This is a genomic window from Pseudoalteromonas sp. H71, assembly GCF_001468485.1.
Taxonomy (GTDB): domain Bacteria; phylum Pseudomonadota; class Gammaproteobacteria; order Enterobacterales; family Alteromonadaceae; genus Pseudoalteromonas.
Genome location: NZ_LODI01000014.1, coordinates 1 through 57671, shown reverse-complemented (window position 1 = coordinate 57671; position 57671 = coordinate 1). Strand labels below are relative to the sequence as shown.

Annotated in this window: 51 protein-coding genes and 3 pseudogenes (1 of these 54 running past the window's edge); 34 read left to right on the top strand and 20 right to left on the bottom strand. The window is 39.5% G+C overall.

What is annotated here, in order from left to right:
* On the bottom strand, nucleotides 1-590 hold the 5' end (the start) of the coding sequence (gpmM, locus tag ATS71_RS08990) for a 2,3-bisphosphoglycerate-independent phosphoglycerate mutase (protein WP_058404524.1). The gene continues 955 nt to the left of window position 1, outside the view; only the first 590 of its 1545 coding nucleotides appear in the window; the start codon lies at nucleotides 588-590; the stop codon falls past the left edge of the window.
* Nucleotides 591-861: 271 nt separating this feature from the next.
* Here gpmM and ATS71_RS08985 point away from each other — a divergent pair, with 271 nt between their 5' ends.
* Genes ATS71_RS08985 through gpsA form a run of 4 tightly spaced genes read left to right on the top strand, consistent with a single transcriptional unit; the run spans nucleotide 862 to nucleotide 3117 of the window.
* Nucleotides 862-1293 (top strand): rhodanese-like domain-containing protein, encoded by a 432-nt coding sequence (locus ATS71_RS08985; protein WP_058404523.1) that lies wholly within the window; start codon nucleotides 862-864, stop codon nucleotides 1291-1293.
* Between the two features lie 32 nt (nucleotides 1294-1325).
* Nucleotides 1326-1583, top strand: coding sequence for a glutaredoxin 3 (gene grxC, locus ATS71_RS08980; protein ID WP_058404522.1), 258 nt, complete (start codon nucleotides 1326-1328; stop codon nucleotides 1581-1583).
* Between the two features lie 34 nt (nucleotides 1584-1617).
* Nucleotides 1618-2106, top strand: coding sequence for a protein-export chaperone SecB (gene secB / locus ATS71_RS08975; protein WP_058404521.1), 489 nt, complete (start codon nucleotides 1618-1620; stop codon nucleotides 2104-2106).
* Between the two features lie 3 nt (nucleotides 2107-2109).
* A complete protein-coding gene (gpsA, locus tag ATS71_RS08970) occupies nucleotides 2110-3117 on the top strand; it encodes an NAD(P)H-dependent glycerol-3-phosphate dehydrogenase (RefSeq protein WP_058404520.1) in 1008 nt (335 codons plus the stop codon).
* Nucleotides 3118-3189: 72 nt separating this feature from the next.
* Here the strand turns inward: gpsA and trmL are convergent, their stop codons facing one another.
* Entirely contained in the window at nucleotides 3190-3654 is a 465-nt protein-coding gene (trmL, locus tag ATS71_RS08965; RefSeq protein ID WP_058404519.1) for a tRNA (uridine(34)/cytosine(34)/5-carboxymethylaminomethyluridine(34)-2'-O)-methyltransferase TrmL, read from the bottom strand.
* A 157-nt stretch (nucleotides 3655-3811) separates the two neighbouring features.
* On the opposite strand from trmL, the gene ATS71_RS08960 reads away from it, so the two are divergent.
* Nucleotides 3812-4678 (top strand): cation diffusion facilitator family transporter, encoded by an 867-nt coding sequence (locus tag ATS71_RS08960; protein ID WP_082653611.1) that lies wholly within the window; start codon nucleotides 3812-3814, stop codon nucleotides 4676-4678.
* Here the strand turns inward: ATS71_RS08960 and ATS71_RS08955 are convergent.
* The 3 genes from ATS71_RS08955 to ATS71_RS08945 are packed head-to-tail and all read right to left on the bottom strand — an operon-like array spanning nucleotide 4638 to nucleotide 7671.
* Nucleotides 4638-5585, bottom strand: a complete 948-nt coding sequence (locus ATS71_RS08955) for an alpha/beta fold hydrolase (protein WP_058404518.1) — start codon at nucleotides 5583-5585, stop codon at nucleotides 4638-4640. The genes ATS71_RS08960 and ATS71_RS08955 overlap by 41 nt on opposite strands.
* 3 nt (nucleotides 5586-5588) lie before the next feature.
* Entirely contained in the window at nucleotides 5589-7004 is a 1416-nt protein-coding gene (locus ATS71_RS08950) for an ATP-binding protein (protein WP_058404517.1), read from the bottom strand.
* Nucleotides 6982-7671 carry a response regulator transcription factor gene (locus ATS71_RS08945; protein ID WP_058404516.1) on the bottom strand — a complete coding sequence of 230 codons (690 nt, stop codon included), beginning with the start codon at nucleotides 7669-7671 and terminating at the stop codon, nucleotides 6982-6984. Before ATS71_RS08945 ends, ATS71_RS08950 begins: the two co-directional genes overlap by 23 nt.
* A gap of 184 nt (nucleotides 7672-7855) precedes the next feature.
* Between ATS71_RS08945 and ATS71_RS08940 the strand changes: the two genes are divergently transcribed.
* Nucleotides 7856-8347 carry a Spy/CpxP family protein refolding chaperone gene (locus ATS71_RS08940; protein ID WP_058404515.1) on the top strand — a complete coding sequence of 164 codons (492 nt, stop codon included), beginning with the start codon at nucleotides 7856-7858 and terminating at the stop codon, nucleotides 8345-8347.
* Nucleotides 8348-8444: 97 nt separating this feature from the next.
* Here the strand turns inward: ATS71_RS08940 and yacG are convergent, their stop codons facing one another.
* The 7 genes and pseudogenes from yacG to nadC form a co-directional block, all read right to left on the bottom strand.
* Nucleotides 8445-8675: a DNA gyrase inhibitor YacG gene (yacG, locus tag ATS71_RS08935; protein WP_006794561.1), complete on the bottom strand. Its 231-nt coding sequence runs from the start codon at nucleotides 8673-8675 to the stop codon at nucleotides 8445-8447.
* 109 nt (nucleotides 8676-8784) lie between these two features.
* Nucleotides 8785-10438, bottom strand: a pseudogene (gene pilB / locus ATS71_RS08930) (type IV-A pilus assembly ATPase PilB).
* 132 nt (nucleotides 10439-10570) lie between these two features.
* Nucleotides 10571-11203, bottom strand: a complete 633-nt coding sequence (gene coaE, locus ATS71_RS08925) for a dephospho-CoA kinase (RefSeq protein WP_058404514.1) — start codon at nucleotides 11201-11203, stop codon at nucleotides 10571-10573.
* A 17-nt stretch (nucleotides 11204-11220) separates the two neighbouring features.
* On the bottom strand, nucleotides 11221-12114 hold the full coding sequence (locus tag ATS71_RS08920) for a prepilin peptidase (RefSeq protein ID WP_058404513.1): 894 nt from the start codon (nucleotides 12112-12114) through the stop codon (nucleotides 11221-11223).
* 106 nt (nucleotides 12115-12220) lie between these two features.
* Nucleotides 12221-13447, bottom strand: coding sequence for a type II secretion system F family protein (locus ATS71_RS08915; RefSeq protein WP_058404512.1), 1227 nt, complete (start codon nucleotides 13445-13447; stop codon nucleotides 12221-12223).
* A gap of 72 nt (nucleotides 13448-13519) precedes the next feature.
* A complete protein-coding gene (locus ATS71_RS08910) occupies nucleotides 13520-13963 on the bottom strand; it encodes a pilin (protein ID WP_327078253.1) in 444 nt (147 codons plus the stop codon).
* A gap of 528 nt (nucleotides 13964-14491) precedes the next feature.
* Nucleotides 14492-15337: a carboxylating nicotinate-nucleotide diphosphorylase gene (nadC, locus tag ATS71_RS08905; protein WP_058404511.1), complete on the bottom strand. Its 846-nt coding sequence runs from the start codon at nucleotides 15335-15337 to the stop codon at nucleotides 14492-14494.
* A 217-nt stretch (nucleotides 15338-15554) separates the two neighbouring features.
* Here nadC and ampD point away from each other — a divergent pair, with 217 nt between their 5' ends.
* The 11 genes from ampD to ATS71_RS08850 all read left to right on the top strand — a co-directional run bounded on the left by ampD (nucleotide 15555) and on the right by ATS71_RS08850 (nucleotide 30908).
* Nucleotides 15555-16109 carry a 1,6-anhydro-N-acetylmuramyl-L-alanine amidase AmpD gene (ampD, locus tag ATS71_RS08900; RefSeq protein WP_058404510.1) on the top strand — a complete coding sequence of 185 codons (555 nt, stop codon included), beginning with the start codon at nucleotides 15555-15557 and terminating at the stop codon, nucleotides 16107-16109.
* Between the two features lie 13 nt (nucleotides 16110-16122).
* Nucleotides 16123-16974 (top strand): beta-lactamase regulator AmpE, encoded by an 852-nt coding sequence (ampE, locus tag ATS71_RS08895; protein ID WP_058404509.1) that lies wholly within the window; start codon nucleotides 16123-16125, stop codon nucleotides 16972-16974.
* Nucleotides 16975-17360: 386 nt separating this feature from the next.
* Nucleotides 17361-18110, top strand: coding sequence for a pyruvate dehydrogenase complex transcriptional repressor PdhR (pdhR, locus tag ATS71_RS08890; RefSeq protein ID WP_058404508.1), 750 nt, complete (start codon nucleotides 17361-17363; stop codon nucleotides 18108-18110).
* Nucleotides 18111-18200: 90 nt separating this feature from the next.
* Complete coding sequence (aceE, locus tag ATS71_RS08885; protein ID WP_058404507.1) at nucleotides 18201-20867, top strand: pyruvate dehydrogenase (acetyl-transferring), homodimeric type; 2667 nt, start codon at nucleotides 18201-18203, stop codon at nucleotides 20865-20867.
* A gap of 10 nt (nucleotides 20868-20877) precedes the next feature.
* Complete coding sequence (gene aceF, locus ATS71_RS08880) at nucleotides 20878-22782, top strand: pyruvate dehydrogenase complex dihydrolipoyllysine-residue acetyltransferase (protein WP_058404506.1); 1905 nt, start codon at nucleotides 20878-20880, stop codon at nucleotides 22780-22782.
* Between the two features lie 334 nt (nucleotides 22783-23116).
* Entirely contained in the window at nucleotides 23117-24544 is a 1428-nt protein-coding gene (gene lpdA / locus ATS71_RS08875; RefSeq protein WP_039038017.1) for a dihydrolipoyl dehydrogenase, read from the top strand.
* A gap of 236 nt (nucleotides 24545-24780) precedes the next feature.
* A complete protein-coding gene (locus ATS71_RS08870; protein ID WP_058404505.1) occupies nucleotides 24781-25473 on the top strand; it encodes a tRNA-uridine aminocarboxypropyltransferase in 693 nt (230 codons plus the stop codon).
* Nucleotides 25474-26275: 802 nt separating this feature from the next.
* The gene (locus ATS71_RS08865; protein WP_058404504.1) at nucleotides 26276-27280 is read left to right on the top strand and encodes a Fe(3+) ABC transporter substrate-binding protein; all 1005 of its coding nucleotides are present in this window, start codon (nucleotides 26276-26278) and stop codon (nucleotides 27278-27280) included.
* Nucleotides 27280-28911 (top strand): ABC transporter permease, encoded by a 1632-nt coding sequence (locus ATS71_RS08860; RefSeq protein WP_058404503.1) that lies wholly within the window; start codon nucleotides 27280-27282, stop codon nucleotides 28909-28911. Before ATS71_RS08865 ends, ATS71_RS08860 begins: the two co-directional genes overlap by 1 nt.
* Nucleotides 28912-29961 carry an ABC transporter ATP-binding protein gene (locus ATS71_RS08855; protein WP_058404502.1) on the top strand — a complete coding sequence of 350 codons (1050 nt, stop codon included), beginning with the start codon at nucleotides 28912-28914 and terminating at the stop codon, nucleotides 29959-29961.
* A 47-nt stretch (nucleotides 29962-30008) separates the two neighbouring features.
* On the top strand, nucleotides 30009-30908 hold the full coding sequence (locus tag ATS71_RS08850; RefSeq protein ID WP_058404501.1) for a Dyp-type peroxidase: 900 nt from the start codon (nucleotides 30009-30011) through the stop codon (nucleotides 30906-30908).
* On the opposite strand, the gene argR is transcribed toward ATS71_RS08850, so the two are convergent.
* Nucleotides 30905-31372, bottom strand: coding sequence for a transcriptional regulator ArgR (gene argR / locus ATS71_RS08845; RefSeq protein ID WP_006794541.1), 468 nt, complete (start codon nucleotides 31370-31372; stop codon nucleotides 30905-30907). The two genes, ATS71_RS08850 and argR, sit on opposite strands and share 4 nt — an antisense overlap.
* 224 nt (nucleotides 31373-31596) lie before the next feature.
* Between argR and mdh the strand changes: the two genes are divergently transcribed.
* Nucleotides 31597-32529 carry a malate dehydrogenase gene (mdh, locus tag ATS71_RS08840; protein ID WP_058404500.1) on the top strand — a complete coding sequence of 311 codons (933 nt, stop codon included), beginning with the start codon at nucleotides 31597-31599 and terminating at the stop codon, nucleotides 32527-32529.
* A gap of 81 nt (nucleotides 32530-32610) precedes the next feature.
* On the opposite strand, the gene ispB is transcribed toward mdh, so the two are convergent.
* The gene (gene ispB, locus ATS71_RS08835; protein WP_058404499.1) at nucleotides 32611-33582 is read right to left on the bottom strand and encodes an octaprenyl diphosphate synthase; all 972 of its coding nucleotides are present in this window, start codon (nucleotides 33580-33582) and stop codon (nucleotides 32611-32613) included.
* Nucleotides 33583-34003: 421 nt separating this feature from the next.
* Here ispB and rplU point away from each other — a divergent pair, with 421 nt between their 5' ends.
* The 5 genes from rplU to ATS71_RS08810 all read left to right on the top strand — a co-directional run bounded on the left by rplU (nucleotide 34004) and on the right by ATS71_RS08810 (nucleotide 36899).
* On the top strand, nucleotides 34004-34315 hold the full coding sequence (gene rplU, locus ATS71_RS08830) for a 50S ribosomal protein L21 (RefSeq protein ID WP_006794538.1): 312 nt from the start codon (nucleotides 34004-34006) through the stop codon (nucleotides 34313-34315).
* A gap of 16 nt (nucleotides 34316-34331) precedes the next feature.
* Nucleotides 34332-34589, top strand: a complete 258-nt coding sequence (gene rpmA / locus ATS71_RS08825; protein WP_002957747.1) for a 50S ribosomal protein L27 — start codon at nucleotides 34332-34334, stop codon at nucleotides 34587-34589.
* Between the two features lie 141 nt (nucleotides 34590-34730).
* Nucleotides 34731-35882 carry an Obg family GTPase CgtA gene (gene cgtA, locus ATS71_RS08820; protein WP_058404498.1) on the top strand — a complete coding sequence of 384 codons (1152 nt, stop codon included), beginning with the start codon at nucleotides 34731-34733 and terminating at the stop codon, nucleotides 35880-35882.
* 71 nt (nucleotides 35883-35953) lie between these two features.
* Complete coding sequence (gene folA, locus ATS71_RS08815; RefSeq protein ID WP_058404497.1) at nucleotides 35954-36445, top strand: type 3 dihydrofolate reductase; 492 nt, start codon at nucleotides 35954-35956, stop codon at nucleotides 36443-36445.
* 79 nt (nucleotides 36446-36524) lie between these two features.
* A complete protein-coding gene (locus ATS71_RS08810) occupies nucleotides 36525-36899 on the top strand; it encodes a DUF3718 domain-containing protein (RefSeq protein WP_058404496.1) in 375 nt (124 codons plus the stop codon).
* Between the two features lie 157 nt (nucleotides 36900-37056).
* On the opposite strand, the gene ATS71_RS08805 is transcribed toward ATS71_RS08810, so the two are convergent.
* The 3 genes from ATS71_RS08805 to coaBC form a co-directional block, all read right to left on the bottom strand.
* Nucleotides 37057-39831, bottom strand: coding sequence for a S9 family peptidase (locus ATS71_RS08805; protein WP_058404495.1), 2775 nt, complete (start codon nucleotides 39829-39831; stop codon nucleotides 37057-37059).
* Between the two features lie 162 nt (nucleotides 39832-39993).
* A complete protein-coding gene (gene slmA / locus ATS71_RS08800) occupies nucleotides 39994-40581 on the bottom strand; it encodes a nucleoid occlusion factor SlmA (protein ID WP_058404494.1) in 588 nt (195 codons plus the stop codon).
* A 101-nt stretch (nucleotides 40582-40682) separates the two neighbouring features.
* Nucleotides 40683-41876, bottom strand: coding sequence for a bifunctional phosphopantothenoylcysteine decarboxylase/phosphopantothenate--cysteine ligase CoaBC (gene coaBC, locus ATS71_RS08795; protein WP_058404493.1), 1194 nt, complete (start codon nucleotides 41874-41876; stop codon nucleotides 40683-40685).
* Nucleotides 41877-42017: 141 nt separating this feature from the next.
* Here coaBC and radC point away from each other — a divergent pair, with 141 nt between their 5' ends.
* The 3 genes from radC (at nucleotide 42018) to rpmG (ending at nucleotide 43366) form a co-directional block, all read left to right on the top strand.
* Nucleotides 42018-42692: a RadC family protein gene (gene radC, locus ATS71_RS08790; protein WP_058404492.1), complete on the top strand. Its 675-nt coding sequence runs from the start codon at nucleotides 42018-42020 to the stop codon at nucleotides 42690-42692.
* Nucleotides 42693-42962: 270 nt separating this feature from the next.
* Nucleotides 42963-43199 carry a 50S ribosomal protein L28 gene (gene rpmB / locus ATS71_RS08785; protein ID WP_004335549.1) on the top strand — a complete coding sequence of 79 codons (237 nt, stop codon included), beginning with the start codon at nucleotides 42963-42965 and terminating at the stop codon, nucleotides 43197-43199.
* Nucleotides 43200-43210: 11 nt separating this feature from the next.
* Entirely contained in the window at nucleotides 43211-43366 is a 156-nt protein-coding gene (rpmG, locus tag ATS71_RS08780) for a 50S ribosomal protein L33 (protein ID WP_058404491.1), read from the top strand.
* Nucleotides 43367-43757: 391 nt separating this feature from the next.
* Here rpmG and ATS71_RS08775 read toward each other — a convergent pair whose 3' ends face one another.
* Nucleotides 43758-45893 (bottom strand): S8 family peptidase, encoded by a 2136-nt coding sequence (locus tag ATS71_RS08775; protein ID WP_058404490.1) that lies wholly within the window; start codon nucleotides 45891-45893, stop codon nucleotides 43758-43760.
* A gap of 330 nt (nucleotides 45894-46223) precedes the next feature.
* Between ATS71_RS08775 and ATS71_RS08770 the strand changes: the two genes are divergently transcribed.
* The 7 genes from ATS71_RS08770 (at nucleotide 46224) to ATS71_RS08740 (ending at nucleotide 55517) form a co-directional block, all read left to right on the top strand.
* Nucleotides 46224-47282, top strand: coding sequence for an NAD(P)/FAD-dependent oxidoreductase (locus ATS71_RS08770; protein ID WP_058404489.1), 1059 nt, complete (start codon nucleotides 46224-46226; stop codon nucleotides 47280-47282).
* A 184-nt stretch (nucleotides 47283-47466) separates the two neighbouring features.
* Nucleotides 47467-49572, top strand: a complete 2106-nt coding sequence (locus ATS71_RS08765; protein WP_058404488.1) for a hypothetical protein — start codon at nucleotides 47467-47469, stop codon at nucleotides 49570-49572.
* Nucleotides 49569-51677 carry a hypothetical protein gene (locus tag ATS71_RS08760; RefSeq protein WP_058404487.1) on the top strand — a complete coding sequence of 703 codons (2109 nt, stop codon included), beginning with the start codon at nucleotides 49569-49571 and terminating at the stop codon, nucleotides 51675-51677. The genes ATS71_RS08765 and ATS71_RS08760 overlap by 4 nt, the downstream gene beginning before the upstream one ends.
* On the top strand, nucleotides 51658-52125 hold the full coding sequence (locus tag ATS71_RS08755) for a hypothetical protein (protein ID WP_058404486.1): 468 nt from the start codon (nucleotides 51658-51660) through the stop codon (nucleotides 52123-52125). Before ATS71_RS08760 ends, ATS71_RS08755 begins: the two co-directional genes overlap by 20 nt.
* On the top strand, nucleotides 52118-53611 hold the full coding sequence (locus ATS71_RS08750) for a tyrosine-type recombinase/integrase (protein WP_058404485.1): 1494 nt from the start codon (nucleotides 52118-52120) through the stop codon (nucleotides 53609-53611). Before ATS71_RS08755 ends, ATS71_RS08750 begins: the two co-directional genes overlap by 8 nt.
* A gap of 15 nt (nucleotides 53612-53626) precedes the next feature.
* A complete protein-coding gene (locus ATS71_RS08745) occupies nucleotides 53627-54046 on the top strand; it encodes a hypothetical protein (RefSeq protein WP_058404484.1) in 420 nt (139 codons plus the stop codon).
* A 226-nt stretch (nucleotides 54047-54272) separates the two neighbouring features.
* Nucleotides 54273-55517 carry an amino acid--tRNA ligase-related protein gene (locus tag ATS71_RS08740; protein ID WP_058404483.1) on the top strand — a complete coding sequence of 415 codons (1245 nt, stop codon included), beginning with the start codon at nucleotides 54273-54275 and terminating at the stop codon, nucleotides 55515-55517.
* 89 nt (nucleotides 55518-55606) lie between these two features.
* Here the strand turns inward: ATS71_RS08740 and ATS71_RS18960 are convergent.
* Together ATS71_RS18960 and ATS71_RS08730 are read right to left on the bottom strand one after the other, a co-directional pair.
* Nucleotides 55607-55822: pseudogene (locus tag ATS71_RS18960) on the bottom strand (hypothetical protein); the annotation flags it as partial.
* A 39-nt stretch (nucleotides 55823-55861) separates the two neighbouring features.
* Complete coding sequence (locus ATS71_RS08730) at nucleotides 55862-57388, bottom strand: DEAD/DEAH box helicase (RefSeq protein ID WP_235591447.1); 1527 nt, start codon at nucleotides 57386-57388, stop codon at nucleotides 55862-55864.
* A gap of 11 nt (nucleotides 57389-57399) precedes the next feature.
* Between ATS71_RS08730 and ATS71_RS08725 the strand changes: the two are divergent.
* A pseudogene (locus ATS71_RS08725) lies at nucleotides 57400-57660 on the top strand (transposase); the annotation flags it as partial.
* Nucleotides 57661-57671 lie beyond the last annotated feature (11 nt).

Sequence of the window (57671 nt, the reverse complement as noted above, 5' to 3'; positions counted from 1 at the left end):
CAGCGGTTATCTCTATCCATTGCATAATAACGACCAACGAGTGTTGCTAATCGTCCACAATTAAGTTTTGCGAATAACGATTCTATACGCTCAATAGATGCTTTGGCACTGCGCGGTGGTGTATCACGACCATCTAAAAATGCATGAAAATAGAGTTCCTTAGCACCGCGTTTTGCAGCTAACTCTATGGTTGCAACAATATGGTCTTCATGGCTATGAACGCCACCCGGGCTCAATAGCCCCATAACATGAACAGCTTTACCAGCGTTTACTGCTTTATCAATATTTTCAACAAGTGCAGGGGTTGAGTCAAATTCACCGTCATTTATCGCTTTGGTGATCCGAGTAAAGTCTTGATACACGATACGACCAGCCCCTAAGTTTACGTGCCCAACCTCAGAGTTACCCATTTGTCCATCAGGGAGACCTACATCAAAACCAGACGCTGAAATTAACGTGCGAGGGCGAGTCGCCCATAAATCGTCTAATACTGGGGTGTTTGCAGCGAGTATTGCGTTGCTTTGCTCGTCTTCACGATATCCCCAACCGTCTAAAATCATTAATACCAGTGGTTTTTTATGTTCAGTCATAGTCACTCCTAAAAGTTAGCACCTGTTTAGCTTTAGCATACCGTGTTTTGTTACTTGAATCAGCATACAAAACAGCATATTAAATTTTTTCACTTAATTGAATATCGTATTGATGACGATGTGCGGTTAATAACCTTTATATGGGGTGTTTTTAGTACTTTTAAACTCTGTGTAAACTCGCATTTTAAGTTGGTTTGGGTATACTTGCGTGGCTAAAGTCTAAAATGTCTAAAACATTGCGTTTTGGGATGTAATTTATAGTGGAAGTCGAATGGATCAATATATTGAATTTATAAGCAATCACCCTATTTTAAGCCTAGCTTGGGTTGGTATTGTTTTTCTTATTGTCAGTGGTTGGATAAAAAGTAAGTTTTCAGCTATCCGTCAAATAAACCCTCAGCAGCTAACGCTACTTATTAATCGTGAAGACGGTCAAGTAGTCGATATGCGTGCACAAAAAGAGTTTACGTCTGGTCGTATTTCGGGTGCTGAACATTTAAGCCCTGAAAATGCAAAAAAATCTGACTTTTCAGCCCTTGAAAAGTACAAGACTAAACCCATTATATTAGTATGTACTACAGGTATGACAGCCCAAGGTACTGCTACAGCAATGCATAAAGCCGGTTTTGAGCAGGTTTATGTATTAGCAGGCGGAATGGGTGCATGGCAATCTGCTAGCTTACCAACGATAACAGGTCGCTAATCACATTTAGCTAGACCGATAGAGGATTTATTATGAGTAACGTTGTTTTATACACCAAGGCATATTGTCCATTTTGTCAGCGCGCTATGGCGCTTTTAAAAAGCAAAGGCGTTGAGTTCACTAATTATGATATTGGTGTACAACCTGAGCTTCGTGATGAAATGATCACTAAAGCAGGTGGCGCAAGCACTGTACCGCAAATTTTTATTAATGATGAACATATCGGTGGCTGTGACGACATGATGGCTATTGAAGCGCAAGGCAAACTTGACGCTAAGCTACACGCTTAATTTAATTATAATAACGAACAAGTTAGGAATAACAATGAACGAAGAAACTCAAAACGCAGCAGCGGCACAAGACGCAGGCGCACAATTTACTATTCAACGTATTTACACTAAAGACGTGTCGTTTGAAACGCCAAACTCTCCGGCGATTTTTCAAAAAGAATGGACGCCAGAAGTTAAACTAGACCTAGATACTCGCTCTAACAAGTTAGACGAAGGTGTATTTGAAGTTGTTTTAGCATTAACGGTTACAGCATCAATTGGCGAAGAAACTGCGTTTTTATGTGAAATTCAACAAGCGGGTATTTTTACTATTGCTGAGGTTGAAGAAGTACAGCTTGCTCATATGCTAGGTGCATTTTGTCCTAACGTATTGTTCCCATATGCACGTGAAGCAGTATCTAACCTAGTTAACCGTGGCACTTTCCCACAGCTGAACCTTGCGCCAGTAAATTTTGACGCGTTATTTGCACAGTACATGCAACAACGTACTACGCAAGCTGACCAGGTTACAGCAGACGCATAACTTATGAGTACAGCAACTTCAGCTGTTACTGTATTAGGGGCGGGGTCTTATGGCACCGCCCTTGCTATTTGTTTAGCCCGAAATGGTCATAATGTGACGCTTTGGGGACGCAATAGCGACGACGTTGCCACGCTTGCAGCTGAGCGGAAAAATCAACGTTACTTACCTGACGCACCATTCCCAGAAACGCTAAAACTAGAAGCCGATTTACAACGTGCAGTTGCATGCAGTGCTATTGTGCTCGTTGTTGTGCCTAGCCATGCATTTGGCGACACGCTTGCGCAGATAAAGCCTGCGTTGCAAGCCGATGCAAAAGTAGCATGGGCGACTAAGGGCCTTGAGCCCAATACGGGGCGCTTATTACAAGAAGTTGCACAGCAAGAGTTGGGTGATGAAATGGCGCTTGCGGTACTTTCGGGTCCTACATTTGCTAAAGAAATGGCAATGGGTTCACCAACAGCTATTTCTGTTTCGTCTACTTCACCTGAGTTTGCACAGCAGCTCGCCGATTTACTGCATTGTGGTCGCTCGTTTCGTGTGTACAACAATGATGACTTTATTGGTATCCAACTGGGCGGTGCGGTTAAAAATGTAATTGCTATTGGCGCGGGTATTTCTGATGGCGTAGGTTTTGGAGCGAATGCTCGCACAGCCTTGATCACTCGAGGCCTTGCTGAACTGACTCGGTTAGGTTGTGCACTTGGAGCTAAGCCAGAAACCTTTATGGGGATGGCGGGTTTGGGTGACTTAATTTTAACCTGCACCGATAACCAATCGCGTAACCGTCGATTTGGTTTAGCACTGGGTAAAGGTGAAAGTGTTGAAGCCGCTATTGAGTCGATAGGCCAAGTGGTAGAAGGCTTCAGAAACACCAAAGAAGTATATTTACTTGCCCAGCGTGCAGGCGTTGAAATGCCTATCACTGAACAAATCTATAAAGTACTTTATGAAAATAAAGACATGAAAGCCGCTGCTATGGCATTGCTAGGAAGAGAGCAACGCTCAGAATAGCTTTCATCATTGTGAGTAAAACTAAAAAACCGACGTAATGTCGGTTTTTTGTTTGCTTTAATAAAGCAGGTATTACTGCGCGTTTGGAAAGCCTAGCTGTCGCCATGATTCGTAAACAAATACCGCTACCGCGTTTGATAGGTTCATGCTTCGGCTATTGGGTTGCATTGGAATACGCACACGCTGATCGTTTGGTAGCGCTTGAATCATCTCATCGGGAAGGCCGCGTGTTTCAGGTCCAAATACTAGGCAGTCGCCTGCTTCGTAACGTGCTTCATGATGAAATTGGCTACCTTTAGTCGTGCACGCATATACCTTTTTTGGTTTACATTTTTCAAGGTAGGCTTCAAATGATGCATGGCGCTGAACATGGCTGAATTCATGGTAATCAAGGCCTGCACGCTTTACACGTTTATCGTCCCACTCAAACCCTAAAGGCTCAATTAAATGCAACGAAAAACCGGTATTTGCACAAAGGCGGATAATATTCCCCGTGTTAGGTGGAATTTCAGGTTGGTATAAAACAATATCCAGCATAATTAGCCTTTTTAATTAACGGTATTTGACGGAAGGAGTATACACGAAACCCTTAAAAAAAAATGATATACTCACAGCATGAATACTCTTATTAGCGGATAAAAACGTGCATAACCGCAGTTACGAATTTTGGGTTAAAGCTTCTAGCATTATTACTATGGTAATGGTGAGTTTAATGATTGCAGCAAAAGCGTGGGCTTGGCTTGCTTCAGGCTCAGCTTCAATGCTTGGCTCGTTAACAGACTCATTAATGGACATTACCGCTACATTCATGAGCTTCTTAGTTTTGGGTTACGCACTGCGTCCGGCTGACGATGATCACCGGTTTGGTCACGGTAAAGCCGAGGCATTAGCAGGGCTTGGGCAAGCTGCGTTTATAGCAGGTTCGGGCTGTTTACTGGCATTCCATGGTATAGAGCGTTTATTTAATCCTATAGAGCTTACACATTCATTATTAGGTGTATGGGTAAGTGCTTTTGCTATTGCTTGTACTTTGGTGATTGTTTTTGTGCAAACCAAAGTAATTAAACATACAGAGTCTATTGCTATAAAAGCAGATTCGGTGCACTACAAAGGTGATTTGATTTTAAATGCCGCCGTTTTAATTGCGATTGCTTTATCTTATTACGGAATGATGTATGCCGATCCTATTTTTGCAATAGGGGTCGCAGGCTACCTACTGTATAACAGTTGGGATATTGCCAGAGATAGTGCCGATCATTTAATGGATAAAGAACTCCCCGACGATGAAAAGCAAAGTATTTTTGATATTGCTAAAGAGCATACCGACGTGCATGGTGTACACGGAATTCGTACTCGCCAAGGTGGTAAAATTAAGTTTATTCAAATGCATTTAGAGCTTGATGACCATTTAAGCCTGATCCGAGCTCATACTGTGGCCGATGAAGTTGAAGCGATGATAGGTGCTCGTTTTGAATCTGAGGTTGATATATTGATCCACCTCGATCCGCTATCGGTTCTGACTAAGCCGTCACCGACTCACAAAACTGATACAAGCTGTTAAGCACTGGCTGGCGTATTTCATCACATTCAAAAAATAGTTCATGTTTAGCGTCAGCAAAGCTTTCTAGGGTAATATTTGCGTGCTTATTGGCCAGTCTATAGTGCGCTTCATTATCGACAACCACATCGTTTTTAGCGCTGGCAATATAAACTGGAATATCAACATTGAGCTCATCTATTGAGGCTAAAAAAGTAAAGGTAGAGTGTAGCCACCCATAGGTAACCCCGCCAAGTTGCAATAAAGGCTCCTCGTTATAAGTTTGCCTAAATAAGCTATAGCGTAATTCGCAGCTTGTTAATACGTTTAAAGGAAATTCCTCAGGGATATAATCGGTTTGCCCAAGTGCATAGCTAAACTGAAAACCAAGGCGTACGGCATTACTTGCAATTATTCGGGCTAAAGGCTTTGGGATCCCTTTGGTGTGTATATCAAACATGGGAGCTGATAAAAACGCACCGCTAAAACTATGCTCATAGTTTGCCAAATAATCAAATGCAATAGCACCTCCCATCGAGTGGCTCACTAATAGCTTTTTACCTTGCCAAACGGTGTCGACTATTTGAGTGTTAAATAAATTAAGATCGGCACTGTAGTCACCAAAATTATTTACATAGCCTTTATGTTTATTTTTTAAATAGCGGTAAGAGCGACCTTGTCCTTGGTGGTCAACAATGAATACAGCAAAATTATTAGTGTAAAGCTCCCATAATAACTCTTTGTATTTATCGAGCCCTTCGATTCTGCCCGAGCTAATTACAATAGCAACGCGCGCATTATTTGGCTTTGCATGAGCGTAAAACAATTGCCCATTAGGCGTATTTAAATAGGCTTTAACCAATGTGTTTTGATAAAAATCATTAATGGCTGATTGGTTGCTTTTAAGCTCGTGCTCACTACTATAAAACATGGTTTACTCTTTGATTATTGGCAGTGTGATATTAGCACACAAGCCGCCCTGATCTTTATTAGATAAAACAAGCGTGCCATTATGAGCTGTAATTGCATTTTTTGCGATAGCTAAGCCTAAACCGGTTCCGCCACTGACTCTGTCTCTTGCATTAGATTGCCTAAAAAATGGCTCACATAGCTTATCAAGCTGGTTATTTGGTACACCAGGGCCATCATCACATATTTCAATATGTACGGTATCTGCATGCGATAGCTTTATATTTATAGTGTTATTTGCATACTTAATTGCATTACGCAGTAGGTTTCCGAGCGCGCTGGCAATAAGGGCCTCATCGCAGTTAATGGTTACTTTTGTATCGCCAGATATTGTGAGCTGTTTATTACATTGCTTTGCTTCAAATTGTGCATCGTTTAATACGTGTTCAACAATAACTTGTAGCGATTGCTTTTGCAGCGAAAGGGTTTGGCTTTTCGCCTCTAAACGAGAGACTTGCAAAACATCAGCAATCATTTTGTCGAGTTGGTTCGCTTCTTTTTCGATTCTTACTAAGTAGGGCTGACTTGCTTCGTTTGCTTGCATTTGTGCTAACCCTGTTGCCATTTTTAATCGAGTAAGAGGGGATCGCAATTCATGAGATATATCGGCGAGCAAACGTTTTTGTGAGCTTATTAGCAGCTCTAATTGGTTTGCCATGCTGTTAAAGTCACGGCCAAGAACACCCAATTCGTCTTTTCGGTTTGCTGAAATAGTAGCGCGCGCGCTTAAGTCGCCAGAAGATAGTTTTACAGCCGCTTTTTTTAAGCTATTTATAGGCGCTATTAAATTACGGCTAAACAAAAAGCTTAAAATTAAAGACGCGCTAATAGCAATTGATATTTTTATCCAGCCAGGCATTAACTTTAAGCGTATAAATAAAGGAGGCTGATTGTTTATGTCTATTTCATATAAATAAAAAGTGCCTTCGGGTAGTGTTAATTGAACAGGACCAAATGCTTGGTATTGCTCTGTAAACACAACTTGTGGTGACATATTTTTTGTAAAATTAAGCAAGCTTAAATCTATATTTGCTGGAACGGTTTTATTGGTTAGCGAGTCTTCAGATTGCTCAGCGCTTAAATATAATAGCTTACGTTTAGAAAGTCGTGGATGTGAAAGAATACTATTAAGCGAACGCTTATGCTTAAATGCAGAGCGTTCTATGCTTTTAGCGGTATAGGCTAAGTTTTTTTCTATTGGCCCTTGTAATGGCTCGTTACTCACTAAGTTAAGAGCGCCTATATTACTAAAAAAAATAAGCGCGGTAACAGTGCCGATTATAGTCACCCAAAACCATGTAAATATTTTAAAAAATAAGTAATGCTGAGGGTGCTTAAGCCAATAAAAAGCGCTGGGCTTATTCGCCTTGAATGAAAACATAACCCGTGCCTCTCATTGTTTTAATTCGTTCGGTTTTGATGTGTTCTGCTATTTTTTTCCGGATATTACTAACATGCATATCAATAGAGCGGTCGAACGATGCTAAACGTCTGCCTAGTACCTCTTCACTTATTTGTTCTTTACTAACAACTTCGCTAGCATTTTTACATAAAAGCGCGAGTATTTCGTACTCTGTGCCAGTAAGCGTGAGCGTGTGCTCATTTATTAATGCTTCCCTTGCCCCAAGGTTTATCGTCACCCCATTCACGAGCAGCTTATTTGTGTTAGTAACACCTAAACTATTTATATGTTCAATGCGGCGAGTAATTGCTTTTACGCGGGCTAGTAACTCTCTGTGATTAAACGGCTTTGGTATATAGTCGTCAGCGCCAAGCTCTAATCCAAAAATACGGTCAAAGTCTTCCCCTTTCGCAGTAAGCATAATAACGGGCGTAAGTTTTGTTTGCCTAAGCTGTTTTAGTACTTCAAAGCCATCTAAAGTAGGTAGCATTACGTCAAGCAATATTAATGCATAATCATTGCTTTGTGCCAGCTTTAGGCCTTGTGCGCCATCGTGTACGCTCTGTACTTCAAACCCTTGGGTAGAAAGGTATTCGCTTAGTAATTCACAAAGACCCGTATCATCGTCAATCATTAATAGTTTCATTTACAAACCCTTAGGTAATATGTCATTTCTTTATTTTACGCCCTTAATTGGTCAAAAGTGAATCTTTACACAACCTTTACACTGCTTTGCGTTACTTTGCGTTGAGTTAGTTATAGTTAACTCACAGGCTAAGCAGTCACAACGACAGCTAACCACAACCAACCCAACAGTTAAGGTGATGATTATGACTAAAGTAAATACACTTTCAAAATTAGTACTTATTTGTGGCCTAGCAACAGCCACTCTTGGCGCAGGCAGCGTATTAGCTAAAGGCGGCATGCATGATAAGCAAGGCCACTCTCAAGCGCGTTTTTTACTCTCTGAGCGCGGCGCCAACAAGCTTGATTTAACCGATGAGCAGCAAACTAAGCTTAAAGCTATTTTTGAAGCACAAAAAACGCAAATGAAAGCCCTACGAGGCGGCGATAAAGAAGCACGTAAAGAAATGCGTGAAGCGCATAAAGCCAAAATGGATGCATTACTTAGCGCTGCAACATTTGATGAAAATGCAGCTAAAGAGCTATTGAGTGCACGCCAAAGTAAAGGCGAAGAGTTTGGTTTAATTAAGCTAAAAACACAGCACCAAGTAATGCAGGTACTTAACGCTGAGCAGCAAGAGAAGTTTGCTAAAATGCAAAAGCGTATGGGCAAAAAGCACCATAAGCAAAGAGGTTAATTTGCCAAAATATAGGTTGTCACTACCTTATATTTTAGCTTAAGCACTAAAAAGCCAGCAATTAGCTGGCTTTTGTTTTTATAGATACTTTATGACATTACTTAAAAAAGTCATCTTCGTTTTTAGCCATCATGGCTTCTATGTCTTCAATCATGTCTTGGTTTATTTGATCTGCTGATGTAATGGGTGCTGAAATTTTATTATTTTCAAACGACCATTCACCTAGGTCAATGAGTTGGCAACGCTTAGAACAAAATGGGCGATGAGGGCTTTGCTCAGACCACTCTACATTTGTTTTACAGGTTGGACAGTTTACAACAGTAGGCATGTTTTACTCTCTACATTTTTCTTAGCCTAAGGGCTGGTTAAACTTTTTAATTTCCAGAGCTTAGGTTAGTCATTAGCGCTCGCTATAAAATGCAAAGCGCTAAATGGCTTTACATATTGGTTACGCGGTTTATTTCAGCAAGTGACGTTAAACCATCAGCGGCTTTACGTAAACCCGACTTTTAATGATACCTCAGCGATTTCTAATGAGTTACCGCCGCGCATAATTATTTGTGCAATTTCTGGTGTAATTTGCATTACTTCGTAAATACCGACACGGCCTTTGTAACCATCTGTACAGCTATCACAACCTTTAGGTGCATAGAGAGTCATATCGTCAATTTGCGCTGTGCTAAACCCTTGGCGAGATAGCTCTTCACTTGGCAATTGCTCTGGCGTTTTACATTTTGGGCATAAACGACGTGCTAAGCGCTGTGCAATAATCAAACTAATAGAGCTGGCTACGTTATAAGCGGGAACGCCCATATTTAATAGTCGGGTAATGGTTTCTGGTGCTGAATTAGTATGCAACGTAGATAAAACCAAGTGACCCGTTTGCGCTGCTTTTATTGAAATTTCTGCGGTTTCAAGGTCACGTATTTCACCCACCATTACCACGTCGGGATCTTGACGTAAAAACGCACGTAGCGCATTAGCAAACGTCATGTCGGCTTTAGGGTTAATTTGTACTTGGTTTATTCCCTCCAGGTTTATTTCAACCGGATCCTCAGCGGTACTAATGTTTCGCTCAGGTTGGTTTAGTATGTTTAAACCCGTATAAAGCGATACCGTTTTACCTGACCCGGTTGGGCCTGTAACCAGTATCATACCTTGTGGTTGACCAAGTGCATCCATGTATAGCTTTTTCTGTTCTTCTTCGTAACCAAGTACATCAATGCCTAGCATAGCGCTTGATGAATCAAGAATACGCATTACTATTTTTTCGCCCCACAGCGTTGGCATCGTACTGACACGAAAATCGATACTTTTTCGCTCAGTAATTTTTAATTTGATTCGGCCATCTTGTGGTTTGCGCTTTTCGGCAATATCAAGTCGCGACATTACTTTAATACGAGCAGAAAGCTTAGTTGCTAATGTATTAGGTGGGCTTGCCACTTCGTGTAAAATGCCATCAATACGAAAACGAATGCGGTACTTGTGCTCGTAAGGTTCAAAATGTAGATCCGATGCACCTTTTTTTATCGCGTCCATTAAAATTTTATTAATGTAAACAATAATAGGCGCATCGTCTTTATCATCATCTTGCGGTGTAGATTCCTTTTGGCTTTCGGTGTCTAGGTCAGCAAATTCTTTAAACTCATCCTCGCTTAAATTTAAGCTGCCGGTTGCGTCTAGTAATTGCTCAATTTTATTATCGAGCTGAATATAATCAACAACGACAATTTCGCATGAAAAGCCGGTACTAAATTCAAAGTTTTCGAATGCACCGTAATCGGTTGGATCAGAGGCTGCCACATAAACCTTTCGGCCTTTTTGGACCAGCGGTAAAATATGGTGCTTGCGGATCAGTTTTTCTTTTACAAGGTCGGCAGGAATAGACGCAGGGTCAAAGTCTTTTAAATCAAAATAGGGAACACGGAACAAATCAATACATTGCTCTGCTAACTCTTTACTGTCTATTTTTCCGCATTTAGAAATCAGTTCAGCTGTTGAGGCAAACTCTTGCTGCTTTGCTTTTACCGTATCGGCATCAATACGCCCAAGCGTAAGAAACTTTCTTAATAACGGTGAGTTAATATTCATTGCGCACCTTTTTAATCCTTCAGAGAGAGTAATTTATCAGAAAAAAGAAGGGGATTACATTACTCTTCACAATCTAGGCTAAATTTATTAATTAATATAGGAGATTAGTTTGTTTTGACTCGGTTTTACAATTTAAGTTGCTGGCATTTGTGCCATGTGTAGATAACTTTTATGAAGCTCTAATAAGTCGTGGTTAACGTCGGTAAGTGCGCGGTCGTTATTTAAAATATCATCTGCTTTTTTTTGTTTGTCTTCGCGTGACATTTGCGCTGCAATAATCGCTTTTATTTGCTCAACACTTACATTGTCACGCGATGCCGTGCGCGCTATTTGCACACTTTGAGGTATATCAATCAGTAGCGTTCGATTACACAGTTTATCAAGGCCGTTTTCAAACAAAAGTGGTGCCACAAGAACAACGTATGCACTCTTAGCGGTAGTAATATCGTTATGTATTTTGTTTCTAATAAGTGGATGTAATAGGGTATTTAGCCATTCTTTGACTGCATTGTTAGTAAAAATACGTTCACGCAGAGCGCTTCTGTTAAGTGTGCCATCGCTCAATAAAATACCTTGACCAAATTTGCTCACAATGGCATTTAAACCATCGCTTTTAGGCTTTACAACTTGGCGCGCAATAATGTCGGCATCAACTATTGTTATACCCAGCTGCTCAAACATATTACTTACCGCTGTTTTGCCACAGCCTATACCGCCTGTTAAGCCAAGAACCCAAGGTGATGTTTTATTTATGGTGTCACTCATTTTAGGCTGCACTCAAGTTAGTAACCAATTAAGTTAAAATACGCGCTTTGCAATTGGTTACCCCACAGTAACGTGATCCAACCAGCAATTGCTAGGTAAGGACCAAATGGTATGGGGGTTGCTTTATCTTTACCCTGAATACTTAACAAGGCGATGCCAATAATGGCGCCAACAATACTTGAAAGCAGTATTATGGTGAGTAACGATTGCCAACCTAATAGCGCACCAAATAAAGCTAAAAGTTTAAAGTCGCCATAGCCCATGCCTTCCTTACCTGTTAACAGTTTAAATAACCAAAAAACACTCCACAAGCTTAAATAACCAAAGGCGGCACCCATAATGGCATCAGTTGGCGTAATTGTAATTTCGACAACGGCGGCAATAAGTGCCAGCCAAACAAGCGGCAAAGTGAGCTGGTCAGGCAGTAACATGTGGTCTATATCAATAAAGGTCAGTGCCACAAGAGCCCACGTGATCACTATGTATAATAATGCTTGTTCTGTTGCGCCAAAGGTATAAGCAACTACTAAGCTTAATAGAGCCGTAATTGCCTCAACCGCAGGGTAACGAATAGAGATAGGGTTGCTACAACTTGCGCATTTACCCTTAAGTATTAACCAGCTAATGACAGGAATGTTTTGCCAAGGCTTAATGGCCGTTTTGCATTTAGGGCAAGTAGAATTTGGTTTTACAAGATTAAAAGGCTCGCTGGTATTTTTGGGTTTAGCTGTATTGGTATTTAGCTCATCATCTAATAAAAGCCTACACTCGCTTTGCCATTCACGTTGCATCATAAGTGGCAAACGGTAAATAACAACGTTTAAAAAACTGCCTACACATAAACTAACTAAGCCAACAGTAGTTAAATAAAACCAAAGTTGGCTTTGCATTACTTCAATAATACTTTGCATTATAAACCTGAAAACTGCTTTAAAAAAAAGTGATAGAGAATCAATGAGAAGACGTTAGCCGCCAACCTTATAAAAATAAGGCTCTCTTTAATTACTTTAAATTTTATTAAATTACATTACCTAACTGGAAAATAGGCAAGTACATAGCTACAATTAAACCGCCGACTAGTACACCCAAGACTGCCATAATTAAAGGCTCTAACAAGCTAGAAAGGCCATCAACCGCATCGTCAACTTCTTGTTCATAAATAGTGGCTACTTTTGCCAGCATGCCATCGAGTGAGCCAGATTCTTCACCAATGGCCACCATTTGAATCACCATATCAGGAAATATTTTTGAGTTACGCATAGCCCAGTTCATTTGGTTACCTGAGCTTACCTCGGCTTTAATATCTAAAATAGCATAGCGGTATACTGCGTTACCTGAGGCACCTGCTGCAGAGTCAAGCGCATCAACAAGTGGTACACCTGCCGCAAAGGTGGTCGAAAGCGTACGCGCATAACGGGCAACAGCGGCTTTGTTTAAAATCATACCAATGACAGGGAGTTTTAATATGGTTCTGTCGGTTGCATCTCTGAGTTTCAGGCTTTTAAGGCTTGCCTCTTTAAAAACCCAACCACTAATTACAACTATAATTAATGCAATCCACCAATATTCTTGCATAAACTCAGATATACCAATTACAAATAATGTAAAGGCGGGAAGTTCAGCTCCAAAACCGCTAAAGATATTTTGAAACTGTGGAACTACGAAGATCAAAAGTATTGAGGTAACTATTAATGCAACTACTAGTACTGCAATCGGATAAAACATCGCTTTTTTTATTTTAGATTTTAGTGCTTCTGATTTTTCTTTGTATAAAGCAACACGATCAAATATTTTATCAAGCGCACCCGACTGCTCACCCGATGCCACTAAATCACAATATAAATCATCAAAATAGCGGGGGTGTTTTCTGAGAGCCTGCGAGAGAGGTTGGCCAGCCTTTACCTCATCGCCAATAGTCTCCATTAACTTGGCAACACTTTTGTTAGTAGAGCCAGTCCCTATCATTTCAATGGCTTGAATCAGAGGTACACCAGCCAATAGCATAGTAGCAATTTGGCGTGTAACTAGAGAGATATCTTTTGGAGTTATTTTTTGTATTCTAGAGCCGAACAAAGGTTTTGCTTTACGCTTAACTTTGGAGGGGGTAATACCTTGCTTTCGAAGCTGAGCTTTAACTAGTGCTATACTGCTTCCTGAAAGTTCACCCTCTAACCTTTTTCCTCGAGCGCTAACACCAACCCATTGAAAGGTATCTAATTTATTTTTAGCGGATTTTTTTGTCATCCTCTACTCTCTTAAACATAAAAAAGGTAGCTAACTGCTACCTTTAATTTAATCACCATACTTTATGTCAGATTATATTTGACAGCTGCTAGGAACATACTTGTTCTTCGTTGCAGCATCTATTGTACATGCCCAAGAAATAGCTCCTGTTGGAGGCGTACCAGAAGCGATTGCAGCTCCACCTGATGTAGGGGTCATTGTTAGGGCAACAGAGCCAGCTTTTGCAGTAGAAGTAACAGTTATTACGCCAGTGTCATCTGCGATTGCTACCGCGCCACAGTTTTCTGTTGCTGCATTAGCGTTGAAGCCTGAGTCGAAGTCAGATCCCTCAGATGCATTCATTGCTACAGTAGTTTTGGCTGAGCTCATCAAATTAATACATTCTGAAACTCGAGCTTTAACAGTATAATCTTGATACGCTGGCAATGCTACCGCAGCAAGAATACCGATGATTGCTACTACAATCATTAATTCAATTAGGGTGAAACCCTGTTGTTTTTGAGTCATTGTTTTCATGTTTCCTCTCCTAAAGGATAGATTGTGTAAGTTAAATCACTTAATTGGCATTATGCCGAGCTTAATTTAACTGATTTACTTTACAGTTTTGCTTAAAATAAACTTTTTGCGCTATGTCTCGGTTTTAATGAGATTATCTGCGCTGTATTTGCACTTTAGCTTTAGGGTATGAAACACAAAAGCTAGGTTTGAATTCATTATATTTTATACGTAACTTGCTATTTATAAATTGGATGCAAATAAAGCCTACCAGTAACCAATAAAAGTGTAGGAATAAATAGCTTAAGCTGCTTATTAACTTTAATTTAAACGTTAATAACTCATTATTTATGACGAGCTTTTATAAAAAAACAATACAAGTGTATCATTTTATTTTAGTTAATAGCACGTTACTTTTCCTAAAACAGCTAATTAATTTAACAAATTGTTACAACTAGTTATTTTTAACTATTAAATTACTTTTGTTTTAACTTGTCAACGCTTTAGCATTTATTAAATGTAGAACTAAATTATTACTTTGGCTATACATCATTCAAAACGCATCGATAAATCGATTGATTGTAAGTTTTTTGTTAATGCACCGCTAGATATAAAGTCTACGCCCGCTTGAGAATACGTTTTGAGTGTTGCTAACGTCATATTGCCAGATACTTCTAATTTAGCGCGTTTGTTAGTTAAAACAACCGCTTGCTTAATTTGTTCAACGCTAAAGTTATCAAGCATGATTATATTGGCGCCTGCGTCTATGGCTTGCTTTAGCTCTTGAAGTGATTCAACCTCAACTTCAACCGGTTTACTCGGGTGGTTTAGTTTGGCCTGAGTAACGGCTTTATCTATACCGCCGCAGGCTGCTATGTGGTTTTCTTTAATTAAAAACGCATCAAATAATCCTATGCGGTGGTTTGCGCCACCGCCGCATTTTACTGCGTATTTTTGTAAGGCTCTGAGCCCCGGAATAGTTTTACGGGTATCGAGTAGTTGGGTCGTTGTGCCGCTGAGTTCTTTTACATAATGCGCTGTGGTGGTTGCTGTGCCAGATAAAGTTTGTACAAAGTTAAGTGCAGTACGCTCTGCTGTTAAAATTGCGCGGGCTGAACCTTTTGCTGTAAACAGGGTGCTGTTGGCCGTTACAAAGTCGCCATCGCTAACAAGTACTGATACTTGTACTGTTGGGTCCACTTGCTTAAATACTTCAATTATGATGTCTTTTCCACAAAATATGCAATCTTCACGAGTTATAACTTTTGCACTAGCTTGCTCGTTTTGTGGGATAAGCTGAGCGGTTATGTCACCATCGGCTGCGGTTTGGTAGTTTAAGTCTTCGTCGAGCGCAAGGGTAACAAGTTGACTAAGTAAAGTGTGCGAAATAGACATGGCTAAAAGCTCATAAGCATTAATAAATTAAAGAAAATTTTACTATGTTTAAATAATGAATAGAAGCGCTTTTAATTATTAGCGTATAGCTTAGGGCTTTCATAGCAAAATGTAAGAAGCTTTTAATTGCCTACCTTATCAAGATGGGGCTTGGTCACTATCATTATTTTTACAAATCCTTTAGCATCAAGGTTATGAATAGTTTGGTAATAATGTAATGGCAATAGATTTAAATGGGGTTTTAAAAGCTGCAACTCAGCGAGCATGTACGCACTATGATGAGCGCCCTGAACACACAGATATTACCTTGTTGGTCATTCATAATATTTCATTACCAGCAGGGCAGTTTGGTACCCCCTTTGTGGATGATTTATTTATGGGGTGTATTGACTGCAATGCTCATCAAAGCTTTAGTGATTTAAAAGGGCTGCGCGTCTCAGCACATTGCTTTATTAAACGCACTGGTGAGGTGGTCCAATACGTGCCATTTAGTAAGCGGGCTTGGCATGCGGGCGTATCTGAATTTGCAGGGCAAACTGCATGCAATAATTATAGTATTGGTATTGAGCTTGAAGGCACCGATACAACGGCTTATACCAGCGCTCAGTACGCCTCGTTATGTCAATTAAGTAAATCTATAATGCAGCGCTATCCAAAAATTACCCCTTCGCGTATTGTGGGGCACTGCGATATTGCATCTGGTCGTAAAACAGACCCCGGCCTTAGCTTTAACTGGCCATTATTTTTAAATATGCTTGAGCAACCAAGTTGAGAGAGTCACTGTCATGATTTTAGTATCTATTATTTTAGCGTTAATTTTAGAGCGTTTAGGGGCACGGTCTAACTATTGGCAAATAAGCTATTACGCCAATGGCTATTTAAAGCGCTCCAACCGCTTACTTGCCCGTAACGGTTTATTTAGTTCGGCAATTGGCTTTTTAATTTGGCTGTTTTTACCTGTAGTAGCCATGGCATGCATTTATAGCTTGTCAAATTTTGTGTTGTGGGAGCTGGCTATTAATATTGCTGTTTTACTTGTTTGTTTTGGTTGTGCAAAGCAGCGCGCTTTATATAAAGCCTATTTAAACGCACTCACACGAGATGATGGTACTGCAGCCTCTTTATATGCATTGCAAATGGGGCAAAAACGCACTGAAGATCAACAAGGTGGTGAAACCTTTGGGCAAACGCTTGCTTGGGTAAACTTTAGATTTTACTGTGCGGTTATTTTTTGGTTTGTGGTTTTGGGTGCACCAGGCGCTGTTTTATATGCTCTTGTACGTACCTTTGCTGATTTAGTACGAGACAACCACAAAGTAATATTTGCTAAACATTTTAAGCTTATACATAAACTACTATTTTGGTTGGATTGGTTACCCGCACGTATAGCGAGTTTTGGTTATTTAGTGATTGGTAACTTTAATAAAGGCACTAGCTGCTGGTTACATTATGCGCTTGATTTTTCAAGCCCTAACCGAAAGGTCGTCACCTATACTGCGCTTGCAGCAGAGCAAGTAGAAAAGCGTTATTATGGTTGCACTTACGAGGCAACGTGTATGATTAAATTAGTTAAGCGTAATGTGCTATTTTATTTAGTTTTAATTGCATTACTGACCCTGTTTGGTGGCTTGTCTTAACACCTTATTTATTTTTACAGCCTATTTAAAAGCAAAGCACTTATTTACCCCAAAGTGCTTTGCCTTTTGGTTACCTTTCTTATTTAAACATTGCGATTAGCCCCTCCTTTAAAATAGAGCTAAAACTCTAAATTTATCTGGTCAGACCATTTGAATGGCCACCTTATCAGTTACTCAAAATTAAGCTATATTGTGTATTGTTTGATCTTCGTTCAAAATGCGTTACGCTAATATCCCCGTGCAAGTAACCTGTAAATTGACAGCTATATGGGTTTTTGATAACGTATTGCAAATTCTTGGTATGACCAATTTACCTTTTGGGTAAATCTTATAACTTTAAGCCCCAATTTTAGGGCTTGGTATTTATACAACGCGGACGTTGATTCATGTCTTTAAAGATTAAAGCAGCAAAATTATCTGATGTTATTTTACAGCAACTCGAAAATATGATTCTTGAGGGCTCGTTAGCACCAGGAGAAAAGCTGCCTCCAGAGCGTGAACTAGCAAAACAGTTTGAAGTGTCTCGTCCTTCGCTGCGCGAGGCCATCCAAAAGTTAGAGGCAAAAGGGCTCGTTACGCGTCGTCAAGGCGGTGGCACGTTTGTAAAAAATCAGCTTGAAGAAGGGCTAACTGATCCATTATTTGAGCTAATAAGTAAACACCCTGAATCACAATTTGATTTACTCGAATTTCGTCATGCATTAGAAGGTATTGCTGCTTACTATGCAGCACTACGAGGAACGAGTAATGATTTTACTAAAGTAAAACAAAGCTTTGATCAAATTGCGCTATCGCGTGATGACTTACAGCAAAAAGCAAAAGCAATTAATGCCTTTCATTTTAGTGTGGCTGAAGCCTCACATAATGTTGTGTTATTGCACTTGGTTAGAGGTATGCAAGCGCTGCTTGAACAAAATGTATTGCAAAATTTAACGGTTTTATTAGAAAAGCCAGATATTAGCAGTCAGTTAGCTCAGCACAGGCGTTTGTTAATGGATGCGGTTATTGACGGCAATCCAGAGCAAGCTCGTTTAGCAAGTAATGCGCATTTAGCGTTTATTGAAGAAGCATTGCTTGAAGCGGGCAAAGAATATTCGCGAATTGAACGTAGTTTAAGACGCACCAAACAAAATTAAGCTAATACTCTATTACTTGAACACACTAAGTTAAGTATCAGTTGTATTAAATTAACAACATTCGTATTTTAAACATAAGGAAACCTCCATATGTCTGAAGTCAATAAAATTGACGTAGACGCGCTAGAAACACAAGAGTGGTTACAAGCTCTTGAATCAGTTGTGCGCGAAGAAGGTGTTGAACGAGCTCAGTACTTACTTGAGCAAGTATTAGAGCAAGCCCGCTTAGACGGCGTTGATATGCCAACGGGTATTACCACGAACTACGTTAATACTATTCCTGTAGATCAAGAGCCTGCTTACCCAGGTGATGTGAATCTTGAACGTCGTATTCGTTCAATTATTCGTTGGAACGCGATTATGATCGTTCTGCGTGCATCTAAAAAAGATCTCGACTTAGGCGGCCATATGGCGTCTTACCAATCGTCAGCTGCTTTTTACGAAGTGTGTTTTAACCACTTCTTCAAAGCACCAAACGACGTAGACGGTGGCGACTTAGTTTATTACCAAGGCCATATTTCTCCGGGTATTTATGCTCGTGCATTTGTTGAAGGGCGTTTAAGCGCTGCTCAACTAGATAACTTCCGCCAAGAAGTTGATGGTAAAGGTTTACCGTCGTACCCACACCCTAAATTAATGCCTGAATTTTGGCAGTTCCCTACAGTATCAATGGGTTTAGGCCCAATTGCATCTATTTACCAGGCGCGTTTCTTAAAATACCTAGACGGCCGTGGCTTAAAAGACACTAAAAACCAACGTGTATATGCGTTTTTAGGTGACGGTGAAATGGATGAGCCAGAATCACGTGGTGCAATCTCGTTCGCTGCTCGTGAAAAGCTAGACAACCTATGTTACCTAATTAACTGTAACTTACAGCGTTTAGATGGCCCAGTAATGGGTAATGGTAAAATTATTCAAGAACTAGAAGGCCTATTTAAAGGCGCTGGTTGGAACGTAATTAAAGTTGTATGGGGAAGCGGCTGGGATATCCTGCTTGCTAAAGATACAACAGGTAAGTTACTGCAGTTAATGAACGAAACTATTGACGGCGATTACCAAACATATAAAGCAAAAGATGGCGCGTACGTTCGTGAGCATTTCTTTGGTCGTTACCCAGAAACAGCAGCCCTTGTTGCAGATATGACCGATGACGAAATTTTTGCACTTAAGCGTGGTGGACATGAGCCATCAAAACTTTACGCAGCATTCAAAAAGGCCGAGCAAACTAACGACCGTCCTACTGTGATCCTAGCTAAAACGGTAAAAGGTTACGGCATGGGTGAAGCAGCTGAAGGTAAAAATATTGCGCACCAAGTGAAAAAAATGGACATGAGCCATGTTGAACACTTACGTGACCGCTTAGGCTTACAAGATTTAGTCTCTGAAGAAGCAATTAAAGACTTACCTTACTTAGAGCTTGATGAAAGCTCTGAAGAGTACAAGTACTTGCATGCTCGTCGTAAAGACTTAAAAGGTTATACACCAACGCGTATTGCAGAATTTTCTGAGAAGTTACAGTTGCCAGAAGTCGAAGCGTTTAAGCCATTACTTGAAGAGCAAAAACGTGATATTTCAACCACAATGGGCTTTGTTCGTGCACTTAATATATTATTAAAAGATAAAGGCATTGGTAAAAATATTGTGCCAATTATTGCCGATGAAGCGCGTACCTTTGGTATGGAAGGTTTATTCCGCCAGATTGGTATTTACAACCCGCATGGTCAAAACTACACCCCTCAAGACCGTGATATTGTTTCTTACTACAAAGAAGCAACATCAGGGCAGGTACTTCAAGAAGGTATTAACGAGCTAGGTGCAATGTCGTCATGGGTGGCTGCTGCAACATCATACAGTACGAACGATTTACCAATGATCCCGTTCTACATTTACTATTCTATGTTCGGTTTCCAACGTGTTGGCGACATGGCATGGATGGCGGGTGACCAACAAGCACGTGGTTTCTTATTAGGTGCTACTGCCGGACGTACTACGCTAAATGGTGAAGGCCTGCAGCATGAAGATGGCCACAGCCATATTCTTGCAAATACGGTTCCTAACTGTATTTCTTACGATCCAACGTACGCATTTGAAGTAGCAGTCATTGTTCAAGATGGTATTCGTCGTATGTACGGTGAAAACCAAGAAAACATTTACTACTACCTAACGCTTATGAACGAAAACTACCATCAGCCAGCTATGCCAGAAGGCGCTGAAGAAGGTATTCGTAAAGGTATTTACAAGCTTGAAAGCTACGAAGGTAAAAAAGCCAATGTACAGCTATTAAGCTCAGGTACTATCATGACGGAAGTACGCAAAGCAGCGGCCATTTTAAGTGACGATTACGGTATTGCCTCAGACGTTTACTCTGTAACGTCATTCAATGAGCTTACCCGTGATGGCCAAGATGTTGAGCGTTTCAACATGCTTAACCCAGAAAGCGAGCAAAAAACAGCTTACATTACGAGCGTATTAAACGACTCAGTAACTGTTGCCGCTACCGATTACATGAAAAACTACGCAGAGCAAGCCCGTTCATTTATTCCTAGCAATAACTATAAAGTGTTGGGTACAGATGGTTACGGACGTTCTGATAGTCGTGAAAACTTACGTCGTCACTTTGAAGTTAACGCAAGCTACGTTGTTGTTGCAACGTTATCTGAACTTGCTAAACGCGGTGAAGTTGAAAAGTCTGTGGTTGTTGACGCACTTAAGAAGTTCGATATCGACACCAATAAACTAAACCCACTGTACGCATAAGAGGTTTGCAATGAGTATTGAAATTAATGTTCCAGATATCGGTGGCGATGACGTAGAAGTAACCGAAATCTTAGTAAGCGTTGGTGACAAAGTAGATGTTGACCAATCTTTACTGACTGTTGAAGGCGATAAAGCTTCAATGGAAGTGCCTGCTGCGCAAGCGGGTACTGTAAAAGAAATTAAAGTAAATGTTGGCGACACGGTAACAACGGGCTCTTTAGTGTTTATATTTGAAGGCGAAAGCGCTGGTGCTGATGCAGCACCAGAAGCACCTGCTGAATCAACAGCACCAGCTCAAGCTTCAGGTTCTTCAACTAAAGAAGTAACCGTACCAGATATTGGTGATGATGAAGTTGAAGTAACCGAAATCATGGTTGCTGTTGGCGACAGTGTAGAAGAAGAGCAATCTATCTTAAACGTTGAAGGTGACAAAGCGGCTATGGAAGTGCCTGCACCGTTTGCAGGTACTGTAAAAGAAATTAAAGTAGCTACTGGCGATACAGTTAAAACGGGTTCTTTAGTATTTGTTTTTGAAGTTGCTGGTTCAAGCGCTCCTGCATCAGATGAACCTAAGCAAGAGTCTGCACCAGCAGCGCAAGCTGAAAGTTCTGCAACAAGTACAAAAGATGTAAACGTACCAGATATTGGCGACGACGAAGTTGAAGTAACCGAAATCATGGTTGCTGTTGGCGATAGCGTAGAAGAAGAGCAATCTATCTTAAACGTTGAAGGCGACAAAGCGGCTATGGAAGTACCTGCACCATTTGCAGGTACTGTAAAAGAAATTAAAGTAGCTACTGGCGATAAAGTTAAAACAGGCTCACTTATTTTTGTTTTTGAAGTGGCCGGCAGTGCACCAGCAAAAGCGTCTGCGCCTGCTGAGCAAAAACCAGCGGCTGCACCTGCAAAACCCGAGTCGGCACCAGCACAAGCTGCACCTGTTGCTAAAGCTAACAATGAAAGCTTTGAAAACAACAGCGCGTATGCACATGCATCGCCAGTTGTTCGTCGTTTAGCGCGTGAGTTTGGTATTAACTTAGCTAATGTAAAAGGCACGGGTCGTAAAAACCGTGTGGTTAAAGAAGACGTGCAAAACTATGTTAAAAACTTAGTTAAGCAAGTTGAGTCTGGTCAGGTTTCAGCATCAGCAGGTAACGCCGGTGGTAGTGAGCTGGGCTTAATTCCTTGGCCTAAAGTAGATTTTGCTAAGTTTGGCGAAATTGAAGAGAAAAAATTATCTCGCATTCAAAAGTTATCGGGTAAAAACTTACACCGTAACTGGGTACAAATCCCACATGTAACACAGTTTGACGAAGCGGATATCACAAGTCTTGAAGCGTTCCGTAAAGAGCAGAACGTGTTAAGCGAGAAGAAGAAGCTGGGCGTTAAAATTACACCACTTGTGTTTGTGATGAAAGCCGCAGCTAAAGTACTTGCAGAGTTCCCAACGTTTAACTCGTCGCTATCTGAAGATGGCGAAAGCTTGATACTTAAAAAATATATTAATATAGGTGTGGCAGTAGATACGCCTAATGGCTTAGTTGTTCCTGTGTTTAAAGACGTGGACAAAAAAGGCATTATTGAGTTATCTCGCGAGCTAATGGACGTGTCTAAAAAAGCGCGTGAAGGCAAGCTAACTGCATCAGACATGCAAGGCGGCTGTTTTACTATTTCAAGCCTTGGTGGAATTGGCGGTACGGCATTTACGCCGATTGTTAACGCACCAGAGGTAGCTATTTTAGGTGTATCTAAATCTGAGATTAAGCCTAAGTGGAACGGTAAAGAGTTTGAGCCTAAGTTAATGGTTCCGTTATCTATGTCGTACGATCACCGAGTGATTGATGGCGCACTAGCAGCACGTTGTACAGCAACACTTGCAAGCTACATGAGCGATATACGTCAATTAGTGATGTAACACCAATTTTATTAAAAAGGCGATCATTCTAGCGAATTAAATAGCACGTTAACGGCGTCAGAAATTACTCATATAGGAAAAACTATACAGCGTAATTTCTACCTTGTTATAGCGCTATTTTCCTGTCGCGATAATTGCTCGCTAATTTAATTCAATTGATGTTTGTAAGAAAAACAAAATCAAATCCCAGCCAGTTGTTTTTAGCTGGGATTTTTACTATATGCAATGATACAATCTTTGCACTATTTGTGAATTGCTCTGATTTTCTGCCCATGCAGAAACATGGCAGTTAAATTTTAGGGCAGTGTCCCGTTCAAACAATTAAGGTAATAGCATGAGCAACGAATTAAAAACTCAAGTTGTTGTACTAGGCGGTGGCCCGGGTGGTTACTCTGCAGCTTTCCGTGCTGCTGACTTGGGCTTAGAAGTTACACTAGTAGAATCACGTGAAACATTAGGCGGTGTTTGTCTTAATGTTGGTTGTATTCCTTCAAAAGCACTTTTACACGTAGCTAAAGTAATTGATGACGCAGCTGAAATGTCATCTCATGGTGTTACTTTTGGCGCACCACAAATTGACTTAGACAAAATCCGCTCTTGGAAAGAGTCTGTTGTTGGTCAGCTTACGGGTGGCTTAGACGGCATGGCTAAAATGCGTAAAGTTAAAGTTGTACCAGGTTATGGTAAATTTACGGGTAGCAACACGTTAGCTGTTGAAGGTGCTGACGGCACAACAACTATTACATTCGACAACGCGATAATTGCCGCAGGTTCAAAACCAGTTAACTTACCTTTCATCCCAGAAGATGATCGTGTAATTGACTCAACGGGCGCATTAGAGCTTAAAGATATACCTGAAAAACTACTTGTTTTAGGTGGTGGTATTATCGGTCTTGAAATGGGTACTGTTTACCGCGCGTTAGGTTCTGCTATTGATGTTGTAGAATTTGCTGATCAATTAGTTCCTGCAGCTGATAAAGACATCATCAAAATTTACCAAAAATACGTAAGCGATAAATTTAACGTTATGCTTTCAACTAAGGTTGTGGGTGTTGAAGCGAAAGATGATGGTTTATACGTTACATTTGAAGGCAAAAACGCACCAGCTGAGCCAGTACGTTACGACAAAGTACTTGTTGCAGTAGGTCGTACGCCTAACGGTAATTTACTTGATGCTGAAAAAGCAGGCGTAAATGTAGATGAGCGTGGCTTTATTAACGTTGATAAACAGTTGCGTACTAATGTAAGCAATATTTTTGCAATTGGTGACTTAGTTGGCCAACCAATGCTTGCGCATAAAGCGGTTCACGAAGGTCATGTTGCTGCTGAAGTTATCTCTGGTCAGAAGCACTTCTTCGATCCTAAATGTATTCCTTCAATTGCCTACACTGACCCAGAAATTGCATGGGTAGGTGTTACTGAGAAAGAAGCTAAAGAGCAAGGTTTAAGCATTGAAACTGCGGTATTCCCGTGGGCTGCATCAGGCCGTGCAATTGCATCTTCTCGTACTGAAGGTTCTACTAAGCTTATTTTTGATAAAGAAAGCGGTCGTATAATCGGTGGTGCCATGATTGGTATTAACGCGGGCGAAATGCTTGGCGAAATCGGTTTAGGTATTGAAATGGGGGCAGATGGTGAAGATTTAGCGCTTACTATTCATGCTCACCCAACATTGAACGAGTCAATTGGCCTTGCAGCTGAAATTTTTGAAGGTTCAATCACTGATTTACCAAATAAAAAAGCAGTTAAAAAGAAGAAGTAATTTCTTTTAACTAACACCGCTTTTTTAAAACCCAAGCTACGGCTTGGGTTTTTTGTTTTTATAACTGTTAATTTTAAAAATAAGCAAAGCTTGCTTTGATAAAGTGCCATTTTATTTTGAGCTGATAGCTGATAGCTGATAGCTGATAGCTGATAGCTGATAGCTGATAGCTGATATCTATTCATCATGTTTTTAGCTACAATACGCGCCGAACAATTTATAGGTAATTAATCACTGTGACTCACTCATCTCATAATTCAGTACTGGTATTACGCGCTCAGCAAATTAGTGAATCTCGTCGCGAATTTAATGCCCGTGGCGCTAAGTTAGCACGTTGTGAGCAATGCTTAATTGCAAAGCATTACTGTATTTGTGAAGGTGTAGAGAAAGCGCAATGCAATGCTGCAGTGTGTTTATTGATGTACCATAACGAAAGTTTTAAACCTTCGAATACTGGGCGTTTAATTGCCGAAATTATACCTGATAACCATGCTTTTAAATGGGATAGAACTAACCCCGATGATGCGCTAATAGCGCTCATTAATGATGAGCAATATCAGCCAATGGTTATTTTTCCTGCTGAAGATGTAGAAGCGGGGCGGGCAATTACACAAGTAAATATTGAGCCTGGTAAAAGGCCGCTGTTTATCTTTTTGGATGGCACATGGCGTGAAGCGAAAAAAATGATTCGCAAAAGCCCATATCTAGATAACTTGCCCGTATTGTCTATTACAGCTGATAAGTTATCAGACTACCGTTTACGTGTTGCGCCGCATGCGCATCAGTTAGGTACAGCTGAGGTAGGTATTTTAGTGCTAGCACTCGCTGGTGAAATAGAGGCCGCTGAAAAGCTTGAAGATCACTTTATAAAGTTTCGAGATGCGTATCTTATGGGAAAACGAAATAAAGGCAGACCGGAGTCTATTTAATACCGATTGCATTGGCTATGAGTATTAAATTTTAGGCAAAGAAAAGCGCGCTCTATTTCTAGGCGCGCTTGCGGAATCTTCTAATTTTTTGCATCCTGCAATTGAACTTAATCAACTCCAATTTTTACTGTTCCATGTTTATTGCTATATTACTTTTTAGTTCTATGCAATGTAAGCCAATCCGGGCTTGTATCCTTTATTCCTAAACGTCCTGTTGTGGTAAAATCTATTACCAAATCCTTCATTTGCACTTCCTAGTGCTTCCATGTTGTTATCAATCCATTGTGTTGCCTGTTAATGAGGCCTGTCCTTTTTATTCCTTCAACATCCTGTTAAGCAACGTTCCAATGTTACACTCCTTTATGCATCTTCCTGATGCTGTCCTTTTATTAACAATCCATTGCGATGCTCATCCTGAGCCTGTCCTAACTCCGTGTTGTCATTTATAACCAGTCACTGGTTTATCGAGTAATTAATCCTTGTCCTTTTACTCGTTAAGCGTCATTGCTTAATTGATGGGTTAAGTATAGGTGAATGGCTTAACTAAAGTAGGACAAAAACACGATACAGTTTATGTATTATTATTGTTAAATGCTATAAAGGTTAACTTTATCAATGGTTTAAATTGTTTTTGGTAGGTTTTTAATCGGCGTTTTACTTATAAGCTGGCACACCCGTGAGATATCTCTTACAAGGTATTTCTGTTTTGGACGTTTTTTTAGTATTTATGGCTATTTAGGGTGTGCACTTTTTAACTGTTCACGGTAGAATTATTGATAATAATTACTATTTAGGTGGAATAATGAAGAAAACACTCGCTATCGCTTTAGGGTTTATCGCATCGGCGCCAGCCTTTGCAAATGATGTTGTTAATATTTACTCTTTTCGCCAACCTTTTTTAATACAACCTATTTTAGACGATTTTACAAAGCAAACCGGTATTAAAACAAATGTTGTGTTTGCTAAAAAAGGATTAATTGAGCGTGTAAAACGTGAAGGTAAACATAGTAAAGCCGATTTAGTTTTAACGTCTAATTTTAGTGCACTTATTCAATTGGAAGATTTAAATTTAACTCAAACAATTAATAGCACTCACGTTGATAGTAACGTACCTTCTGCCTTTCGTGATGGTGATGGACAATGGGTCGCGTTAACAAAACGCGTGCGAAATGTATATTCATCAAAAGATCGTTTGGGCGCATTACCAAAACTAACTTACGAAGAACTGGCTGATCCAAAATATAAAGGGCAAATTTGCACTCGTTCAGGTAAACATCCGTATAACTTAGGGTTGGTTGCTTCAATGATTGCGCATCACGGTGAAGCGCAAACTAAAACATGGCTTGAAGGCGTTAAGGCTAATTTAGCACGTAAACCACAAGGCAATGACCGTGCTCAAGTTAAAGCCGTTAAAGAGGGGCTATGTAATCTTGCGTTAGGCAATAGTTACTATTTAGGTAAAATGTTGCAAGACGAAGAACAAAAAACATGGGCAGAGGCAGTGCACATTAATTTCCCTAATCAAATTGATCGTGGTTCACATATCAATGTATCGGGGGCTGTTATTACTAAATATGCTAAAAACCCTGAAAATGCCTTGAAACTCATAGAGTATATGACCGACAATAAAGCGCAAAATATGTATGCATCGCTTAATATGGAATACCCAGTTAAGCCTGGTGTTCAATTATCCAGTTTGGTTGCATCTTGGGGCAGCTTTAAAGAAGATAGCTTGCCACTTGATGAGATCAGTAAATATCGTCCGTTAGCGCTTAAGTTAATTGATGAGGTGAAGTTCGATCTTTAATGACTTATAAATTTAAGCTGTCTAAATGGCAGCTATTCGCGTGGTCGACAGGCTTGGTTTTGTCGGCCCCGTTGTTCTTCCTCTTATTTGAATCGCTACAAGGCAACTCCGAGGTTTTTACTCACCTTTGGGATACGGTGCTTTGGGATTACATTGCTAATACTGTACTACTTATTTTAGGGGTGTGTGTACTCAGTAGTGTTATCGCTTTGCCACTTGGTTGGCTAACCGCTTACTGTAACTTCCCAGGTAAAAAACACTTTGAATGGGCGCTCATGCTGCCTCTTGCCATGCCTACTTACATTATTGCCTACGTGTATACCGATTTACTAGATTATGCTGGGCCCGTGCAAATTACTCTAAGGGAGTGGTTTGGCTGGCAGTCACCCAGTGATTACTGGTTTTTTGATATTCGCACTTTGCCTGGTGCAATAGTCATGATTGCTTTGGTACTTTACCCCTATTTATTTTTAATTTTTAAAACAGCTTTGAGAGAGCAGTCTTTTAAATTGGTACAGGCAAGCCAATTAATGGGACTTTCTCCTACCAAAAGTTTTTTTAAAGTGAGCCTTGTATTGTCTCGAGGCTCTATTGTTGCGGCCCTTGCGCTGATCAGTATGGAAACAATGGCTGACTTTGCAACCGTTAGTTATTTCGCTGTTAGCACGCTAACAACGGCGGTTTACGACACATGGTTTGGGTATTACTCATTGACTGCCGCTGCAAAAATATCAGGTGTTATGTTGTTATTGCTATTTTTAGCGCTTATGGCAGAGCGCTTTAGTCGTCGTAATCAAGCCGTGTTTGAGCGTCAATCGGGTGTAAATAGCGAGGCACTTTATATTTTAAAGGGTAAGTCGGCTTGGTTAGCGACTGCATTTTGTAGTGTGGTTTTACTTGTGTCTTTTGTGATCCCCATTGCGGTACTACTTAATTACGCGATTACCTATTTTGAAAAAGCGTGGAATGCTGAGTTTTTCAATTATGCATGGCAAAGCCTAAAAGTGGCAGGTGTTGTAAGTCTAATAACAATTGCATTGGGTGTATTTGTTGTTTTTTATCAACGCATAGCATCACACTCGTACCCACTTATTCCTGGGCGACTAGCGAGTACAGGTTATGCGCTACCTGGTACTGTGCTTGCCATTGCTGTGTTATTACCTCTTACCGTGTTAGAAAATGGCATTAATGCAGCATTAGAGTCATACAATTTAGACATAGGTCTACTGCTAACAGGCAGTGTGCTTACTATAGTGATTGCTTATGTCGTTCGGTTTTATGCGATTGCTCACGGTGCAATAGAATCGAGTTTTGTGCGTATTAGTCCATCGCTTGATATGGCAAGCCAGTCTATGGGTAAAAGCCAAGGCCAAACCTTGCGCTTAGTCCATCTACCTTTATTAAGACGAGGCTTACTGACCGCTGCGTTATTAGTGTTTATTGAATGCATGAAAGAGCTGCCCGCAGCTTTACTCCTAAGGCCATTTAATTTTGAAAGCCTAGCAACACATGTTTTCCAGTATGTAAGTGATGAGCAGTTAGAGCTGGCTTCTATATCTGCTTTGTTTATTGTTATTGTTGGATTTATCCCTTTGTATTTTATTAATCGTTCTATGGAGCAACACAGTTAAATGAGTAGTTTAATTTTGCAAGGTGTAAGCTATCACTATAACGGTACAAAGGTGATCGAAGACTTAGATTTAACGGTGGGTAAAGATGAGATTGTGTGTTTACTTGGTGCAAGTGGCTGCGGCAAAACCACCACACTAAAAGCCATTGCAGGTTTAGTTGAGGCTAAGCAAGGAAGTGTATTTATTGATGGTAAACTTGTCAGTGATGAATCAACATTTATTGCACCAGAGCACCGAAATATAGGTATGATGTTTCAAGATTACGCGTTGTTTCCTCATTTAAGCGTAGCAAATAACATTGCGTTTGGGTTGGGTAAAATGAGCCAATCCGAAAAACAACAACGTGTAGATGAAATGCTTCAGTTAGTGCATTTGTCAGGCTGTGCCGATAGGTTTCCTCACCAGCTTTCTGGTGGGCAGCAGCAACGTGTTGCAATTGCCCGTGCATTGGCTTATAAACCAAGTTTACTACTTCTTGACGAGCCCTTTTCTAATATAGATACTCAAGTTAGGTTTGAGTTAATTGCTGATATTCGCCGCATTATTAAGGCGCAACAAGTATCAGCGGTATTTGTTACCCATTCCAAAGAAGAGGCGTTTGCTTTTTCAGACACGCTTGCCATTATGCATCGTGGAAAAGTTGCCCAACAAGGCACGCCAGAGCAGCTTTTTGCTGCGCCTAGGTCAAAGGTGGTTGCAGAGTTTCTTGGTCAAGGCATATACTTACCCGCACAAGCATTAACGGCAACTGAATATAAAACACCTTTTGGTACTGTTGAGTCTGATACGCAAGCAAGCCACAATTCATGTAGTGGTGAGTTATATGTGCGACCTCATCAAATTGAACTGGTGAAAGAGTGTCAAAGTGACAAACTCAGTAAACGGGCTACAATATTAAGTCGTCGCTTTATTGGTTCTGCTCATATTTATAAAGTTGTCATAGCCGAGCAAACGCTTGAAGTTGCAGCGCAATATGGCCAATCATTTGAAATCAATGAGCAGGTTATAATAAAAATAAAACCCCACACAGTGAACTTTTTTGAATCGTAATCAAATGTTATTTACTGTGTTTATATCTGTAAAACTGAGGAATAACAATGGCGCAAGCGCAATCTGGGATTTGTGCTGAAGCAAACCTACATGGTTTGCATTTATTTTTTAATGTGTTTGATGGTCAAGACGAATCATTGCGCGCTAAACTAAAGCAAGTAAGCGCTATTGAAGAAGAGTTTAACGATCAGTTTTCAGAGTCAATGTTGTCATGTGTTGTTGCCATTGGTGCCCAATATTGGCCTCATATCCTTCCTGAATATATTCCTAGTGAGCTGCAAAGCTTTCCCAATATAAATCATTCAGATCACCAAATGAGTGTCCAACCGTGTGACTTGTTTGTGCAGGTGCGTTCCGATAGAGAAGATGTAAATCACTTATTTGCACTGCAAGTTTTAAAGCTTTTTGCACCTGATGTAGAGCTGGTGGAGCAAATTCGTAACTTTCGCTTTTTAGATGGCCGAGACTTTAACGGCTTTATTTATGGTGGCGATATGCCACATGGTAGAAAAAAACGAGCAACCGCGTTAATTAATAAACCAGGGTGTTTTGAAGATCAGGGAAGTTATATTCATGTTCAACGCTACAAACACGACTTAACTGTTTGGCAGCATTTATCGCTCAGTGAACAAGAACAAATAATGGGCCGTACACGCCTAGATAACACGTTAATAACCCCTGCGTTAAATACGAGCCATGCCACGCGCAGTGAATTAAAAGATGAAGAAGGGCAACCCCTTTTGTTGAATCAAAGTATGCCTTATGGTGATGTTTATGAACAAGGGATGTTATGCATAAGCTGCGCAAGCACTGGGACTGCATTTGAGGCTGTATTGAATAGCCGTTTAGGTGAGGGGGAGTGTTACGACCACTGGCTTGATTTTACTCAAGCCGATATGGGGTCAGCTTTTTTTGCCCCCTCAGTTGGGTTTTTAAAGCAAATTTAAACCGTATCAAACAAAATACGTACACGTTCAAGTGTTACGTCTATTTCAGAAATTTTTGCTGGAGCAATAAATATAGTATCGTCTCCGGCAATAGTACCGAGTACACCATCGGCCTTTCCTAACGAGTCAAGTAAGCGGGCAATAAGCTGCGCAGCACCTGGGCTTGTGCGAATAATGATCATCATTTCATTATGCATAATATCAATTACTAACTGGCGTAATGGGCTTTTAGCTGTAGGCACTCCCATTTCAGCGGGGAGGCAGTAAACCATTTCTTGCTTAGCATTACGGGTACGCACAGCGCCAAACTTACTTAACATGCGTGACACTTTACTCTGGCTTATATTATCAAAGCCTTGCTCTTTGAGAGCATCAACTATTTCGCCCTGAGAGCCAAAGTTTTCTTCTTTTAAAAGAGACTTAAACGCTTTTACCAATGCTTCTTGTTTATCTTGAGGTTGCATAGTCTTTATTCATTATTGTTATTTATGCTGTAAATACTACACAAAAATGAATAATTATGCAGCAGTTGTTTAGTCAACTTGACAGTTTGATGCGATAAACCACCAAAGTTTACAACTATGGTCGAAAATATCGCAAAATAGGCCCGATAAATTTGTTTTTAGGCGCTAATTTCATTATCTTAAGGGCCACAAGTATTTCCTACCTCAAATGACGGAGAATTCCAATGAAAGTTGCTGTATTAGGTGCTGCAGGCGGTATCGGTCAAGCATTGTCTTTACTATTAAAAACAGGCTTACCGGCTGGTTCTGAATTATCACTTTACGATGTTGCACCAGTTGTACCAGGTGTTGCTGTTGACCTATCACACATCCCAACTGATGTTAAAGTAGCAGGTTTTGGCGCAGACGATTTAAACAAAGCGCTTGAAGGTGCTGACATTGTTTTAATCCCAGCGGGTATGCCACGTAAACCAGGTATGGATCGTGCAGATTTATTTAATGTAAATGCCGGTATCATCAAAACACTAGCTGAAGGCATTGTTGCTAGCTGTCCTAAAGCACTTGTGGGTATTATTACTAACCCAGTAAACGGCACCGTACCTATTGTTGCTGAAGTGTTTAAAAAAGCAGGCACATACGATGCAAGCCGTGTATTTGGTATTACTACGCTTGACGTCATTCGTTCAGAAGCATTTGTTGCTGAACTTAAAGGTGTAGACGTCGCTACAGTTAAAGTACCTGTAATTGGTGGCCACTCTGGCACAACTATCCTTCCTCTTCTTTCTCAAGTTGAAGGTGTTACTTTCACTGAAGACGAAGTTGCTGCGCTTACTCCACGTATTCAAAATGCAGGTACTGAAGTAGTAAATGCTAAAGCCGGTGGTGGTTCAGCTACATTATCAATGGGTGCTGCTGCAGCACGTTTTTGTATGTCTTTAGTTAAAGGCCTACAAGGTGAAGAAGTTGTAGACTATGCATATGTTGCTGTTGAAGATGGTGATGCAGAGTATTTTGCACACCCAGTACGCTTAGGTAAAAACGGCGTTGAAGAAATTCTTTCTTACGGCGAACTTAGCGCTTTTGAAGAAAAAGCGAAAAACGACATGCTTGAGACTCTGAAAAAAGACATCAAAGAAGGTGTTGATTTCATGGCGTAATAGCCAAATTGAGCATTAAAAAAGCCTGCATTTGCAGGCTTTTTTGTTGATCTAAATTTATTTACATCGAGCCACTAAATATTAATGGTCACGGTCCACTGCTATGCGGGCTAAGCTGACTAATGCGTGTTTGTAATCAGATTCAGGTAAAAAGTTTAGGCAAGCAATTGCTTTATCAGCTTCTAATTCGGCTTTTTTCATTGTGAACTCTAAAGCATTGGTATGCTTTAACGCATCTAATATAGCCTCTAAATTGTCCATTCCGTTACTGTGCTCAATGGCGTCTCGGATAAGCTGTTTTTGCTCACTGTTACCATGTTGCATCGCATATATGAGCGGTAGGGTAGGTTTTCCCTCGGCTAAATCATCACCAATATTTTTACCTAGCTGGTCTGCATCGGCATTATAATCCAGCACATCGTCAACAAGTTGAAATGCCGTGCCTAGGTGCATGCCATACAAGTTTAACGCATTGAGAGTGGCTTCATCATTGTCGGTAATAATGGCTGCAAGCCCAGTTGCAGCTTCAAACAACTTAGCTGTTTTAGAGTAAATAACTTGCATATAGCTGGCTTCGGTTGTGTCTGGATCGTTGCAATTCATAAGTTGCAGCACTTCACCTTCAGCAATAATATTGGTTGCATCAGCAAGTATTTGCATAATTTGCATTTTGCCCAAACCGACCATCAACTGAAATGAGCGCGTGTAGATAAAGTCGCCAACTAATACGCTTGCAGCATTACCAAATTCAGCGTTAGCTGTAGGCGTGCCTCGGCGCAAATTTGACTCGTCAACAACGTCGTCGTGTAATAAGGTCGCGGTGTGAATAAACTCAACAATGGTCGCAAGCGTAATGTGGTCTTTACCTGTATATCCTAGCGCTTTGGCTGCTAGAATAGCTAACATAGGGCGAACGCGTTTGCCGCCGCTGTTAACTATGTATAAACCAAGTTGGTTTACTAACGCCACATCTGAGCGCATTTGCGCATGTATAAGTTGATTGACGTCATTCATATCGCTTTCTATTAACGCCTGGATAGCTTTTATATCCATTGATCTCCGAGCCAATTTTTATGTGTGAACGGCGCAGATTGTACAACAAAAAACGCACTAGCTCGATATTTTGTGACGATTGATTTAAAAAACCCACTTAAAGTGCTTAATAAGTGCTTAATTTAATAACAAGTCTGTTTAATTATTGGGCAGTAAAAGTGATTTTTGAGTTTGTAGAATGAACTGCACAGGTTGCATTTTGCTCAGTAGGATTATTTTTACAAAGAGTTAAAAAGCGCTTGGCAAAAGGCTTAATTAATATAAAATAGAGAAAATATTGAATTGCTCTCAAAGCAGCTACTTTTTATTCATTTTAATTACAAAATAGGCTTGCTAGTTATTTCGCGTTAGCGTAAACTTCGCGCCCTATCGAAGAATATTTTAGTTGCACCGATTTGAGGGTGCACAGACGGAGTTAATTATGTACGCGGTTTTCCAAAGTGGTGGTAAACAGCATCGTGTGACTGAAGGTCAAACGATTCGTCTTGAAAAATTAGACGTTGAAACTGGTGCGGCAGTTGAATTTGATTCAGTGCTTTTAGTTGCTGATGGTGAGAAGATCGAGATCGGTGTACCGTTCGTAAACGGTGGTAAGATAACAGCTGAGGTTGTTTCACATGGTCGCGGTGAGAAGATTAAGGTTGTTAAATTTAGACGCCGTAAGCATTCTCGTAAGCAAATGGGCCACCGTCAATGGTTCACAGAAGTTAAAATCACTGGCATTAGCGCTTAATTAGAGGTACTTAGAAATGGCACATAAAAAAGCAGCTGGTAGTACTCGTAACGGTCGCGATTCAGAAAGCAAACGCCTAGGTGTTAAGCGTTTTGGTGGCGAATCAGTTCTAGCGGGTAGCATCATTGTTCGTCAGCGTGGAACACGTTTCCACCCTGGTACAAACGTAGGTATCGGTAAAGACCACACTATCTTCGCAAAAGCAGATGGTAAAGTTCAGTTTGAACAAAAAGGTCCTTTAAACCGTAAATACGTAACTATCGTAACTGAGTAATCAGTAAGGTAGTTAAAAAACCCCGCCTTTGCGGGGTTTTTTGTTTTGAGAAAAAAATATATACCAAAGCCAAGCCTGCAATCGGCTTGGCTTCGGTATATAATGTATAAATTAGCAAGCCAATCCCTAAAGTGAGTAATCATGAAGTTTGTAGATGAAGTAGAAATTCGCGCAGAGGCCGGAGACGGCGGAAGCGGTATCGTGTCTTTCCGACGTGAAAAATATGTCCCAGATGGTGGGCCTGACGGCGGTGACGGTGGAGACGGTGGTAGTGTTTATCTACAGGCTGATGAAAACTTAAATACCCTGATTGATTATCAGTTTGAGCGCTTTCACAGAGCTGAGCGCGGTACAAACGGGCGTAGCCGAAACTGTACAGGTAAAAAAGCAGATGATTTATTTGTAATGGTGCCAGTGGGTACGCGTATTACCGATGTTGATACGCAAGAAGGGCTTGGGGATTTGACTCAACATGGTCAACGAATTTTGGTTGCAAAAGGTGGTTTCCACGGCTTGGGGAATGCACGTTTTAAATCAAGTACTAACCGAGCGCCTCGTCAAAAAACATTAGGTACCCCCGGTGAAGTACGTAACTTAAAACTAGAGCTACTACTATTAGCCGATGTGGGCTTATTAGGTTTACCAAATGCAGGTAAATCAACGTTTATCCGTAGTGTGTCAGCAGCAAGGCCAAAAGTAGCCGATTACCCATTTACAACACTTATTCCTAATTTAGGTGTGGTGCGCCCTGAAGCTAACAAGTCATTTGTAATAGCTGATATACCAGGGTTAATTGAAGGTGCATCTGATGGTGCTGGTTTAGGTATTCGTTTCTTAAAGCATTTAGAGCGCTGTCGTGTGTTATTGCACATCATTGACGTAATGCCTGTGGATGGATCAAATCCAGTCGATAATGCGTTTGCAATTATAAACGAACTGCATCAATACAGTCCTAAGCTTGCAGAAAAGCCGCGTTGGTTAGTATTTAATAAAATAGACTTATTGCCTGAAGATGAAGCACAAGCATTATGCGATGCGATTGCACAAGAGCTAGGTGAGTCTGAAAATATCTATAAAATTTCAGCTATTAACAAGCTGCATACTCAACCGCTTATACACGACATTATGACATTGCTTGACAGCATGCCTAAAGAGAAGTTTGAGCAAGTTGAAGATGAAGAAATAGAATTTAAGTGGGATACCTACCATCAAAAAGCCACCAAAGGCGACGATGATGATTGGGATGACTGGGATGAAGATGATTACGATGTAGAAGTAGTCTACGAACGTTAATTTTAATTAAATATAAAAAGGAGCAGTGGCTCCTTTTTTGTTTTTTAATAGTAAAGTATTAGGTATTTAATGTGATTATTTCAATGATTGCCGCCATGGCAAATAACCGTGTTATTGGTCTTGATAATAAAATGCCGTGGCATTTACCTGCAGATCTCCAACATTTTAAAGCCGTTACTACAGGCAAGCCTGTGATCATGGGTCGTAAAACTTTTGAGTCTATTGGCCGTCCTTTACCTGGTAGACGCAATATTATTATTACGCGCAACACTGAATATAAGGCCGAAGGTATTGAAACGGTAACAAGCCCAGAGGCCGCGCTGAGCTTGGTTTGTGATGTTGAAGAAGTGATGGTTATTGGTGGTGGAAATGTTTATCAGCAGTTTTTAACACAAGCTGAGCGCTTATATTTAACCTTTATTGATCTCGATGTTGAAGGCGATACACAGTTCCCCGATTACCAAGCTATTGCAAATTGGGAAGTGAAAGAAGAGCAAGTTAAACTGCCAGACGAAAAAAATAAACATAGTTATAAATTCGTAACTTTGTATAAATACTGCTAACATTATTGCGTAAGGTTAACTAGGTTGGTACAATATTAACCAGTTAACGTAGGAATAAAGTACCAAACAAGGGTCAACAATGTTTAAATTATCAAAGTTAGTTGTTATTTCTGCTATTGCTGCAGGTTCACTTTCGTACACAGCTCCTGTAAAGGCAAATGATCAACTAGCGCTATCTATTTGCGAGTATATCGCAGCAGATGATAAAAACCGTTTACGTAGCAAGTTAAAAAGCTCTCGTGTAAAAATTCGTAACATATATGATTCTATTCAATGTAACGGTAATAACTTATTGCGTCATGCCGTTGCCAGCAATGCTGTAGATGCAGGTGAGTATATTGTTAAAAACTTATCTAAAAGTTCATTGTCAGACGGTGCCGACATAGCCTGGGCTGAAGGCAATCACGCAGGTTCTGCGCTTATTCCTGTAATTAAAGACCGTGCTGGTTTGTAATTATTAGTAATTTAAAAAAAGCCGCGATTATCGCGGCTTTTTTGTTGCTGGAAAAATAATTGACTATTTAGAGGCCGATATTACTGAGTAATATCGGCCTCTATCTGTCTGAGTACTCTGATCAGCTTTTATCATGTTTATTTATGAATGTCTCAGTTCACTCACTTATAAATGCTTCACCTTCAATCATCCATTTAGCTGCAGGCTGACCTTTTAGGTAATGATCGAAGTACTGCATCATACGGACTGAAAAATCGACCTGATTAGGAAACTTTTTCAAGTGATGTGGTTCGCCTTCGTACTGTAAAAAGGTCGCATCTTTGCCTGCACGACGAAGTGCTAAATAATACTGTACGCCTTCGTGCCAAGGCACCGCATCATCTTTGTCACCAAACATAATTAAGATTGGCGTATTTACTTTGTCGGCAAAAAATACAGGCGAGTTTTCAATATACAACTCTGGCGCCTCAAATAAGTTTTTACCTATGCGGCTTTGCCCTGTTTCGTACTGAAACTGGCGAGCAAGGCCTGACTTTAAGCGTATGCCACTGTATGCGCTGGTCATATTAGATACCGGTGCGCCCGATACCACCGCTTTAAACATATCTGTTTGGGTGATCATAAATGCACTTTGGTACCCAGCCCATGAGTGGCCTTGCAAGCCAATTTTGTTTGGATCAGCAATACCAAGATCTATTAACTTTTGGGTAGCGTTGATCATAGTTTGCGTTGACGATTTGCCCGGGTGACCAATTTCAAAACGAATATCAGGTAAAAAGATAGCGTAGCCATTTGATGTAAACATTGGGAAATTAGGGCGATGATTTAACTCCATTTTAGGAAAATCAAACATACGCTGGCTCATGTAACGATAAAAATAAACGACAACAGGCACTTTATCGCCTTTTTTGTAACCGTCAGGTTTTATTAAAACACCTTGTAAGTCTTCACCATCAAAGCCTTTGTAGTTAATCAGTTCAGGTTTTTCACCCCAAGCAAAATTTGCGGTTTGAGGGTTCAAATCAGTTACTTTTTGTGTGGTTAAAAAGCTTAAGTCGGTTTGATAGAAATCTGGGAACTGATGATAACTCTGTTCTGTAAATAGGTATCTATCTGCTTTCTTGGCTTTTTTAACAATATCAAAACGTTTATCACCACTGAGTACTTTAGTGATGGTCGTGTTTTCTAAATCAAGCTTAGCCACTTCGCTTTGCTTTGTTTGAAGGTTAACAGCAGTAACTAGCAGTGTTTCATCTTGTTTAAAGCCTACCTGGCTGTTATCGAGCTTAATGACGCGATACTGTGTATTAGTCTGCTTTCCATTTGTTAAGCGTTTAGCTTGCTTGGTGTTTACATTAAACGCCCAAATATCATATTTGCTATAAGCAAGTACTTGGCTGCTATCGCTCATCCAGCCTGCAAAACCATAGCCTGGTTGATCTGATGGGTAATCGTGTTTGTCGTCGGCAAAGATTGCTTTTAGGGCTAGTGTAACCGGAGTAACCTTATTGTTAGCTAATTCTTTTAGTTGTATTTGGTTGTCGGCAAAGTAAGCCGCAAATAAGCCATTAGGAGAAAGAGAAGGCCTAAAAGGGCTGTTAGTCACAATAGGAGTTTGCTTGCCTGTATTGATGTTTACAGCGTAGTAATCCGCAAAAAATCCGCCATACATTATTTTTTCTAAATAGGGAGTGTTTGACGAGCCCAGCAAGGAAGTATCGCGCTCTGTATTAAGAGCAACACTCGGCATTGCAGGGGTACTCAGTTGAACTACTTCTTGTGAATTTACATGATATACGGCTTCGTAGTGACGGTGCTTATTAACCGCGTTCCATTGTTGTTTCTCGCGTGGTTTTATCTCTGGGTCTTTGTTATGCCAAATATCCAAGCCTTTTTGCTCGCGAATGGTCTCAATGTCATAGAGTGAGGTTTCATCTACGAATTCTTTTGCTTTTACTTTCGCTGCAAGTTTTGGTCGGTTTTCAAAGTATAAGCGTTTGCCGTTTTCTGACCAGCTTAGTTTTGCAGTTTTGCCTATAGTCCACTCTTTGTTTGAAGATTCAATAGTTAAAAGTGTTTCGTTTTTCCATAATTGTAGTGAGTGGTTTCGTCGGCGAGTATCTTCGTTTACATAATTACCCAATGTAAATGCCACGGTTGTTTCGATTGGGTGCCACGCTATTTTATTCGCAACAACACCGGGTTCATCAATTAGCACTTCACTTTTAAAAGATGTTAGTGAGATTAGCTTTATTTGGTTGTCGTTACCATCAGGGTAACTTTGGCTTAGCAAAAGCTGATCATTAGTAGCACTTATACTGTAACTAAAAACGTTATCAATAGTTTCACTTTGTTGGTTTTTTAAATTAATAATAACGAGCGGGTAAACCTTGTCTTTTTTGTCAGGTGAAATGGCGCTGCTGTCTTCCTCTTCACTCTCATCCTTGGTTTTTTTTTCTCCATTATCAGTTTTATCTGCTTTTATATCTGAGCGATAAGCAAGCCATACCCCATCGTTTGATAATGCGTAGTCTTTTACATTCTCAAAACTTTTTTGCTCACCTGTTTCAGTATTCACTAGCACTAAGTTATTTTTAAGCGTGTTTTTTTTCTTGGTGGTTTCTTTTTCGAGTAATGTGGGTACTTGCGTAAAAGCAACCCAGTTAGCCGCTTTGTTTATAAGCGGTTTTGTACCTCGTTCAACTTCACTTATTAAGCTGTTATTTGTTAAAGAGTATACTTGCCCTGTCGCATTGCCGCGATATGGCGTAGCACTCAAAGATAAAATACGGCCATCTTCAGACAGCTGTGTGCCTTTGGCTGATTTGAAGTTAAATACGTCTGTAAATTCTAATGCATCTTTTGCACTAGGCGTGGTGCTGACTAAGCTAGTAATAAATGCGCTACTGAGTAGGGTGAGCTTTGTTTTCATTATTGAGTCTCGTTTTTTAACATTATTTGATTGTAACGAGTTTGGCTAATATTTCGACCAGATAGGATAAAAAGGCAGGTAGCGACGATAAGTAACAGGTATAAACAATAAAACGACCATTTGGTCGTTTTATTTAGATTAAACTTGGCAATTTAAATGAGTTTAAAGCCAGATTTTTTGTAGCTCAGGCCATTGTTTTTCAAACTGAACACTGGGCTTCGTTTTAAAGTCACTGCGAACAAATTGATTCATTTTTCCTTCAACGTAAGCAAGTAAAAAGTTAGCTAGTGTAAGTTCATCACTTTGAAAGTTTTTACCTTCACGAAGTTTTCGTTCTCTGAGGACTTGCTTAAGTTGAGTTTCTAATTTTTCAAAAAAGCTTTGTACGCGTTCACGTAAGCGCTCTTGCTCACCTTGCAGTGCATCACCTGTTAGAATACGAGTAATACCTGGGTTTTTTTCGGCGAACGTTAAAAGCAAGAGTAGAATATTATAAATGCGGGTTTGGCTTTCTTTTTCGTTTTCTAAAATGAGGTTGATGCGCGATAAAAGAGTATCTTCAATAAACTCAATCAAGCCTTCAAACATGCGCGCTTTGCTAGGGAAGTGACGATAAAGTGCCGCTTCAGATACGCCTACCTCCGCAGCTAATTTTGCTGTGGTAATGCGCTGGCCCGGGCTTGTTTCTAACATTTGTGCGAGTGCTTGTAGTATTTGCTCTTTGCGATTACTTCTTTTTGTCGCAGGCATGAACATTCCTTTTTTATTAGTTATTTTTAGCTAGCGCTAATCATTTTTTGTTCAAATGAAAGACGTATGTTAATGTTTTATTCAGTTTGTTTCCAGCCTTTTTATAGATGTTTAGCCAGCTGTTCGATCACTTTTAGGGCAATTTCCGTTTTGCTATTTACAGCCAATTCTAACTGTTCATTTTGCCAATATAGGGTAAGCGCGTTTTGGTCAGAATTAAAGCCCAAGCCACTTAGCGATACGTCGTTTGCACAAATCATATCGAGGTTTTTATTGACTAGCTTACCTTTTGCATAGCTTTCTACGTTTTGCGTTTCGGCGGCAAATCCAACGGTGTATGGGCGGTTATGTTTAATATTAGCAACGGCGGCAATAACATCAGGGTTTTTTACCAAGGTGAGTGTTAGTTCGTCGCCTTGTTTTTTCATTTTTTGAGTCGCTACTTCTGCGGCTCTGTAATCTGCAACAGCTGCACAGCCTATAAACGCATCTGACTGTGGTGCATAGATTAGTGCTTCATTTAATAATTGCTCTGCACTTTCTATATTTATCAGGTTTACGCCAGTAGGGGCTTTAATAGTTACAGGGCCTGAAATTAAATTAACGTTAGCACCGAGTAGTAACGCCGCTTCTGCAAGTGCGTAACCCATTTTTCCAGAGCTATGGTTTGATATAAACCTAACAGGGTCAAGAGGCTCACGGGTTGGGCCTGCCGTTATAGTAATTGTTTTACCGGTTAAAATTTGAGGAGGTTGCTTTTCAACACACAGCGCTACTAACTCATGTGGTTCAAGCATACGTCCTGCACCTACATCTCCGCAGGCTTGCTCTCCTTTACCCGGGCCCCAAATAAGTACGTTACGTGCTTTTAAGGTGGTTAGGTTTGCTTGCGTTGCTGTATGTGCATACATTTGCTGGTTCATGGCTGGGGCTACGGCAACTTTTGCTGGGGTCGCAAGTAGTAGGGTAGTCAGTAAATCGTCTGCAATACCAGATGCCATTTTAGCAATAATATTACACGTTGCAGGAGCAACTAAAATAAGGTCAGCCCATTTGGCAAACTCAATGTGTCCCATTGCAGCTTCGGCCGCAGGGTCGAGCAATGAATCCGATACTATTTCGCCGCTTACGGCTTGCATTGTGAGTGGTGTAATAAAATGCTTAGCCGATTCGGTCATAACAACCTTTACTTCACAACCATGGTCTTTTAATCGTCTTACAAGCTCTGCGCATTTATAAGCTGCAATTCCACCGCTAATACCCAATACAATTTTTTTGTTTGTTAACGTCATCATGGTTGTCTATCAATCTTATTAAATATTGCGCCTAAAATAACAAATCTTTTACGGTTCAGCTAAGTTTTTAATTTAAAATTGCAGGCTAAATTTTAATTTTGCATTACATTTATAAGACAACTTGTTACTCAAGGATGAAAAATGCAATTGACCTCTCTGCCTAATTCTTTGCGCCCGCGTGAAAAGCTCATTGAAAAAGGCGCTAAAGCGCTAAGTGATGCAGAACTTCTCGCCATATTTTTACGTACTGGGCTCCCGGGAATGAATGTGATTGAGTTAGCTCAACACTTACTGAACGAAAATAAAACCTTACATAACTTGTTTAATGCCAGTATGGATGAGTTTTGTTCACAAAAAGGGTTGGGAACGGCAAAGTACGTTCAATTACAAGCGGTGCTTGAATTAAGCCAGCGTTATATGCAGGAGCGCTGCCAACGCGATGCCGTGTTTAACTCCCCCAACTCAGTATATGATTATTTGACGATTCAAATGCGTGGGCTACAGCAGGAAGTGTTTATGGTGCTTTATCTTGATAGCCAAAACCGCTTAGTAAAAGATGAAATTCTTTTTTACGGCACCATTAATGCTGCTAGTGTGTACCCTCGTGAGGTGGTTAAAGCTGCACTGAAAAATAATGCCGCGGCCGTTATTTTTGCCCATAATCACCCAAGTGGGATTGCAGAGCCTAGCCAAGCCGATAAACTTATTACTAATAAATTACAGCAAGCACTGCAATTAGTAGACATAAACGTACTTGACCATATCATTGTGGGAGGTGAAACATGCGTTTCGTTTGCCGAGCGAGGCCTTATTTAACTCTCTTTAATATAGAAATGTGCTAAAAATGAGCGGTTTAATGCATTTTAGCAAATTAGTTTAATTTAAATGCAGTTTTTACTTTCCCTAAGGGCATTCGATCTTTATAATTGGCCGCTATCAAATTTACATATGAGCTGGTTGGATAGATCAGTATTTGATCTTTGCCTGTAAAAGCTGTATAAAGAGCGCCCTTCGATTTATCTAGGGCAGAAATACACGGCCTTAGATTAAATTAAGCTCGAGCGAAGTTATTGGAGATATATAGACATGTCTAAAGTATGTCAAGTTACAGGTAAGCGTCCAGCGGTTGGTAATCACCGTTCACACGCGAGAAACGCGACTAGACGTCGTTTCCTACCTAACCTACAAACACACCGTTTTTGGGTTGAAAGTGAAAAACGTTTTGTAACATTACGCACTACTACTAAAGGTATGCGTATTATTGATAAAAAAGGCATCGACACGGTTCTTACTGAAATCCGTGCTCGCGGCGTTAAAGTTTAAGGATCTGAATCATGCGCGATAAAATCCGTTTAGTTTCAACTGCCGGTACTGGTTTTTTCTACACTACTGACAAAAACAAACGTAACATGCCTGAGAAGATGGAAATCAAAAAGTTTGATCCAAAGATTCGTAAACATGTTGTTTTTAAAGAAGCTAAAATTAAATAATTTTAGTTCTTTTAGAATATAAAAACCCAGCTTAGGCTGGGTTTTTTGTTTTCTGGTGGTGAGTTAGCAATATATTTGAACTAGTACTTATATCAAACCAGCCACAGTACCAATCAATTTAAAAAGCTAAACCTGACGCTAATACCAATCAGCAATAATACTTAATCATTTTGCGGGGCTAAACGTGTCGCTACCTGCGTTAACCCCCTTCATTTAGAATAACTAAATAGCAATTTTTTGCCTAGCTATCAACACGCTTTTCCATCCTCAAAATAGGCCACCTAATTAAGCGAGTAAGCATTAAACCCAAATAAGCTGAAACCTTCTTACTCATAAAAAAGGCCAAACAGTCAGTTTGGCCTTTGCTATCCTAAAGATTATGAATTTACTATTATGGTTGGTATTGTCCGCTAATAGTTAAACCAGAAAAGGTTCTGTAAGCATTTACACTTAAATGCCATGTACCGGCTTGCGGGTTATTGAAGGTACATGTTTCAGCATTACCGTTTTTATATGGACGACAATCGTAGCTAGACGATGTTGGTTGACTACCAAACTTCACAAATAAATCAGCATCCCCCGTGCCACCAGAGCTGGTTACAGTAAATGTAGACATGCCCGCAGGTACATCTAGCGTGTAGTGTTTCCACTGACCAGCACTTGCACTTACATCACTCACAGTACCGCCACCTGCTTCAGGTGTGCCTGAACCGCCACCAGAAGATGCACCTGTAATATTACCGACTAAACTAACACCTGAATAAGCAGAGTAACCACGAAGCATTACATGGTATGTGCCTGCTGTTGGATTATCGATAGAACACTCTTCGCTGTTGCCGCCTTTGTAAGGACGACAGTCGTAGCTTGATGTCGTTGGTTGGCTTGCAGCACGAACGTATAGATCGGCATCACCTGTGCCACCGCTCATTGTAAACGTAACATTCGTTGCTCCGCTTGGTACGGTCATTGTGTAAAAGTCTTGTGCGTTAGCACCACCGCTTAACCCTGTTTTAGCTTCGCCATCAACAAGTTCACTATCACCTGTTGTAGGTGGTGTTGTGCCGCCACTTGCTGCGGCAACAGCAGCTGCTGCATCAACAATACCTGTACCACAGTTGTTACATGTTGCAGGGAATGAGCGTGTAGACGATTTTAAAATACTCTCTATTTCATCAGGTGTAGCATTTGGCTTTGCTTGCTTGATAAGTGCAGCTACACCCGCTACGTGCGGAGCCGCCATAGATGTACCTTGAGAGAATGAGTAGCTATCAGTCGATGGAGAAGACGATCCTGAGTTATACGTAGACAGAACACCTTCAGAGTCGTTAGCGAAGCTTTGCGCGCCACCTGGTGCTGCAACATCAATATTGCTACCGTAGTTTGAGTAATAAGCACGGCCACCATTTCGGCCAACAGATGCCACATTAACTACACCACTACAGTTACCTGGGTTGTAGTTAGCTGAGTTATCGTTGTCGTTACCTGCTGCAATAACAACAACAGCGCCATTGCTGCGAGCTGTATTGATTGCATTTTGTGTTGTAGAACTACAAGAGCCGCTGCCACCTAAGCTCATGTTAATAACATCAGCTGGATTAGGGTTTCCAGGGATGCCCGATACGTTACCGCCAGATGCCCAAATAATGCCGTCAGCAATATCAGATGTTAAACCACCACATTTACCAAGTACACGCACTGGAACTACTTTCGCATCATAAGCAACACCGGCTACGCCTTCACCATTATTTGTAACGGCCGCAACAGTACCTGCAACGTGAGTACCATGCCAGCTAGAACCTTGCGCACCATTATTACCACATTCACCGGCTGCTACTGCATCGCCCGGATCACGTGCATCGCTATCACGTCCGCCGCCATCATTAGCAACTGACAGGTTAGAAATCATATCGTAGCCTGGCAAAATATTAGCGTTTAAATCGGCATGAGGGCGGTAACCTGTATCAAGAACAGCCACTACTACACCACTACCTGTTGCGGTGTTCCAAGCCGTTGGTAAGTTTAGACCGCCAGCTTGCTCATAGTAGTGCCACTGGTCGCCATAGCGCGGATCGTTAGGTGTCGCAAAAGGTTTTAACATTTGGTCAACTTCAATGTACTCAACGTTGCCTGAATCAACCATTTCTTGCATAAACTCTTGCGCTTCTGCTGCGCTAAGCTTTTTATCAGCTCGCATAACGTGGTGGTTATTGAGTGCCATTGCGCGAATGTATTTTGCTTTAACCTTTCCTTTTTTAGAAGCAAAGTTTTTAACAAAGTTTTTTGCACGCGCTTTCATGTTTACAGGGCTTTCATCTGCAGTTGAATAACTCAGTGCGTCAAAATTGTTATTTTTATATTTAATGATGAATTGCGTTTCAAAGCCACTTTGATTTTGAAGTTTAGCCGTTGTATCTGCCACTGAAGGGCCAATTGCTTGTGCTGGGTTAGCCATGCTTGATGCAGTAGCAAAAAGCGTACTAATGGTAAGTGCTAATGCACACTTATTAAATGTCTTACTTGTTGTCATAATTTTCCCTAGATTTTTTATTAGTTATATCGTGATGGATTGTCACAATGCAGGTACAAAGGTAAATTATGTGTTAACAAAATTAAAATACTAAATCATTATGTCCCTATTTCATTTAGTTATAACGAGGGTTTTAAAGGGGTTTGTCATTGTTTTGTATTTGTCATACAAAACAAAAATGAGATAAAAGCATTGCTTTTTGATTTGTATTTTTAATACTTCTAAAAAGTAAAAAGTATATTTATTGTGTTATTTGTAATAATTAATTCTGTACATTGCTGGCGATTAAATTTTGCTATAATCGAGCAAATTGTTAAGTGAGATGAATAAATGACCCAGGTAGATGTAATTGTAATTGGCGCGGGCGCGGCAGGATTAATGTGTGCGGCGCAAGCCGGATATCGAGGCCGACATGTTACAGTGCTAGACATGGGTAAAAAGCCGGGTCGTAAAATTTTAATCAGTGGTGGCGGGCGCTGTAATTTTACAAACGAAAACGCCGCACCAGAAAACTATTTATGCGGTAATCCACATTTTGTTAAATCATGTTTGAGCCGTTACACACAACATGACTTTATTGAGCTGGTGGACCGCCACGGTTTGGCATACCATCATAAAACGTTAGGCCAGCTGTTTTGCGATAATAGTGCTCAAGATATTGTTAATATACTTCTTACCGAATGCGAGTGGGCGGGTGTAAACATAGCCTTGCGTAGTGAAGTGATTAATGTTCAAAAAACAGAGTCGGGTTACAGCGTTACTACAGAGCAAGAGACTTTGCATTGTGAGTCGTTAGTGGTTGCATCGGGTGGGCTTACTATGCCCAAATTAGGTGCTACACCGATTGGTTATAAAATTGCTGAGCAATTTGGGCTTAACGTATTACCTACTATGGCGGCGCTTGTGCCATTTACCCTTCATCAGCACGACAAAGAGCGCTTTGAAGGGCTATCGGGTATGAGTATTCCGTGCGAAGTCACAAGCGAAGACGGCACCACATTTAAAGAAAATATATTATTTACGCACCGTGGCTTATCTGGTCCTGCAATATTACAAATAAGCTCTTTTTGGCGTGCAGGGCAAGCTGTTACCATTAACCTACTTCCAGAGATAGATTTAAAACAGCAGCTTGCAGATTGGCGAGAAACGCAATCGCAAAAATCATTAAAAAATAGCCTAGCAACAATACTACCTAAACGTTTTATTGAAATATTACATGAAAGCGCTGCAATACCTGATTGTAATATTAATCAGCTTACTCATAGTCAAATTGACGAGCTTGCTAATTATATCGACGCGTGGCAAATAAAACCTAATGGAACTGAAGGGTATAGGACACCGGAATTCCATAGTTACTATTCGTCAAAAAACTCACAAAATATCCATTAAACTACTAATAAATAAAACCTTCTTTATCCTGCCATTACTAAATTTTGACGATTTTTTTTGACGATTTTATCGGAGTAACATCGTTTTCTATTGCAATTAAAACTTGACTATGTATGATATGATTTAGCTTCGTATATTGACTGGTTATTATTTGTTGTGTATTTTGAGTTTTCAAGAGGTGCTCATGATACGACTAGATTTAGAAAAAAATGTTTTTTGGTATACGAATCAAAGCGGCAAACCTAGTCATGTTGGTTTGCGCAATATTACTAGGCTCGAACGGGGAAAAGAGATTGTACATAATTTGCGCTTGTACTGTTTAAATGACAACCCAAGAACTCTACCTACAAAAGTAAGAAAAATTACACGTATATTTGAGGTTGGCTTTGAGGTTGGATTGATCCCTCCAAGCTATTCAGAGCCAAATAAATGGCAGGAATACATTAATGAGCTTTTCTTTTATTTTTTGAAAGATGAATCATCTAAAGCCAAGATACATACTCGACTGGTCAACTGGAATAAAACTTTTGTTCTTTTCCTAAACTATCTTCAAATTAAAGGTTTGATTCCCGAAAGTGTGCTTATTAATAAAGTTCCGGCAAATTTACTTTGTGAAAAAGATGAAGATGAAAAAGTTTTAGGCGACAACTCTAAACAATTAGTAGAAAACAATTCAAGCATTGAAGTTTCATCTAATAACCTCAAGAAATTGATTTCTACAGTCGATCCATCCCAGACAACTCAAGAGTACCTGGATGACTTTATATTTGACTTGGATACTAAGCTCAACTCTTTAGAGGGAGCATTAGAACGCTATTGGAAAACAATCAAAGCATACTTCGATTTTGGCAACGACTTGCTAGAAAAAGCTGATAAGAAACAGCTTAATGAAAAAATGGCTCGCAAAGACAAAAATAAATATTATTTTGTCGAGAAAGAAGTAGGAAGCCCACCACGAAGAACACATATTTGCACTATAAAAAGTAATGAGACCCTCTCAAATTTACTCTATTTATGCAGAGAAATAGACCATAGTTATCATAGCCCTACTCTTAAAGATAAACCTCATCTCCCAAGAGATACAATTAGTTGTCAAATAGAAAAATTTGGCTTTAACCCCTTCGATAATACGAGTGAACGAAAGTTAAATTTTATTCCCGAAATAGGACTTATTCCTTATGCTGACAGGATTAATTGGTGCCTGGGTAATCTAAAAACTAGAGATATTGCTTTTCTAATTGCTCTGATATTAATTAAATGCCCCAAATTTAATTTTGAGCCTCTACTATTTTCTAAATTCGTTGATAAATCAGGAGCACTTGTTCTTGCCGAAGAAAACGATGATCAGGATACTTCGTTCAAGGTTGATAAAAAAAGAGGCAAAAAAATTCAAACAGAAATATTGGATCCTATAAGTAAAGAGATATTTGAGTTTTTAACGCGCATACAATCAAAAAATGAATCATTTAGGCAGGATGGAATAGAAAGTGATTTTGTCTTTCTTTGTTTAGATCAGAGCAATAGCCAGTTTACAGTTCCATCATCAAGTCGAATTATCAACTGGATATTAGGATACAAAGATAATTCAAAATCTGCTGCTCAAAAAGACTTAAGTGATTTCTTTCCATCTCTTAATTCATGCGGTTTAGGTAAGGGAACTGTTTCTTTTAAAGCAATTCGCGCGACAATTGCAGTGTTGGAATGGCATAAAACAGGTAGTGTAAAAAAAGCATGTAAGAAAATTGGTAACTCAGAAAAAGTGTTGATAGAACACTATATACCTCCAGCTTTAATAGATATTGTTCGTGAGAAAACTGTTCGACTTTTTCAAAATGCAATAGTCATATCTTCTACTATTGAAGAGCCTGAACTAATGGTTAGAGCTACTGGCATAAACACGGAGAAGCAGTTAGAAAAATTTATAGATGAATTGTTTAAACAGACAGGTATGGAAGTCCCTTCTCTATTAGCACCTCTTGTTAAGAATAAATCTAAAAAACAATTAGTAGGTAAATTGTTTGGGTTGGTGGGGTGGAAACCCCTGTCACGTCTTTACGCCTTTCACGAAAGTGTTCTATTAAGTGGTTTAAGCTCTAAGGAGATCAAAAAGATTAAATTTAATAATGGTCTCACCGCATACTCATTGTACCGCTTCGCTAAAATAATGGATTTATCATTATCTACACACCGTATTCCAGAGTATCAAAAAACACATCAGAAAGCCAAGGCAGAGTCTAAAGATTTGATTAAACAATGTATTAGACATTTCGAAGTCGGGTGCGTAATATGACAGTTAATCTAAAGTTGATAGAGCAATTATCATCAAAATATCGAGCGATTAATAGTCCAGATAATATGCTGAAAGTTAAAAACTTGCTCTCTGATACTCTTGACGATGAGTGGGTTTTGTCCAGCAAGAAAGCGATAAAACAAGACTGTGGTAGTTACAAATATGCTTTCAGAATGAAATGGGATCGATATTTACCAAATCACACATACTTGAACTCACCTGAGAACCGAAATTTCAAAGAGTTTATTCAACAAGTCTTCTCACAGTTTCTATGTAGAACAGATATTACAGAAAGCCAAAATATTTTTAATTTATCACCCTGCATAATGATCTTTATTGGATGGCTTTATTTGAATGAAAAAGAACTGAAGCCTAATAAGGACTATCTAAAAAACATCAGTAACTTTTATTTAACTAAGTTTTTCTATGCCTTTGCTAGGCACGGTCATTTAGGGGTTTTAAATATTCCTCAGCGTATTATGAATCAGCTTCAAAATGAGCTAGAAATAAAAATATATAAAACTGACAACCTGTATTTCTTAGGTGAAAAGCAAATTGTAGAAATAGTCAATTACCTTCATAAGCTTGATTTATATACAACAAATGCTTTTGGATGCGAAATTATAGATCTTAACAAGTTTAGAAGTCACTTTGCTCTAGCTACGACGGAAACATACGGGTCTAAATTTAAAGCTTTCATTAGGCAATTTGAGCCTGAGATGCTTAATAAGTACCCTGGTTTGTTAGTTAAAAGTAGAAGAACTAGTGAATATCCATCTCACAAAACTCCCCTTATTTCTGAGGTGATAGCGAAACCAATAAGTTATAGACATGCGAAGAAGCAACTAGATTTAATTGTTGGCTTATTTGCACAGTACCCTTCATTTCCGACACAAATTAATCCACCTTCCTTTTACGATAAAGAAGAGCTAGAAAAGGTGATCAATACGTACTGTCACCCAGGGGGGCATACTATGTGTCCGCCTTCTGAAGTCGTGACGTTTTATCTAAATAGATCAATCAAAATTTTGCTTGATCATGCAGATGATATTTTAAAATTCTATATTGAATCGACTTCACACTTTATAAATCAGTGCTGGATAGGAACAAGTTTTTCTTCAAAAAGAAATAACTACATAAAAAATAATATTCCCACTTCGTTGGCAGCAATATTTGGAAAAAGCATTAACGTTAGCGGATATTGTCTCAACACAGCTAAAAGTAATGATTTTGAAAATTTTAGAATTAACCCCACGCTATCAGATTTAATGTATGTACTATTTGGCGCTTGCTTTGTTGCTATCACGAGTTTACTACCCTACCGTATAAATGAACTTGGTGAGTTGCTAAACAAGTGTTTATATAAGAAAAAGGGGACAGGTTTTTACATAAGAAAGTCTTTTTTAAAAACTGGAATCAGCGGGGAAAAAATTAGTAGTGACAGGCCAATTCATTACATCTCAGCTAAAGCTATTATGTGCTTTAAACATTTCAGAAGATTTTCAATGGATGTCTGCTCAAGTAATAAAAACTCCAAATATTTACTCTTTGGGTTGGATCTAAATAGTACAGAACTCAAAGCGTCAGCTAAAGGAGATAGCTTTGCAAAACAATGTATCCGAAAGTTTGCTGACTTTATTGAAGTGCCGTTAGATGATTTCGGGCGGAGATGGTATCTAAATATTCATGAGCTTCGCAAGTTCTTCATTATCAATTTTTTCTGGTGCTTTAAACACGGACATTTAGATACGCTGAGGTGGGCTGTAGGTCACTCCAATTGGAATCACCTAGATCAATATTTAAAAGAAAATATAGACGAGGATACATACCAGACAATTCAGAAACAATTTCTGAGTATGCAACTATTTTCCTATGTTGAAGAGGGTCGCTCTGAAGTCGATGGGATATCAGAGTTGTACAACGATCTTTGTGAGCAGTTCAATGTTGACGAGCTATCTATAATCCATAAGCAAAAAATACAAGAGCAAATCGACATGGGGCTATTTGATGACTATGAAATGAAAGTTTATTCAATTTCAGACTCCACAGAGCAGTTCAATTTTGCGATCAGGATGGAAAAGCGTGATGACAGAAAAGCAGATTGAAAAAATTAATTCTATTAAGCAATTAGTAGTAAAACTAAACATACTCAAGTCTGAACCAAGTTCAGACCCAAAATTAGTTAAAGCTTGTAAGACACAAGAGAGTTTAATTGCATATGAAAGTAAAAAGCAGGGGATAATTTCTATGTCGCTTGGCTCTTTCAAAAAATATGCTGATCTTATCGAAAAAAACTACTTTTCAAAGAAGATTGAGCCGCTGCGTAAAGCTATTTCTGGCAAATCTTATTCATCGCAGAAAATAAAAAGTCAGAGTGTTATCAAGGTTGATCCTGATACGCAGCGTTTAGCTGTAGTCAGAGCATACAATGAACTTTTAAAGCTTACAGCTCCTTTAATTGAAAAAGATAAAAGCATTAAAGAAGATTTCCAGGAACATATGAAAAAATTTCGCGGCATTATTGGTATCACGGAGGCTCAAAAAAATGAGTAAAACTCAGCTATATAAAAAAGTTACAGGTGTACCAATCGGTGAAGTTACATTTTATGATGAAATCACGGGCGAGGTTTTACATGTTAGAGATTCTAGCGTTCAATTTTCTTTTAAATACCCAAATGGAAAACCATGTATTCCAGTAGAGCTTTATCTGACAGACAAGTTAAAGTTCTTAAAAGAGGGGACGGTAAAAAATAAGGCCGGACATGTAAGCCATTTGATTCGATGCATGTTTCACCTAAAGTTTGATTTTGAAGATCTTACAACTCAAAAAATTGAAAAAATATACCTCATGTTCTCTTCTGAAAAAAAAGAAGACGGTTCTAAACGTCGTAACCGGAATACTCAAAAAACTATTTTAAAAACATGGGTGGAATTCTTAAAATGGTATGCATCTTATTTTTGCCTTGATGAAAACTTCATTGGCGTAGGTAACAATTGTCGAATTGAGCTTATAAAAAAGCAAAGCAAAGACTCTCGCGGCATCACACATACTTATGATTTTTTTCCATTAAAAATTGATTCTGATACTACAGACCCCAAAAAAGCTATAACTCAAGGTTTAATAAGAAAATTGTGGCTTGCGCATCAATCTTTAACTCTTAAAGAGAGAAAGAAAGTATCAACCAAAATCGTAAACAAATTCAGCAAAAAGCAAGTTGAAGAGCACTTTGCTTTTCTCAAGGTTAGAAGGGAGTTAATGCTCAGAGTATTTGAAGCTTTGGGAGTACGTCCTAGTGAATTGATTAAAATACCAAGGCTAATCAATATAGACAACCTGCGGGAAAACAAACTATTTATACTCGGAGCGAAAGGAGGGAAAGATAGAACCATTTCAATTGATGTTGACCTAGCAAAAGAACTTCAAATGTACTTTCTTATGCATATTCCCAAATTGCAAACGAGGTTGCTGGATGCAGAAATTTTAGAGCAAAATCAAGAGGTCGAAGATGTATTAATCCTAAATCCTTTGTCTGGGCAGGCAATTAAACCAGGTACAATTTACCAACTTTTTCGAGAGTTAAAAATTGAAGCTGATGTTAAGCAACAATTATGCGCAAGTATGTACCGCCACCGTTTTATAACGAATCTCGTTAAACTACATTTAAATTCATTCAAAGAGAGTAGCCCAGAAAAAAGCCGTTACAACACTAGTAAAACCGATTACACGGGGATCTTGAAAAAAGTTGCGATGCTTACGGGGCACAATAACCCAATGTCCTTACTGCATTATATAGATTTAGCGTGGGATGAATTGGATGCCTTTGCAGGGGCTAATTCTGCCAAAGTGATCCAAGATAGAATAATGTCTATGCAACACAGAATTGATTCAATTATTTCTGATAGTAATACCCAAAGCTCAAAACCTGAAAAGCTATATGAGTATTTGCATGAGCTTAGAGAGATGACAATCATTAATAAGTCTAGCATTGCTAAAGAGCAGTCCATTGATATCCCTGATGAAGTTAAATACTTTGAGTAAAGTAGGAGAGAAAATATGATTCATAACACAAATTATTTTTTGGAAATAATATCTAAATGCTCTGAAGAGCTTGAGGGCAGCGAACTAAAAGGCTCTATTGTCGAAGGTTCGTTTGATAGTTTTAAAAAGATAAAATTGACTGCGTACAATAAATTGCTTAACGAACATGTTTCATTTGTCACCAACTCTAGTTACACCTCGTTGTTGCCAGTAGTTGGAGGGCATGTCCTTAAAATACAAGTTAGTTTGAAATCTGGTGCTCAAAAAGAGATTTTCGGAATATCTAACATATCAGGAGTCCACTCAATTGATGAGAACGCATATTTATCGTCAATCTGTCATACCTTATCCGACGGTGGTGCTCTAGAGCATTTTGGGAAGTACCAAACAATTCAAAATACTTCAGAGCTAGAGCATTTTATGAAAGAGCTATAATTTTTGTTAGTTGTAGTAAAGTGAATAAGCATTGACTTGATATCTGCCAGGTTGGATGAACAGGAGTTGATTAAATCAGACAGTCGCTCCCGTGCTAAATGAATACTTTATATCTAACTTTTTGGCCCTTTGATAAATCGGTCAATACACTCTCCCCCTGACTCTTGCAGAAGCACTTTTAGAAAAGTAAAATATCGATTTTTATAATTAAAACAAAGAGAAAGATTTGAAATTTTTTGCGCCTCTATTTTTGGCTTTATCAACGACTCTAATTACTGGTTGCGGTAATTCCCACCTAGATTGTAACACCGATGAAAATATTGACTTAGTAGAAAGTAATATAAATAAACAACTTGAGAACTTTGCTAGTCAATCATACAAAAAACCACTTAGATATCACCTTGAGTTGATTGTAGACTCATTCGAGCAACGAGAAAAAAGTGAAAGCTTAATTCAGTGTAATTATACAGTCACAGCTAAGTTGGGTGCCGAGTCTTTTGAAAAAGTAAATGTATCGACTGATATTTACGATTTAGTAAAAGGCAGTAAAAGTCATGATATAGAAAAAACCAATATTGATGTCCCAACACTAAGAAAGGCTGTAAATAGTGCAATAGAGCAAACCAAGAAAGCTTATCTTCAAGAAAAAGCATCACAGTTGGGCTATAAAGACGCAGAGCATTATCAACAATATTTGGATGTTGAAGCGCTAGTAAGCTCAAAAGAAGGGCTAGTTAAAAAGTTAAATTCTGAAATAAATAAATTAGCTGACGAAAATGAAGCATTAATAAATGAATTAGGAGTGATAGAGAAAGAAATTATATTTAACAAAATTAAGTTAAACGAAGTTATAAATGCAAATGGATTGGTAGAATTCCAATATGGTGCGCATAAGCTGAGTATCAAATCTATTGACGTTTTTAATAATAAATTCCTTGCAGAATTAAAAAAAGACGCTTCTGGGATAAATTTTCAATTCAGAATATATTCATTTGATAAAAAGACAAATAAGGTGAAATACAGAAGCAACGGCTTTTTTAGTAAGTCAAATTTGCACCTCAAAAAAGAACTTTTAACTTTAAAGCCAGACCTCGATTGGCGTGAGAAAGGAAAACGCACAAAGTTTTTTAAAGGAGAAATGTCTGAACATCTAGCTAAGCGGGTTAGATCTCATGGAGTTAGGGAGGAAAACCGCGACGATTTAGTCACAATAATTTTACCTATAGCATTCAACAACAAATTTTATATTAGAAAAAAAGGCAACAAGTTAAAGCTCACCTCTGATGAACAAGTCGTTTTAGAGTATGACTACCCCAGAAATATATTCCTGTTGGAAAGTAAACAGGATTCCAACATTAAAAAGGTCAGTGAAGCTAAAGCTTTGATCTTGGCTAAGCAAGAAACAATAAACCAAACTAATAATGAGTTAAGTGATTTACGATTAAAGCTCAAAGAGTTGAAGGTCAATTAGCTGTACCTATTTAGCTGTGCTAGCTCAGACTTAATCTGACAGTTACCAGTATCTGCTAGCTTGTTCGAGCTTAAAATATCCTTAAGTANATGCTCTGAAAAAAAAGACATACCGCCCTCACCATTCATAGAAAGATGATAGCAAGAACCTGATTTTTGAGGCCAAACCCAATATCCCTCGCAGTCTGATAAGCTTGGCGGTACCTTAGAACCGGAGCTTAACCGCCAACTATCTCCATCTAAGTAGCCGCCGCGCCAACTAGCAAATATTTTGAAAAAGACTTCTCTTTCTTGAGTGAATTTCAATATTACCCATCCGGGCGGTTTATGGAGCATCTTATACATCTATACAGCCAATCGACCTAAATCAGCTAACTTATCTTTAGCCGCTTCAGAAATTAAAAACGGCTCAAGATCCGTTACTTTTAAACTGTCTTGCCTATACTTGCCGACAATCCCCATTGACCAAGTTGAATCGAGAATGCTCTTGTTTTCTTCTTCATCAATCTGTGTAAATTCTTTTTCATCTGGACTAAAAATTGGTATGTCTTCAATTGCTGAAGCTGGTGAGCTAGTCATTTCGACATCATCAAAAATAGCTTCATCATCAAGCTCGGTCTCGATAGGCTCATCCATCTTCACCGTCTTAATTTTGCTAACATCGTCAGGAATGTCTTGGCACATGCGTTCAGCATAGTTCATGAGCTTTGGCTCAGCGGGCATAAACATAAAAGCTTCTTGATTTGGCGATCCTGTCTTTCTGAGAACTCGTCCAAATATCTGCCTAAAATACATTTCAGTCGTGATATTTGTTAAGTTACAGCATACTTGCAGGCGAGGGATGTTTGTCCCTTCGCTAACCATACCAACGCTAATTAGCCATTCTTTACTGTTACTTCTAAACTGTTTAATTTTTAATGAAGGTTTCACTTCATTAGTTGTAACTATTTCTCCTCGTTTGCCAAATTCAGACCACATAATACTTCTTATCTTTTGGGCATGTTCAATAGAAGAAGCGATGACTAAGCCACCTGCGTTCTTATTAACTTTCCTAATTTCGTCTAGCTTAATGATTGCACGCCTCGTAACCTGTTTAGTTACCACATTATCCGTGACAATCTTTGAATATGACGTTGCTTTTGCGGCCAGTAAAGAAGTAAAGCTGTTATAAACATTTCTTTCCTTCGTTTTAGTTATGACTATTTTGTCATTATCTATTGCAACTATTTGTGGAATACGGCAAACCTTATCTTTGATAGCTTCTTTCAAGCCATAAACATAATCACATTGAATCTTTTGCCCATCACAATATTGAGATAGCGCAATTGGCAATGCATCAGATCGCCAAGGAGTACCAGTAAGCGAAACAGTGAAAGCTGCTTTATCACGAATATTTCCAATAATTGGAGCGCCCCAAGCATTTGCATTGAGGTTTGAAGAACCTGCACAATGATGAATTTCATCAAAGATCACGAATACTCTAAAACGGTCAAATAACTTCCAAGTATCATTATCTAGAGTTCCAAACCGTTGATAAGTGAATGCATCACCCAATGAACCAACTTTGCCATTAAATTCAGTTTTAAACTGTGTGCTGAGTTCATCACTAAAATCTGATGAAACAATAGATGATGGTGAAAAACATAATACTAAGTCTATTAAACCAAGTTCATAAAGTTTCCGAGCTAACGTTGCCGCCATAATCGTTTTTCCAGCTCCAGGTGTTGCGAGCGCTAGGAAGTGCTTTTTAAAATCACTGGATGCTGTTGGACTGGTGTACTTTGAAATTGCTAAGTTAATACATTCATACTGCGGTAATCCCCCCGAAAAATAATAGAAGCCAAGCGTAGAATTTTCTCTTATTGTAAACACAGGAGAAAATTATGAAAAAAGCACATTTTACAGACAACCAAATCCTTGCCATTTTAAAACAAGCAGAAAGCGGCGTGCCTATTCCTGAGCTGTGCCGCGAACATGGCATGGGCAATTCAACCTTTTATAAATGGCGCGCTAAATACGGCGGTATGGATGCGTCTTTAATGACACGAATGAAAGAGCTTGAAGATGAAAATCGCCGTTTAAAGAAAATGTATGCTGAAGAGCGGCTAAAATCCGAGGTCATTCAAGAGGCAATGGCAAAAAAGTGGTAAAGGCT

Bases quoted from the DNA above. Each gene is read 5' to 3' on its own strand.
- ATS71_RS08985 (WP_058404523.1), top strand. From the start codon at position 862: ATGGATCAATATATTGAATTTATAAGCAATCACCCTATTTTAAGCCTA.
- grxC (WP_058404522.1), top strand. From the start codon at position 1,326: ATGAGTAACGTTGTTTTATACACCAAGGCATATTGTCCATTTTGTCAG.
- secB (WP_058404521.1), top strand. From the start codon at position 1,618: ATGAACGAAGAAACTCAAAACGCAGCAGCGGCACAAGACGCAGGCGCA.
- gpsA (WP_058404520.1), top strand. From the start codon at position 2,110: ATGAGTACAGCAACTTCAGCTGTTACTGTATTAGGGGCGGGGTCTTAT.
- trmL (WP_058404519.1), bottom strand. From the start codon at position 3,654: ATGCTGGATATTGTTTTATACCAACCTGAAATTCCACCTAACACGGGG.
- ATS71_RS08960 (WP_082653611.1), top strand. From the start codon at position 3,812: ATGGTAATGGTGAGTTTAATGATTGCAGCAAAAGCGTGGGCTTGGCTT.
- ATS71_RS08955 (WP_058404518.1), bottom strand. From the start codon at position 5,585: ATGTTTTATAGTAGTGAGCACGAGCTTAAAAGCAACCAATCAGCCATT.
- ATS71_RS08950 (WP_058404517.1), bottom strand. From the start codon at position 7,004: ATGTTTTCATTCAAGGCGAATAAGCCCAGCGCTTTTTATTGGCTTAAG.
- ATS71_RS08945 (WP_058404516.1), bottom strand. From the start codon at position 7,671: ATGAAACTATTAATGATTGACGATGATACGGGTCTTTGTGAATTACTA.
- ATS71_RS08940 (WP_058404515.1), top strand. From the start codon at position 7,856: ATGACTAAAGTAAATACACTTTCAAAATTAGTACTTATTTGTGGCCTA.
- yacG (WP_006794561.1), bottom strand. From the start codon at position 8,675: ATGCCTACTGTTGTAAACTGTCCAACCTGTAAAACAAATGTAGAGTGG.
- coaE (WP_058404514.1), bottom strand. From the start codon at position 11,203: ATGAGTGACACCATAAATAAAACATCACCTTGGGTTCTTGGCTTAACA.
- ATS71_RS08920 (WP_058404513.1), bottom strand. From the start codon at position 12,114: ATGCAAAGTATTATTGAAGTAATGCAAAGCCAACTTTGGTTTTATTTA.
- ATS71_RS08915 (WP_058404512.1), bottom strand. From the start codon at position 13,447: ATGACAAAAAAATCCGCTAAAAATAAATTAGATACCTTTCAATGGGTT.
- ATS71_RS08910 (WP_327078253.1), bottom strand. From the start codon at position 13,963: ATGAAAACAATGACTCAAAAACAACAGGGTTTCACCCTAATTGAATTA.
- nadC (WP_058404511.1), bottom strand. From the start codon at position 15,337: ATGTCTATTTCGCACACTTTACTTAGTCAACTTGTTACCCTTGCGCTC.
- ampD (WP_058404510.1), top strand. From the start codon at position 15,555: ATGGCAATAGATTTAAATGGGGTTTTAAAAGCTGCAACTCAGCGAGCA.
- ampE (WP_058404509.1), top strand. From the start codon at position 16,123: ATGATTTTAGTATCTATTATTTTAGCGTTAATTTTAGAGCGTTTAGGG.
- pdhR (WP_058404508.1), top strand. From the start codon at position 17,361: ATGTCTTTAAAGATTAAAGCAGCAAAATTATCTGATGTTATTTTACAG.
- aceE (WP_058404507.1), top strand. From the start codon at position 18,201: ATGTCTGAAGTCAATAAAATTGACGTAGACGCGCTAGAAACACAAGAG.
- aceF (WP_058404506.1), top strand. From the start codon at position 20,878: ATGAGTATTGAAATTAATGTTCCAGATATCGGTGGCGATGACGTAGAA.
- lpdA (WP_039038017.1), top strand. From the start codon at position 23,117: ATGAGCAACGAATTAAAAACTCAAGTTGTTGTACTAGGCGGTGGCCCG.
- ATS71_RS08865 (WP_058404504.1), top strand. From the start codon at position 26,276: ATGAAGAAAACACTCGCTATCGCTTTAGGGTTTATCGCATCGGCGCCA.
- ATS71_RS08860 (WP_058404503.1), top strand. From the start codon at position 27,280: ATGACTTATAAATTTAAGCTGTCTAAATGGCAGCTATTCGCGTGGTCG.
- ATS71_RS08855 (WP_058404502.1), top strand. From the start codon at position 28,912: ATGAGTAGTTTAATTTTGCAAGGTGTAAGCTATCACTATAACGGTACA.
- ATS71_RS08850 (WP_058404501.1), top strand. From the start codon at position 30,009: ATGGCGCAAGCGCAATCTGGGATTTGTGCTGAAGCAAACCTACATGGT.
- argR (WP_006794541.1), bottom strand. From the start codon at position 31,372: ATGCAACCTCAAGATAAACAAGAAGCATTGGTAAAAGCGTTTAAGTCT.
- mdh (WP_058404500.1), top strand. From the start codon at position 31,597: ATGAAAGTTGCTGTATTAGGTGCTGCAGGCGGTATCGGTCAAGCATTG.
- ispB (WP_058404499.1), bottom strand. From the start codon at position 33,582: ATGGATATAAAAGCTATCCAGGCGTTAATAGAAAGCGATATGAATGAC.
- rplU (WP_006794538.1), top strand. From the start codon at position 34,004: ATGTACGCGGTTTTCCAAAGTGGTGGTAAACAGCATCGTGTGACTGAA.
- rpmA (WP_002957747.1), top strand. From the start codon at position 34,332: ATGGCACATAAAAAAGCAGCTGGTAGTACTCGTAACGGTCGCGATTCA.
- cgtA (WP_058404498.1), top strand. From the start codon at position 34,731: ATGAAGTTTGTAGATGAAGTAGAAATTCGCGCAGAGGCCGGAGACGGC.
- ATS71_RS08810 (WP_058404496.1), top strand. From the start codon at position 36,525: ATGTTTAAATTATCAAAGTTAGTTGTTATTTCTGCTATTGCTGCAGGT.
- ATS71_RS08805 (WP_058404495.1), bottom strand. From the start codon at position 39,831: ATGAAAACAAAGCTCACCCTACTCAGTAGCGCATTTATTACTAGCTTA.
- slmA (WP_058404494.1), bottom strand. From the start codon at position 40,581: ATGCCTGCGACAAAAAGAAGTAATCGCAAAGAGCAAATACTACAAGCA.
- coaBC (WP_058404493.1), bottom strand. From the start codon at position 41,876: ATGATGACGTTAACAAACAAAAAAATTGTATTGGGTATTAGCGGTGGA.
- radC (WP_058404492.1), top strand. From the start codon at position 42,018: ATGCAATTGACCTCTCTGCCTAATTCTTTGCGCCCGCGTGAAAAGCTC.
- rpmB (WP_004335549.1), top strand. From the start codon at position 42,963: ATGTCTAAAGTATGTCAAGTTACAGGTAAGCGTCCAGCGGTTGGTAAT.
- rpmG (WP_058404491.1), top strand. From the start codon at position 43,211: ATGCGCGATAAAATCCGTTTAGTTTCAACTGCCGGTACTGGTTTTTTC.
- ATS71_RS08775 (WP_058404490.1), bottom strand. From the start codon at position 45,893: ATGACAACAAGTAAGACATTTAATAAGTGTGCATTAGCACTTACCATT.
- ATS71_RS08770 (WP_058404489.1), top strand. From the start codon at position 46,224: ATGACCCAGGTAGATGTAATTGTAATTGGCGCGGGCGCGGCAGGATTA.
- ATS71_RS08765 (WP_058404488.1), top strand. From the start codon at position 47,467: ATGATACGACTAGATTTAGAAAAAAATGTTTTTTGGTATACGAATCAA.
- ATS71_RS08760 (WP_058404487.1), top strand. From the start codon at position 49,569: ATGACAGTTAATCTAAAGTTGATAGAGCAATTATCATCAAAATATCGA.
- ATS71_RS08755 (WP_058404486.1), top strand. From the start codon at position 51,658: ATGACAGAAAAGCAGATTGAAAAAATTAATTCTATTAAGCAATTAGTA.
- ATS71_RS08750 (WP_058404485.1), top strand. From the start codon at position 52,118: ATGAGTAAAACTCAGCTATATAAAAAAGTTACAGGTGTACCAATCGGT.
- ATS71_RS08745 (WP_058404484.1), top strand. From the start codon at position 53,627: ATGATTCATAACACAAATTATTTTTTGGAAATAATATCTAAATGCTCT.